Source organism: Streptomyces sp. PL-25 (assembly GCF_058344915.1).
In genome coordinates this window covers 1,255,629-1,311,220 of sequence record NZ_CP136997.1, presented here as the reverse complement: position 1 = coordinate 1,311,220, position 55,592 = coordinate 1,255,629, and the positions used below count along the sequence as shown (strand labels likewise).

Below are 55,592 nucleotides of genomic sequence, written 5' to 3'. Positions count from 1 at the left end.
CTGCACCAGCCGCGGGTAGCCGGCCGGCAGCAGCGCGGCCTCCAGCTCCCACACGCCCCAGCGCGCGCCCGGCTCCAGATACGTACTGACGCCGATCAGCGGTCGTCGCGCGCTCGTCGCGGTCATCGGACCCTCCCCGCTCGCAATGGTGTGCGTCCATACCTAACGCACCCGGGCGCCCCGACGCACTCACGCGCGCGTGCCCGTGCCCCGGCGCCCCGGTCACCCGCGCGCGCGTGCCCTCGCCCTCGCCCTCCCGGAGCCCGCCGCGCGGCGCCCGCCCGCCGGTCCGCCCGCGGGTCCGCCCGGCTCGCCCGGTTCACGCCAGGAAGCCCCGCAGCAGCGCCGCCGTCCCCGCGCAGTGCTCGCGCGCCCGCTCCCGTGCGCCGTCCGCGTCCCCGGCCAGCACCGCCGCCACCAGCGCGGCGTGCTGGCGCTGCGAGTGCTCCAGGTTGCGCACCAGCAGCGGGATGCAGTCCAGCAGGTCGTTCACCGTGGCCCGGACCGCCGCGTACTGCGCGGCCAGCGTCGGGGAGCCGCACAGCTCGGCCAGCGTCAGGTGCAGCAGCGTGTCCCGGCGCCGGTACTCCGCGGGCGGCACGTCCCGGGTGTGCTCCAGCGCCGCCCGCAGCCGCCGCTCCTGGTCGCCCGTCAGCCCGTGCGCCGCGCACAGCCCGGCCGCCCCGGCCTCCAGCACCTCGCGGAAGCGCAGGACGTCCTCCAGGTCGACCGCGGCCACCCGCCGCCGCAGCTCGTCCCCGCCGTCCGTGCCCGCGTCCGCGCGCGGGCGCACGAACGTACCGCCGTAGCGCCCCCGCCGTGCTTCCACGAGCCCCTGCTCATGGAGCACCTTCAGCACCTCGCGCAGCGTCACCCGGCTGATCCCCAGCCGGGCGGCCAGCTCGCGCTCGGCCGGCAGCCGCTCACCCGCCGGCACCAGCCCCAGCCGCACCACCAGCAGAATCTGCTCCAGCGCCTCCTCGAAGCCGTTGCCCGCGCGCACCGGCCGCAGCAGCGCCGCGAGCCGGTCCCCGCCCGCCCCGGTCGAACCCGTGTCCCCAGCCATCCGGCCGCGCCCCCTTCCCAGCCAATGGTCCAGGGTCATACCTTATGGCGCACGGCGTCGGCCGAACGGCCGGCGAAGCCCGAGGAGGCCCGCCCGTGGCAGACCGCACACCCCCGCTCACCGTCGAGGAACTGCGGACGCTCGTCGCGGGCGGCGACATCGACACCGTCGTCCTGGCCTTCCCCGACATGCAGGGACGGCTCCAGGGCAAGCGCTTCGCCGCCCGTTTCTTCCTCGACGAGGTCCTGCGGCACGGCACCGAGGGCTGCACCTACCTCCTCGCCGTCGACGCCGAGATGAACACCGTCGACGGCTACGCCCTGTCCTCCTGGGACCGCGGCTACGGCGACTTCGCGATGCACCCCGACCTCGCCACCCTGCGCCGCCTCCCCTGGAACCCGGGCACCGCCCTGGCCGTGGCCGACCTCGCCTGGCACGACGGATCCCCGGTGAGCGTCGCCCCCCGGCAGATCCTGCGCCGCCAGCTCGACCGGCTCGCCGAGCACGGCTGGCGGGCCCAGGCCGGCACCGAGCTGGAGTTCATCGTCTTCCAGGACACCTACGAACAGGCGTGGGACGGCGGCTACCGCGGCCTCACCCCGGCCAACCGGTACAACGTCGACTACTCGATCCTCGGCACCGGCCGCGTCGAACCGCTGCTGCGCCGCCTGCGCAACGACATGGCGGGCGCCGGTCTCACCGTCGAGTCCGCCAAGGGCGAGTGCAACCTGGGCCAGCACGAGATCACCTTCCGCTACGACGAGGCCCTGGTCACCTGCGACCAGCACGCCGTCTACAAGACCGGCGCCAAGGAGATCGCCGCCCAGGAGGGCGTCTCGCTCACCTTCATGGCCAAGTACGACGAACGTGAGGGCAACTCCTGCCACATCCACCTCTCCCTCACCGACACCGACGGCACCGGCGTCATGGCCGGCCCGGAACCGGGGGAGATGTCCGAGGTCATGCGGCACTTCCTCGCCGGACAGCTCGCCGCGCTGCGCGACTTCTCCCTGCTCTACGCCCCCGGCATCAACTCCTACAAGCGGTTCCAGCCCGGCTCCTTCGCCCCCACCGCCGTCGCCTGGGGCCACGACAACCGCACCTGCGCGCTGCGCGTCGTCGGCCACGGCCCCTCGCTGCGCTTCGAGAACCGGCTGCCCGGCGGCGACGTCAACCCGCACCTGGCCGTCGCCGGACTCGTCGCCGCGGGCCTGCACGGCGTCGAACAGCGGCTGCCGCTGCCCGAGCCGTGTCCCGGCAACGCCTACACCGCGGACTACGCACACGTCCCCACGACCCTGCGCGAGGCCGCCGAGCTGTGGGAGAACAGCCCGATCGCGAAGGCCGCCTTCGGCGACGAGGTCGTCGCGCACTACCGCAACATGGCGCGCGTCGAACTCGACGCCTTCGACGCCGCGGTCACCGACTGGGAGCTGCGCCGCTCCTTCGAACGCATGTGAGAGGCCCCGCCTTGCCGAACGAGTTCCAGCCCGAGCACGCACCCGAACTCCTGGTCCTCGACCCGGCCACCGAGGAGACGGTCGCCGTCGTCCCCGCCGCCGACGCCACCGACGTGGACCGCGCCGTCGTCCGCGCGAGCGCCGCCCAGCGCTCCTGGGCGGGCGCCGCCCCCGCCGACCGGGCCCGGCTGCTGCGCCGCTTCGCCGACGTCGTCGACGCCCACGCCGAGGAACTGGCCCAGCTGGAGGTCCGCGAGGCCGGGCATCTCGTCGGCGACGCCCGCTGGGAGGCCGGCAACGTCCGCGACCTGCTGCTGTACGCGGCCGGCGGCGCCGAACGGCTGCTCGGCCGGCAGATCCCGGTGCCCGGCGGCTGGGACGTCACCTTCCTCGAACCGCTCGGCGTCGTCGGTGTGATCGCCCCCTGGAACTTCCCCATGCCGATCGCCGCCTGGGGCTCCTTCCCGGCCCTGGCCGCGGGCAACGCGGTCCTGCTCAAACCCGCCGAGACCACCCCGCTCACCGCCCTGCGCCTGGCGGAACTCGCCCTGGAGGCGGGCCTGCCCGAGCACCTGTTCCAGGTACTGCCCGGACACGGCCGCGTCGCGGGCCGCGCGCTGGTCGACCACCCCGGCGTGGCGAAGATCGTCTTCACCGGCTCCACCCGCACCGGCCGCGAGATCATGGAGCGCTGCGCCCGGCACGTCAAGCCCGTCACCCTCGAACTGGGCGGCAAGAGCCCCAGCATCGTCTTCGCCGACGCCGACCTGAGGGCCGCCGCCGACCCGTCCTCCTTCCTGGACAACGCCGGACAGGACTGCTGCGCCCGCACCCGCGTCCTCGTCCAGGAGTCCGCCTACGACGAGGTGCACGCACTGCTCGCCGAGGCCCTGGCCGCCGTCGTGGTGGGCGACCCGGCCGACGAGAAGACCGGGATGGGCCCGCTGATCTCCCGCGCGCAGCGGGACCGCGTACGGGCCTACGCGCCGCCCGGAGCACCGGCGCTGCGCGGCACCGCGCCCGGCGGACCCGGCTTCTGGTTCCCGCCGACCGTGCTCACCGGGGAGCGGCCGGACTCCGCCGCCGCCCGCGAGGAGATCTTCGGCCCGGTCGCCGTCCTGCTGTCCTTCACCGACGAGCAGGACGCGATCCGCCTCGCGAACGACACCCCCTACGGTCTGTCCGGCTCCGTGTGGACCCGGGACGTGGGCCGCGCCCTGCGCGTCGCCCAGGGCGTCCGGGCCGGGAACCTGTCCGTCAACTCGCATGCCAGCGTGCGCTACTGGACGCCGTTCGGCGGGGCCAAGCAGTCCGGCCTCGGCCGCGAACTCGGCCCCGACGCCCTGACCGCCTTCACCGAGACCAAGAACGTCTTCCTCAGCACGGAGGGGCCCGCACAGTGAGCGAAAGCGAAGAGGAAGAGACAGCTCCCGCGGCCGTCTGCCGGCGGCTGGTCGGCCGTACCGCCGTCGTCACCGGTGCGGGCAGCGGCATCGGCCTCGCCGCCGCGCGCCGGCTCGCCGCCGAGGGCGCGCACGTCGTCTGCGGCGACATCGACGAGCGGGGCGGCAAGGCGGCGGCCGAGGCCGTCGGCGGACTGTTCGTCCAGGCCGACGTCACCGACCCCGGTCAGGTCGAGGCGCTGTTCCGGGCGGCGTACGACACCTACGGCAGCGTCGACGTCGCCTTCAACAACGCCGGCATCTCCCCGCCCGACGACGACTCCATCCTGGAGACCGGCCTGGAGGCGTGGCAGCGCGTCCAGGACGTCAACCTCACCTCCGTCTACCTGTGCTGCAAGGCGGCCCTGCCGTACATGCGGCGCCAGGGCCGGGGCTCCATCATCAACACCGCCTCCTTCGTGGCCCGGATGGGCGCGGCCACCTCGCAGATCTCCTACACCGCCTCCAAGGGCGGCGTGCTGGCCATGTCCCGGGAACTGGGCGTGCAGTTCGCCCGCGAAGGCATCCGGGTGAACGCGCTGTGCCCCGGACCGGTCAACACCCCCCTGTTGCGGGAGCTGTTCGCCAAGGACCCGGAGCGCGCGGCGCGCCGCCTCGTGCACATTCCGCTCGGCCGGTTCGCCGAGGCCGAGGAGATCGCCGCCGCCGTCGCCTTCCTCGCCAGCGACGACTCCTCCTTCGTCAACGCCACCGACTTCCTGGTGGACGGCGGCATCTCGGGGGCGTACGTCACCCCGCTCTAGACGCTCTCCGGGGGAAGCGACCCGGGCGTCGGCCCGGCTCAGCACGTCCGCCGAACCGAGGGGGTCTCGTGGCACGGACGATGACGCAGAAGGTCGAACAGCGGCTCGCCCAGCAGGCGGCGCCCGGCGAGCGGGTGCTCTTCGGGGCACCGGTCTTCCGGACCGACGGTGTACGCACCACGGCGACCGGCGCCGGTGCGGGTCCGGGCGGTGCGGGCGGCGCGGCGGAGGTGGCCGCGTTCACGCGGCGCGGCCCGACCGCGCCTCCCACGGTGCCGGTCCGGATCCCCGGACGAGTGGTCGTCGCGCTCACCACCCGGCGGCTGCTGGTCTTCTCCGTCACGGGCGCCGTCGTCGCCGGGCCCGGCGAGCTGCTGCACTCCTTCCCGCTGGAGGAGATCGCCTGGGTGGGGAAGCCGCAGCTGGTCACCGGCGCCGCGCAGGCGCTCCGGGTGCGGATCGGCATCGCCGGGACGGGCGTGCTGGCCTACGGACACCCCAGGCGGCGGGTGGCCGAGGGCCGCCTCATGACGGGGCGTCTGATACGGGAACTCGCCGCCCGGCCGAGGACGCGGGAGCCTGGCTCCGGGGACGGGGCCGCGAGCGGCTGACACACGCGAGCGACGGAGCCGCGCGAGCGGCTGACGTACGCGAGCGGCGGACGCACGGCCGCGCCCCGGCAGGGCACGGCCACCGGCCACCTGTGACGGCGGGGCGATCCGCCCTACAGTGCCCAGGTGAGCATGACGCCCCCGCCCGGCTGGTACCGCGACCCGTCGGTCCCGCACCTGGAACGCTGGTGGGACGGGACCGCCTGGAGCGAGCACCGGCGCTCACCGGAGACCGTGCCGCTCCCGCTGGTCGTCCCGGCCGCCCGGCGCCCGGCACGCGCCAGGGCGGTGGCGCTCGCCGCCGCCGGGTCCGTCCTGGCCGCCGCGATCGTCACCGGTGCGGTCCTGCTCCACGACGGCGGTGACCGCGGCGACGGCGCGACGAGCACCGCCCCCGGCGGCCCGGCCGCGACGGACACCGCCACCGCCCCGGCCGCCCCGCCGGACTCGTCCGGTCCGTCCGGCCGGGCCGGTCCGTCCGACGCGTCCGTGGTGGTCGACCAGCTCAACGGCATCACCCTGCCGCTCCCGGCCGGCTGGGAGGCGCCGCAGAACGTCTCCCAGGACGACGTCGTCATGACCACCCACGGCGTCTACGACTGCCCGGCGGGACGCGGGCTGTGCCGGCACGGCCTGGTCAGCACCCTGACCCCCGCCTCGTCCGACGGCGCCCGGCCCGAGACCCTGGCCCGGAACGACATCGCCGACGCGGCCGACGCCGCCTACGGGCGGAACGCGGCGGGCGACACGCCGTACGACGGCATCACCGCGCACCAGGACGTCGCCGCCGGGCAGGTGGCCGTCGCGGGCCGGGCGGGCTACTTCGTGCGCCGCCGGGTCCGCACCGCCAAGGGGCCCGGCGGCTACGTGGAGTCGCTGGCCTTCTCCTCCAGCACGGGCGTCGGCGCTCCCGTCATCGTCCGCTTCGTCCTCGACGCGGGCCCGGACGGGCCGCCCCTGGCCGACATCGACCGGATCACCAAGGGCATCCGGCCGATCGGCGCCACCGGCGCGGACGGCGGTGTGGGCAGCAGCATCGGCCCGTCGTCCGGCTGAGCCCGGCCGGACCTCGGAGGCCGGACGGGCCCCGGAGACCCGACCGGGCCTCAGAGGACCGGGCCTCAGAGGAAGGTGTGGCCCTCGCCGCGGTACGTCGGCACGGTCGCCGTCACCCGGTCGCCCTCGACGAGATGCAGCGCGTCGAACCGCTCGCACAGCTCACCGGCCTTGGCGTGCCGGAACCACACCTTGTCGCCGATGAGCAGGTCGTCGGCGGGCGGGCCGAGCAGCGGGGTCTGCACCTCACCGGGGCCCTCCTGCGGGTCGTAGCGCAGGCCCTCGGGCAGATACGGCACCGGCAGCCGGTCCGCTCCCGCCGCCCCCGACGCGGGGTAGCCGCCGCCCAGCACCGTGACCACCCCGACCCCCGGGCGCCGCACCACCGGCTGGGCGAACAGCGCCGCCGGACGGCCCCGGAAGGACGTGTAGTTGTCGAACAGGCGCGGCACGTACAGCCCCGAACCCGCGGCGATCTCGGTCACCGCCGCCTCCGCCGCGGTGTGCTGCACACTGCCCGTGCCGCCGCCGTTGACGAACTCCAGGTCCGGCGCCACCGCGCGGACCGCCCGCACCACGGCGGCCCGCCGCTCGGCCAGTTCGCGGCGCGCCGCCGACTGCATCAGCCGGATCGCCCGCGACCGCAGCGGCCGCCCCGCCACCGCGTCGCCCACGCCCGCGACATGCCCCTCGTACGCCATGAGCCCGACCAGCCGGAACCCCGGCCGCCGGGCCACCGCGCGGGCCATCTCGGCGATCTGGGCGGGGGAGTGCAGCGGGGAGCGGAGCGCGCCGACGCGGAACCGGCCGCCGAACATCCGCAGCGACGTGTCCAGTTCCAGGCACACCCGTACGGTCTCGCCGCCGCCCTCGCGGCAGGCGTCGATCAGGTCGAGCTGGGCCGGGTCGTCGACCATCACCGTGACGGCGGCGGCCGGCTTGGGATCGGAGGCCAGTTCGGCGAAGCCGGCGCGGTCGGCGGACGGGTAGGCGAGCAGGACGTCCTCGAACCCGGACCGGGCCAGCCACAGCGACTCGGCGAGCGTGAACGACATGATGCCCGCGAAGCCGTCCTTGGCCAGGGCCCGTTCGAGCAGCGCGCGGCAGCGCACGGACTTGCTGGCCACCCGGACCGGTTTGCCGCCGGCCCGGCGCAGCAGATCGTCGGCGTTGGCGTCGAAGGCGTCCAGGTCGACGATCGCGACGGGGGCGTCGAGATGGGCGGTGGCCCGGTCGTAACGGGCCCGGTCGGCGGCGCGTGCGGTCATGCACGCAGCCTGCCAGACAGGATTACCGCAGGGTAGGGGGACGTTACGGGCAGATCCCCCGGGCCCGCGGTCCGGTTCCCGCCGTCGCGCGCCCAGCCCGTAGAGTGACGCGCACGTGCGGCGCGGGGGCGGCACGATCCCGGCCACCGAGGCGAGCCGGGATGGCTCCTCGTCCGTACGGGTATGCGTGTCCGGTGACGACCAGTCGGCGCCGGGCGGGGCGACGAGGACGGCGGCCGGGCACGAGAGCACGGCTCGGCACAGTGAAACGGGGGGTGCATGAGCACGGAAGCACGCCACGCTCCGATACCTCCGCGCCCCGCGCACCCGCCCCGCACTCCGGCGCACCCGGCCGACGAACCCCGCGCCCCCCGGAGCGACGCCACGGCGCCCTCGGGCCCGCAGCCGGTGCGGCCGGCGCAGACCGTGCATCCGGCCCCGGGCGCGCGTCCGGCCCAGAGCGCGGCCGGGGGCGTGGGCGGGGCCGTCCCGGACAGCCCGCCTCCGCCGCCCGCCTCGGCCCGCTTCCCCGACGCGCCGCCCCGCGTCGGACGCGCGGACGCGGCGCGCGACGGCGCCCCCGGTACGTCTCCCGGCGCCTTCGCCGGGGGCGGGACGGGGACGCGGTCCGCTTCCCCGCACGCCCCACGGCCCGCGGAGGGCACCGGGACCGCCGTCGGCGGCGAGGACCGCCACCCGCGAGCGCCCCACGCCCCGCACCGCCCGGTCCGCCCGGCCGGGCCCGCGCCCGCCGTGCCTCCGTCCGCGACCGCCGCGTCCCCGTCCGCGCCCCGGCGCGCGGTGCCGGGGCCGGGCCGCGGCGCGGCGCAGTCGGCCGACAGGTCCGCGCCGGGCGCGGGACCCGGTCCCGTGTACGGGACGCGGCGCGCGGCCGGCGGGCCCTCCGGCTCCGGCACCGGCCCGGATCAGGGACCGCTCCCGGCCGCCGGGCCCCTCCCCGGCGCGGGCGCCGCCTCCCCCCGTACCGCGCCCGACCCGTCCGTCCCGCCCGCGCCGTCCGTCCCGCGCGTCCCGGCCGCGGAAGCCGGGCCGACGACGCCCGGCCACGGCGTACCGCCCGCTCCTGCGGCCCGGCCGCCGCGCCCGCCCGTCCCGCCCGCCCGGCACCCCGGCCGCCCCGGCCCACGACCGGCCCACGACGGTTCCCCCAGAACCGGCACCGGCACCGGCGAGCCCCCCGCCGCGCCCGGCCCCGCGCTGCCGTGGACCACGCCCGGCGCGTACGGCACACCCGCGGCACCCGGGACGCGTACGGCACCCGGGACACGTACGGCACCCGCCGCCCCCACCGCCCCCGGCGCGTACCCCGGCCCGGCCCGCCCCTACGTCCTGCTCGGCGAGCCGGAGGGCTACGACGCGCGCGGGCGCGGGCGCGCCCTCGGTGTGCGGATCCGGCCCCGGGCCGCGCTGGCCGCCGCGTGCGTGGTCCTCGGACTCGGACTCATCGGCGGCGCCGTGACCGGCAGTTGGCTCACCGGCGACTCGGGCGACGGCGGCGCCGCCGGTACCTTCGCCGCGGCGGGCACCCTGTGGCACAGCATTCCGGTCGACCGGCTCTTCCCGCCCACCGTGGACGGCCGGGGCGCCGGACCCGGCGGCGCCGACCGCACCTGGACCCGGATCGCCGTCGCCCCCGACAGCGGCTGCGCCGACGCCTTCGACCCGCTGCTGCGCAAGGCCCTCTCCCCGGTCGGCTGCACCCGCCTGCTGCGCGCCACCTACACCGACGCCACCCAGAGCTTCGTCACCACGGTCGGCCTGCTCTTCACCAAGGCCGACGCCCCGGCCATGCGTTCCCTGGCCGTCCGCTTCCGCGACGAGGGCCTCGACCGCCGCACCGACCTGCTGCCCCGCCCCTACGCCGCGCCGGGCACCGTCGCCGCCGCCTTCGGCGACCGGCAGCGCGCGTCCTGGACGGTGTCCGTGCTGACGGAGGCCCCCGTGGTGGTGTACGCCGTCTCCGGCTGGGCCGACGGCCGCGCGGCCGACGTCCCGCAGCCCGCCGCCGACGCGATGAAGGCGGGCGCCGCCACGCCCGCCGCCCAGGCGGGACTCGGCCACGAGGCGAAGGGCCTGGCCGACCGCATCGAACGCGGCTTCCGCACCACCGCGGGCCAGGCCACGGAGAAGCCCTCATGAGACCCGCCGTCCGGCGCCGCAGCGGTGCCCTGAGCCTGTTCCTGGCCGCCGCGCTCGCGCTCGTCCCGGCCACCGCCGCGCACGCGGACGGCATCCGCGCCCAGCAGTGGGCCCTGGACGCCCTGCACACCCAGGACCTGTGGCACCACACCCGGGGCAAGGGCGTCACCGTCGCCGTCCTGGACACCGGTGTCGAGGCCGACCACCCCGACCTCGCGGGCAACGTCCTGCCGGTCAAGGACCTGATCGGGTTCGGCGCGCGGCGCGGTGACGGCACCTGGGCCCGGCACGGCACCGCCATGGCCGGCATCATCGCCGGGCACGGACACGGCCCCGGCGGCTCCGACGGCGTCATGGGGATCGCGCCCGAGGCCGAGATCCTCCCCGTCCGGGTGATCCTGGAGGACGACGACAAGGCACGCGCCCAGGCGCGCACCACCCGGGGCAACGCGCTCGCCGACGGCATCCGCTGGGCCGCCGACCACGGCGCCGACGTCATCAACCTCTCCCTGGGCGACGACTCGGACTCCGCCCACCCCGAGCCCGCCGAGGACGAGGCCGTCCAGTACGCGCTGAAGAAGGGCACCGTCGTCGTCGCCTCGGCGGGCAACGCCGGCGACAAGGGCGACCACGTCTCCTACCCGGCCGCCTACCCGGGCGTGATCGCGGTGACCGCCGTGGACCGCTACGGCACCCGGGCCGCCTTCTCCACCCGCCGCTGGTACGCCACCGTCAGCGCGCCCGGCGTCGACATCGTCATCGCCGATCCGGACCACAAGTACTACAAGGGCTGGGGCACGAGCGCGGCCTCCGCCTTCGTCTCGGGCGTCGTCGCCCTCATCGAGGCGGCGCATCCGGGCCTGGCCCCGGCGCAGATCAAGAAGGTCCTGGAGGACACGGCCCGGGACGCCCCGGTCGGCGGACGCGACGACTCCCGCGGCTTCGGCATGATCGATCCCGTCGCCGCCGTCGAGGCCGCCGGCCGGCTGAAGCCCGCGGAGCTGCGCACGGCGGCCTACGGCGGACGGTACTTCGGCCCCGGCCCCGACCCGGCGGGCTCGGACGACGGGACCGACTGGGCGGGCCTCCTCGCCGGCGGTACGGGCGGCGTCCTGCTGGTCGCGGCGGTCCTCCTGTGGCGCGGCCGGCGCGCCCGCGACACCGCCGACACCACCGCCGACACCGCCGTCGGCTTCCAGCCGTAGGCGCCCCGGGCTTCCAGCCGTGGCCCTCCGGGCGAGCCCCCTGACACGGTCAGCCGGCGACGGACGGCGCGGTGGCCGAGAAAGGCGAAGGGGAAGGCGGAGGGAAAGGCGAAGGGGCAGGGGGAGCGCCCGGGGCGAACACCGACACCGCCGCCCGCGCCGACTCCTCCACCAGCAGGACGCCCTCCTCCTTCGTCGCGTTGCCGTGCGACAGCACCGCCACCAGCCGGTCGGCGCCGCCCGCCGTCACCCGGCCGATGCTGTTGACGACCCACAGGCGGGTGGTGCCGCGCGGCAGCCAGCCGTTCTTCAGGGCCCAGTCGGAGCCGTCGGCCGCGGCGGACACCCCCCAGTCCTGGCCCTCGGCGATCCGCCCCATCAGCGTCCGGACGTACGCGCGCGAAGCGGCGTCCAGCGGTGACCCGGCCGTCCCGAAGACCTGCCGGAGCAGGGTGACCTGGTCGGCGGCGGTGGTCCGGGTCAGCCCCCACAGCGGGCCCTCGCCGCCCGTGGTCCCCGTCAGCCCGAACCGGCGGTGCGCCGCGTCCAGCCCGGCGGCCCCGCCGATGCCCCGCCACAGCGCCGAGGCCGCGTCGTTGTCGCTGTGCTCGACCATGGCGGCCGCGTCCGTCCGCTCCCGCGCGGTCGGCGGCCGTCCCGCGTCCTGCGCCCGCAGCAGCACGGCCGCCAGGATGCCGACCTTGACGATGCTCGCCGTCTCGAACGTCCCGTCCCCGTACCGGGCGCACTCCCCGGAGGCCGGGTCGCGGACCGCCACCGAGACGGCGGCGCCGCCGGCCACCGCCACGGACCGCATCGCCGCCCCCAGCAGCGCACCGCGGTCCACCACCGGCTCCCGCACGGCCCCCATCTCCGCCCTCCCGCTCGACCCCGCCGCCGACGATACGCGGCCCCGGATAGGCTCGGAGCCGTGGCGAACAAGAACATCCCGGACCCCGGTTTCTCCGACGACGACGGCTCGGCCGACCCCGCGCTGAGCGCGGCGCTCGCCGCCTGGGCGCAGGACCGCACCGCCGTGGACGGCGTGCTGCGCGCCCTCAAGGGCGCCCGGCTGCTGGTGCCCGTCGTGGCCGTCCTCGGCGAGGTCGAGGAGGACGAGAACGGGCTGCGCCGCGAGAAGACCAGCGACATGGCCGTACCGACCCTGAAGGCGGGGCACCGCACCGCGCTGCCCGCCTTCACCTCCACCGCCTCGCTGGCCCGCTGGGATCCGGCGGCCCGCCCGGTCGCCGTACCGCTGCACCAGGCGCTTCAGGCCGCCGCGCACGAGAAGGCCGACACGGTCGTGCTGGACCTGGCCGGGCCGGTGGCGTTCGAGCTGACCGGGGCCGCGCTGCGCGCGCTCGCCGAAGGCCGGACGACGGCCGACCCGCTCGCCGACCCGGCGGTCCTGGCGGCCGTACGCGACGCGGTGGCCGCCGAACCGGCGGTGCTGAGCGCCCGCCTGGGGCCGGGGCAGGCGGACGGCACCCTCGCGCTCGTCCTCGACCCGGCCGCCACGCAGGCCCCGGCCGACACCGCCCGCGCGGTCGCCGGCCGCCTGGCCGCCAGCGAGGCGCTGAGGGCCCGCCTGGTGCGCGGCCTCGACCTGGCACTGCTGCCGGCCGGGGCGACGCCGCCGGGCGAGCCCTTGTACGTGCGGGGGTAGTCTCCGGTACCCGCGGGGAAGTCCTCGTAGGCGTACCTGAGGGGCGGTCCTCGCACGCCTCTCGCGGCCGCGACGCGCGGGTCAGCCGTAGACCGGGCCCGTGTACTTCTCGCCCGGACCCTGGCCCGGCTCGTCCGGCACGACCGACGCCTCGCGGAACGCCAGCTGCAACGACTTCAGGCCGTCCCGCAGCGGCGCCGCGTGGAAGGAGCTGATCTCGGTCGCGCTCGCGTCCAGCAGTCCGGCGAGCGCCGTCACCAGCTTGCGGGCCTCGTCCAGGTCCTTGTACTTGTCGCCCTCGTCCGTCAGGCCGAGCTTCACCGCGGCGGCGCTCATCAGGTTGACGGCGACCGTCACGATCACCTCGACCGCGGGGACCTCCGCGATGTCTCGGGTCATGGCGTCGAAATCGGGGGTCTCAGGAGGGGTCTCACTCATGCCCCACACGATAGGCGGTCCCGCCCGCCGCGCCCCGATTAGCCCTGGTCCGGTCGGCCTGCTAATCTGGTGGGCGACCGGCTGGACACGCATGCCCCACGGCGAGCGGGCCCGGCCCACAAGTGGAGGCTTCGAACTCCCACCCGACCGCCCCCCGGGCGGCGGGTCACCGGTCAGACGGCCCCGTCCCAGCGGCGGCGATCCGTCCGAATGCGCGCCCCGCGGCCATCGCGGCGGTCGCTCCGGTAGTTCGAGGAGCCCCGCCTGTGATCGTCCGGGGCATTTTTGTTGCTGCGGCGCGGTTAGGTCTTACGAACACAGACGTACGCGGCTGTCCGCCAGACCGCCGCGTGGTGCTACCGAGGAGGATCCATCAGCGCCGAGCCCCGCATCAACGACCGGATTCGCGTTCCCGAGGTGCGACTTGTCGGTCCCAGTGGCGAGCAGGTGGGCATCGTCCCGCTGGCCAAGGCACTGGAGCTTGCGCAGGAGTACGACCTGGACCTGGTCGAGGTCGCGGCGAACGCCCGTCCGCCCGTGTGCAAGCTCATGGACTACGGGAAGTTCAAGTACGAGTCGGCCATGAAGGCCCGTGAGGCGCGCAAGAACCAGGCGCACACGGTCATCAAGGAGATGAAGCTCCGGCCGAAGATCGACCCGCACGACTATGACACCAAGAAGGGTCACGTCGTCCGGTTCCTCAAGCAGGGCGACAAGGTCAAGATCACGATCATGTTCCGTGGTCGCGAGCAGTCCCGGCCCGAGCTGGGCTACCGGCTGCTGCAGCGCCTCGCGGAGGACGTCCAGGACCTCGGTTTCGTCGAGTCGAACCCGAAGCAGGACGGCCGCAACATGATCATGGTTCTCGGTCCGCACAAGAAGAAGACCGAGGCGATGGCCGAGGCCCGCCAGGCGCAGGAAGCCCGCAAGGCAGACGCGAAGGCCAACCCCGGCAAGTCGCAGAACGCCGCGGACACCGAGACGCCTGCCGAGGAGCCCGCCGAGGAGCACGCCGAGGCGTGACCTCCGGGGACCCCGCGTCCCAGGTTGTAACCGAAACAAGAGCGACGCTCCACCGTGCCCGGTTCTCGCGACCGGGCACCGGAGCGCCACCGACGAGGAGAGAACGGCGCTATGCCGAAGAACAAGTCGCACAGCGGTGCCAGCAAGCGCTTCAAGGTCACCGGCTCCGGCAAGGTGCTCCGTGAGCGCGCCGGCAAGCGCCACCTGCTCGAGCACAAGTCGTCCCGTCTGACGCGTCGCCTCACCGGCAACGCCGAGATGGCCCCGGGCGACGCCAAGAAGATCAAGAAGCTTCTCGGCAAGTGACGTCGCGGCGCCCGATCGGCTGATCCGGCGCACCGCACGTCAGGACCGGGACCCAATCGTTTCCGGGCCGTGTGAAGACCCCCACGGCCCCGCTACAAGGAGTCAAACAAGTGGCACGCGTCAAGCGGGCAGTCAACGCCCACAAGAAGCGCCGGGCGATCCTCGAGCAGGCCTCCGGCTACCGCGGTCAGCGCTCGCGCCTGTACCGCAAGGCCAAGGAGCAGGTCACCCACTCGCTGGTCTACAACTACAACGACCGCAAGAAGCGCAAGGGTGACTTCCGCCAGCTGTGGATCCAGCGCATCAACGCCGCTGCCCGCGCCAACGGCATCACGTACAACCGCTTCATCCAGGGTCTGAAGGCCGCCAACGTCGAGGTCGACCGCAAGATCCTCGCCGAGCTGGCCGTGAACGACGCGAACGCGTTCGCCGCGCTCGTCGAGGTCGCGCAGAAGGCTCTGCCCAGCGACGTCAACGCGCCGAAGGCCGCGTGACGCCGCACCGGACCTGAGCCGGTGACCGAAGGACCCGCAGGCTTCACGGCTTGCGGGTCCTGCTGTTGGGGGCCCGCGCGCGGCATACCCGCCACGAGACGTCCTCCGAGAGCGATCCTTCTGAGAGCAATCCTTCCGAGAGCAATTCTTCCGAAAGCAAGAGGATGCCGCCCGCCACTCCCGAGCTGATCTCCCCCCGCTCCGCCCGCGTCGGCGCCGCCCGGCGGCTCGCCAAGCGGAACTTCCGGGGCAAGGACCGGCTGTTCCTCGCCGAGGGACCGCAGGCCGTACGGGAGGCCGCCGCGCACCGGACACCGGCCGGCGACGCCACGCTCGTGGAGCTGTTCGCCACGGTCGAGGCCGCCGAGCGCTACCCCGACATCGTGGGCGAGGTCCGCGCCGCCGGTGCCCGGGTGCACCTGGCCGCCGACGACGTCATCGCCGACATCTCCACCACCGTCACCCCGCAGGGCCTCGTCGGCATCTGCCGGTTCCTGGACACCCCGTTCGAGGAGATCCTCGCCGCCCGGCCCCGCCTCGTCGCCGTCCTCGCCCACGTACGCGACCCCGGCAACGCCGGCACCGTGCTGCGCTGCGCCGACGCCGCCGGGGCCGACGCCGTCGTCCTCACCGACGCCTCCGTCGACCTGTACAACCCGAAGGCCGTACGCGCCTCCGTCGGCTCGCTGTTCCATCTGCCGGTCGCCGTCGGCGTCCCCGTCGAAGCGGCGGTCGCCGGGCTGAAGGGCACCGGGGTGCGCATCCTCGCCGCCGACGGCGCGGGCGGCGACGACCTCGACGACGAGCTGGACAAGGGCACCATGGGCGGCCCCACCGCCTGGGTCTTCGGCAACGAGGCGTGGGGGCTGCCCGAGGAGACCCGGGCACTGGCCGACGCCGTCGTGCGCGTCCCCATCCACGGCAGGGCGGAGAGCCTGAACCTCGCCACCGCCGCCGCCGTGTGCCTCTACGCGTCGGCCCGCGCACAGCGCGCCCCCGGAGGATGCCGCTCCGTCACCTCCGGCTAGGACAGGTCCTAGTAGGGTGGCCAGCTCGGGGGCCCGCTGCACCATCGGGAAGGTGGGGTAAGGGATGAGTGTCGGCACGAGCGGGGCGATTCCGGGCACACACGGCGTACCCCGGCCGTCCGTGCCACCGGACGCGGCCGCCGCGGGGACGGGACCCGACCCCGACGAGCTCCCCGACGGCCTGGTGATCGCCGACGAAACCGGCCGCGTCACCTGTTTCAATGCCGCGGCCGCCCGCATCACCGCCGTCCCCGCCGACCAGGCCCTCGGCCGGCACCTGGAGAAGGCCCTGCCGCTGGAGGACCTGGAGGGCCGCCGCTGGTGGCAGCTCACCGACCCCTACGGCGGCCTCGCCATCCGGGTCGCCCAGCCCGAGCGCAATCTGCTGCTGCCCGGCGGCCGCGAGGTCCTGGTCTCCGCCCGGTACGTCCGCGAGCGCACCGGACCGGTCCGCCGCGTCGTCGTCTGCCTGCGGGACACCGAGGCCCGCCGCCGCACCGAGCGCAGCCACGCCGAGCTGATCGCCACCGTCGCCCATGAACTGCGCTCCCCGCTGACCTCGGTCAAGGGCTTCACCGCGACGCTGCTCGCCAAGTGGGAGCGGTTCACCGACGACCAGAAGCGGCTGATGCTGGAGACGGTGGACGCCGACGCCGACCGCGTCACCCGGCTCATCGCCGAACTGCTCGACATCTCCCGCATCGACTCCGGCCGCCTGGAGGTGCGCCGCCAGCTCGTCGACATAGGGGCGGCGGTCGGCCGCCACGTCCAGGCGTACGTGGCCGCGGGCCAGCCCGCCGACCGGTTCCTGGTCCGCCTGGAACAGCCGCTGCCCGTCCTGTGGGCCGACCCCGACAAGATCGACCAGGTGCTGAGCAACCTCATCGAAAACGCGGTGCGCCACGGCGAGGGAACCGTCACCATTGACGTCACGCCCGCGGTGTCCCCCCGAGAGGGAGAGGACGCCGGCACGTCGGTCACGGTGAGCGACGAGGGGCCCGGCATCCCGGAGGAGTCCATGAACCGCGTCTTCACCCGCTTCTGGCGGGGCAGCAAGCGCGGCGGCACCGGCCTCGGGCTCTACATCGTCAAGGGCATCGTGGAGGCCCACGGCGGCACCATCACGGTCGGCCGCGCGCCGGGCGCCGGCGCGCGGTTCCGATTTACCCTGCCCGTGGGCACCCCGGCACACCTGCTCTGAGCACCGGCCGGGGACCCACGGGCGCATTCGCTTTCCCCAGCCCCGTTAGACTCGGCCTTTGGCACCTTTGCGTCCCAGAAACGGAGACGATTCGTCCATGGGTCGGTGACGGGGACCGTCAGCCTGGTGGCACCTCCCAGCGGCAGCTGGAAGACAATCGGAAGCACGGGAAGAGATGTCGGCACCGAATAAGTCGTACGACCCTGTCGAGGTCGAGGCGTTGAAACCGGAAGAGATCGAGCGCATGCGGGACGAGGCGCTCGCCGCCTTCGCCGCCGCGGACTCGCTCGACGCGCTCCACGAGGCCAAGGTCGCCCACACCGGCCCGGCCTCGCCGCTGGCGCTCGCCAACCGGGAGATCGGCGCCCTGCCCCCGCACGCCAAGGCGGAGGCGGGCAAGCGCGTCGGCATGGCCCGCGGCGCGGTGAACAAGGCCCTCGCCGCCCGCCAGGGCGAGCTGGAGGCCGAGCGGGACACCCGCGTCCTGGTCGAGGAGGCCGTCGACGTCACGCTGCCCTACGACCGCGTACCGGCCGGCGCCCGCCACCCGCTGACTACGCTCTCGGAGCGCATCGAGGACATCTTCGTCGCCATGGGCTACGAGGTCGCCGAGGGCCCCGAGGTCGAGGCGGAGTGGTTCAACTTCGACGCCCTGAACATCGGCCCGGACCACCCGGCGCGCAGCGAGCACGACACGTTCTTCGTGCGCGGCGCCGACGAGGGCTCCGGCGCCGCCGACTCCGGTCTCGTCCTGCGCACCCACACCTCGCCCGTGCAGGCCCGCTCCCTGCTGGAGCGCGAGCTGCCGGTCTATGTGATCTGCCCCGGCCGGGTGTACCGCACCGACGAGCTGGACGCCACCCACACCCCGGTCTTCCACCAGGTCGAGCTGCTGGCCGTGGACGAGGGCCTGACCATGGCCGACCTCAAGGGCACCCTGGATCACATGGTCCAGTCGCTGTTCGGCGAGGGCATGAAGACCCGGCTGCGGCCGAACTTCTTCCCGTTCACCGAGCCGTCCGCCGAGATGGACATGGTGTGCTACGTCTGCCGCGGCGAGTCCGTCGGCAACCCCGACCGCCCCTGCCGCACCTGCTCCTCCGAGGGCTGGATCGAGCTGGGCGGCTGCGGCATGGTCAACCCCCGGGTGCTCACCGCCTGTGGTGTGGACCCCGAGAAGTACAGCGGATTCGCCTTCGGGTTCGGCATCGAGCGGATGCTGATGTTCCGCCACAACGTCGAAGACATGCGAGACATGGTCGAGGGTGACGTCCGGTTCACCCGGCCGTTCGGGATGGAGATCTGATGCGGGTCCCGCTTTCTTGGCTGCGGGAGTACGTCGACCTGCCGGCGACGGAGACCGGGCGCGACGTCCAGGCCAAGCTCATTCCGGCCGGCCTGGAGGTCGAGACCGTCGAGCAGCTCGGCGCCGACCTCAAGGGGCCGCTCGTCGTCGGCCAGGTGCTCACCATCGAGGAGCTGGAGGGCTTCAAGAAGCCGATCCGCTTCTGCACCGTCGACGTCGGCCGGGCCAACGGCACCGGCGAGCCGCAGGAGATCGTCTGCGGCGCCCGCAACTTCGCCGTCGGCGACAAGGTCGTCGTCGTGCTGCCCGGGGCCACCCTGCCCGGCGGCTTCTCGATCAGCGCCCGCAAGACCTACGGCAGGGTCTCGCACGGCATGATCTGCTCCGCCGACGAACTCGGCATGGGCGACGACGGCACACACGGCATCATCGTGCTGCCGCCCGAGCACGAGGTGGGCACCGACGCCATCGAGCTGCTCCAGCTCGTCGACGAGGTGCTGGACATCGCGGTCACCCCCGACCGCGGCTACTGCCTGTCGATCCGCGGCGTGGCCCGCGAGGCCGCCATCGCCTACGGCCGCCCGCTGCTCGACCCGGCCCTGCTGGACGTACCGGCGCCGAACGCCTTCGGGCACCCGGTGAAGATCGCCGACCCGTTCGGCTGCGACCGCTTCACCGCCCGCACGGTGACCGGCCTCGACCCCGAGGCGCGCTCCCCGATCTGGCTGCGCCGCCGCCTCCAGAAGGCCGGCATGCGCCCGATCTCGCTCGCCGTGGACATCACCAACTACGTGATGCTGGAGCTGGGCCAGCCGCTGCACGCCTACGACCGCTCCCGCGTCCAGGGCACCATCGGCGTGCGCCGGGCCGAGCGCGGCGAGCAGCTCACCACGCTCGACGGCGTCACGCGCACGCTGTCCGCCGAGGACCTGGTCATCACCGACGACCGCGGCCCGATCGGGCTCGCGGGCGTCATGGGCGGCGCCAACACCGAGATCGACGACACCGAGGGCACCACCACCGAGGTCGTCGTCGAGGCCGCGCACTTCGACCCGGTCGCCGTCGCGCGCACCGCCCGCCGGCACAAGCTGTCCTCCGAGGCGTCCCGCCGCTTCGAGCGCGGCGTGGACCCGCAGGCCGCCTCCGCCGCCGCCCAGCGCACCGTGGACCTGCTGGTCCTGCTCGCCGGCGGCACCGCCGAGGCGGGCGTCACCGAGATCGTCGCGCCGGCCGCGCCGCGCACCATCACGATCCCGGCCGACCACCCCGACAAGGTCGCGGGCGTCACCTACGGCCGGGAGACCGTCGTACGGCGGCTCCAGCAGGTCGGCTGCGACGTCGTGGGAAATACTGCCGCGTGGAACGCGTCGTTGGGGGGCGGTGGTCGGGCGACGGGCGGGCAGGACGAGCTGATCGTCACGGTGCCGTCCTGGCGCCCCGACCTGACCGACCCGAACGACCTGGCCGAAGAGGTCATCCGGCTGGAGGGCTACGAGAACCTGCCCTCCACGCTGCCCCGCCCGCTGCCCGGCCGCGGCCTGACCGGGCGTCAGCGCCTGCACCGCCGCGTCGGCCGCGCGCTGGCCGGCGCCGGTTACGTCGAGGCGCTGAACTACCCGTTCATCGGCGAGGCCGTCCTCGACCAGCTCGGCCTGGAGGCCGACGACCCGCGCCGCCGCCGGGTCACCCTCGTCAACCCGCTCTCCGACGAGGAGCCCGCCCTGCGCACGACGCTGCTGCCGGGGCTGCTCGGCGCGCTGCGCCGCAACGACGGGCGCGGTGGCCACGACCTGGCGCTGTTCGAGACCGGCCTGGTCTTCCGGCCCACCGGCGAGGAGCCGGCGGCGGCCGTGCTGCCCGCCGACCGCAGGCCCACCGACGAGCAGCTCGCCGCCCTGGACGCGGCGCTGCCGCGCCAGCCCCGCCGGGCCGCCGTGGTGCTCGCCGGAGCCCGCGAGCAGGCCGGCTGGTGGGGCAAGGGCCGTCCGTCCGACTGGGCGGACGCCGTCGAGGCGGCACGCACCGTCGCCCGCGAGGCCGGGGTGGAGCTCAGCGTCCGCGCCGACCAGCACACCCCCTGGCACCCCGGCCGGTGCGCCGCGCTGTACGCCGAGGTGGACGGCGCCGAGACGCTCGTCGGCCACGCCGGCGAGCTGCACCCGCGGGTGGTCAAGGCGATGCACCTGCCGGAGCGCACCTGCGCGATGGAGATCGACCTGGACCTGCTCCAGCGGGCCGGCGAGGGCCTGTTGCAGGCGCCGCGGATCTCCACGTTCCCGGTGGCCACCCAGGACGTCGCCCTGGTCGTGGACCAGCCGGTCCCGGCCGCCGAGGTCGAGGCCGCGCTGCGCGAGGGCGCGGGTGAACTCCTGGAGTCCCTGCGGCTGTTCGACATCTACGAGAACGCCGAGCAGCTCGGCGAGGGACGCAAGTCGCTGGCGTACGCCCTGCGCTTCCGCGCCCCCGACCGCACCCTGACGGTGGACGAGGCGTCCGCCGCCCGCGACGCTGCGGTGGCCCTGGCCGCCGAGCGCACCGGTGCGGAGCTGCGGAGCTAGGCCCCGGCCCCCGGCTCACTCGTTCGGGTGGCAGGGCCGGTGATCCGGCCCTGCACCCTTTCGAGATCGACAGAATCGGACCGGCCCCCTCGGGGCCGGTCCGCGCTGTCAGCGCCTCTTGGGGGGCCATGGTCATGATCCGCATCAGGGCTGGCTCTCCGCGCGGGGTGCGCTCCGGCGCCGTCTTCCTGGCCGTGGGCACCTGCACCGGCCTCTTCCTGCACGCCCGGCGGACCATGCTGCGCGAGCTGCGCCAGGCGCGCGCGGTCGCGGGTGCCGCGCAGAGCGCGCTGCTGCGCCCCCTGCCGCCCCGGATCGCCGGGCTCGACGTGGCGGCGGCCCAGCTCTCCGCGGACCGGGGCGCGGCCGTCGGCGGCGACCTGTACGAGGTGAGCGCCACCGAGCACGGCGTACGCCTGGTCATGGGCGACGTCCGCGGCCACGGCCTCGCCGCCCTCGGCACCGCCGCCATCGTGCTCGGCAGCTTCCGCGAGGCCGCCCACGACGAACCCGACCTCGACGGGGTGCTGCGCCGCCTGGACCGGGCGCTGGCCCGCCACCGGCGCGACCGGGACGATCCGCGCCGGCCGGCCGCCGAGGACTTCGTCACCGTCCTCCTGATGGAGATCGCCGAGGACGGCTCCCTGCGCGCCCTCAACTGCGGGCACCCGTGGCCGTACCGGCTGAGCGGGACGGCGGCCGAGCCCGTGTCCCGGGCCGAACCGCTGCCGCCGCTGGGCCTGTTCCCGCTGCCGGCCGCGCTGCCCGCGGCGGACCTCGGCCCGCTGCGGCCCGGCGAGACCCTGCTCCTGCACACCGACGGTGTGGCGGACGCCCGGGACGCCCGGGGCCGGTTCTTCCCGCTGCGGGCGGTGCTCGCGCAGACCGCCCGCCTCGGCCCGCTCCCGGCGCCCGTGCTGCTGCGGGCCGTCTTCACCCGGCTGCTCGGTCACACCGGTCCCCGCCCCGCGGACGACGCGGCCGTCCTCGTGATCCGCAACGGCCGGGGCGACGGAAGCGGTACGACTCCGCCGTAGCGCCACGCCGTCGGCCGCCGCCCGCCCCGCCTCGGAGTGCCGGGCAGACGGCGGGGCGGGCGGCGTGTGGCGGGCCGCCGCACTGTACGAGGGGGAGGCGGCGGCCCGGCCGGCCTCTTGACGAGGCATCTCAGTCAACCGGCCGCCCACGCCGAGCGACAGCGCGCGCACCGTGCGGATGCGCGCACTCCGTTCACACCCCGTGTGAACCGCCGCGCACTACGCTGTCCGCACCGAGCCACCCGGGGGGCCGACATGCAGCCCAACACACTGCTCGACGCGATCCTCGACGAGGCGGGCGTCTCGCACGCCGGTCTCGCCGCGCACGTCAACCAGGCCGGCCGGGCGCGCGGTCTCGCGCTCCGCTACGAACACACCGCCGTGGCGCGCTGGCTGAAGGGCCAGCGTCCCCGGGGCCAGGTGCCCGACCTGATCTGCGAGGTGCTGGCCGCCCGGCTGCACCGCACCGTCACCCTCGACGACATCGGCCTGGGCGTGCCCGGCGAGCCGTCCGCCGCGCCCGGCGCCTCCCTGTCCGGCTTCGTCGAGCGGGCCACCGCCCTGTGGCGCTGTGACGAGCGGCGGCGCCCGCACCTCCTGGGCGCACCCGCCGTCACCGGCACCCCCGCGGTGATGCCGGTGTGGGAGTGGGAGAACCCGCCCGAGGACAGGGACGTCTCCCGGGGCGGCCGGCACCGGGTCACCGCGGCCGACATCGAGATGCTGCGCGCGGCCCGCGCGCACTACGAGCTGATGTACCGCAAGACCGGCGGGGTGGCGACGCACGGCCGGATCGTGGGCTTCCTCACCGCGGAGGCGGCCCCGCTGCTGCGCGGCGGCTACACCGACGCCACCGGCCGCCTGCTGCACCGGGCCACCGGCGGTCTGGTGGCCGTCGCGGGCATCTGCGCCTACGACTCCGACGCGCACGGCCTGGCCCAGCGCTACTTCCACCAGGCGCTGCGCCTGGCCAAGGCCAGCGGGGACCGGGGCCTGGGCGCGTACGTGATAGCGCTGCTGGTCAATCAGGCGCTGTTCATGACGGAGTACCGGCAGGCCGTCGCCTTCGCCGAGGCGGCGCTGCGCACGGCGGGCCGGCACATCACACCTGCCCTCGCCTCCGACCTCCACGCGATGCAGGCCAAGGCGTACGCCCACCTCGGGGACGGCGGCGGCGCGCTGTCCTGCATCGCCCGCGCCGAACAGGCCGCCGAACGCATCCGGCGCGGGCACGAACCCGACGAGACCGGCTATGTCCAGCCCGGCCTGGTCAATGTGCAGGTGGCGGAGGCGCTGCTCAGCCTCGGGGAGCTGGCCGCCGCCGAGGAGCACGCGGCGGCGGCCGTGCACAACCCGGCGCACGACCGGGGCCGGGTGCACCGGCTCGCCATGCTGAGCACGGTCGAACTGCGCCGCGGGGACGCGGACAAGGCGGTGGCGACGGCGGTGCTGATGACCGAGCAGGCCCGCGGGATGGAGTCCCAGCGGCTGCGGGACCGGCTGCGGGCGGTGCGCGAGCATCTGCTGCGCAGCGGCTGCGCGGGCACCGCTGAGGCGGCCGAACTCATCGACGGGGCGCTGCGCGTGCCCCTGTCCACCGGGGTCACGGCCCGCTGACCCCGCGCCCGCCGCTGCTCCGCGCGCGGCTCGCCGTGCGCCTGCCTGCCGTAGGAGCCCGGCTGCGATATTGCCACTGACCCGACGGAAGGTGGCAGAACCGTGCAGTGGACGAAAGAGAACGAACAAACGGTGTATGAAAACCGCTGGTTCAGCGTCAACCTCGCGGATGTGGCGCTGCCGGACGGCCGGCACCTCGACCACTTCCTGATACGGCTGCGGCCCGTCGCCGCCGCCACCGTGGTGAACGAGGCGGGCGAGGTCCTGCTCCTGTGGCGCCACCGCTTCATCACCGACAGCTGGGGCTGGGAACTCGCGGCGGGCGTCGTCGAGGACGGCGAGGACATCGCCCGCGCCGCCGCCCGGGAACTGGAGGAGGAGACCGGCTGGCGGCCGGGCCGCCTGCACCACCTGATGACCGTCGAACCGTCCAACGGCCTCACCGACGCCCGGCACCACATCTACTGGTCCGACGAGGGCGAGTACACCGGAGAGCCGGTGGACGCCTTCGAGTCCGAGCGCCGCGAATGGGTCCCGCTGAAACTCGTCCCCGACCTGATCGCCCGCGGCGAGGTCCCGGCCGCCGGCATGGCCGCCGCGCTGCTCCTGCTGCACCACCGCGCGGGCGGCTGAACGCCACGGGCCCGGCGCCATCCCGGCGCCGGGCCCGCACTCGGCCCCGCGGCTCTCGTGCCGCCCCGCCGCAGAGGTACGTACGTCAGCCGTAGGTGTAGAACCCCGACCCGCTCTTGCGTCCGAGCCGGCCCGCGTCCACCATCCGCTGGAGCAGCGGGGGAGCGGCGTACAGGGGCTCCTTGTACTCCTCGTACATCGAGTACGCGACGGAGGCGACCGTGTCCAGGCCGATCAGGTCGGACAGCTTCAGCGGGCCCATCGGGTGGGCGCAGCCCAGCTCCATGCCGTTGTCGATGTCCTCGCGGCTGGCGATGCCCGACTCGAACATCCGGATCGCGGAGAGCAGGTAGGGGATCAGCAGCGCGTTGACCACGAAGCCGGAGCGGTCCTGGGCGCGGATCGCGTGCTTGCCGAGCACCTTCTCGGTGAACAGCTGCGCCCGGCTCAGGGTGCCCTCGGAGGTGGTGAGCGCCGGGATCAGCTCGACCAGCTGCTGCACGGGGGCCGGGTTGAAGAAGTGGATGCCGATGACGTGGTCCGGGCGGGCGGTGGCGACCGCCAGCTTGACCAGCGGGATCGATGAGGTGTTGGACGCCAGGATCGCGTCCGGGCGGGTCACCACCTGGTCGAGGACCTGGAAGATCTCGGTCTTGACCTGCTCGTTCTCCACCACGGCCTCGATCACCAGATCGCGGTCGGCGAACTCGCCGAGGTCGGTGGTGAAGGAGAGGCGCGCCTGGGTGGCGTCCCGCTCCTCCTCGCTGATCTTGCCGCGCTCGGCCGCCTTGGCCAGGGAGTTGAACAGCCGGGTCCGGCCGATCTCCAGGGCCTCGCCGGTGGTCTCGGCGACCTTCACGTCCAGGCCGGCCCGTGCGCACACCTCGGCGATGCCCGCACCCATCTGGCCGCAGCCCACCACTCCGACGCGTTCGATGTCGGTCACATCGTCCCTTTCGCTGCTGATCTTCGGCGTGTGGCAGGCGGCCCATGTGTGCGGTGCCTGCTCCGATCGAGCACGTTACCCCCGTCGTGCCGCCGATCGGCGGGCCGGGTCGTGCATGCTGTCCCGGTGCACGGTCCGTGACGGCGCGGATCCACGGCGTACTGGGGGTTTCCGGATGGGCCGAGTGACACGGAGGGCGTTCACCGTGGCCGCCCTGTCGACGCTGGCGGTGTCGCCGGGCGCGACGGCGGCGCCCCAGCCGCCCGGCACGCCCGCGGGCGCCCGCGGCGGGCACGGCACCACCGAGATGCGCGGCATGTGGCTGGCGACCGTGGCCAACCGGGACTGGCCCTCGCGCACCGGACTGACCGTGGCCCGCCAGCGCGGCGAGCTGACCGCGCTGCTCGACGCGGCGGTGCGCCGCCGGCTCAACACCGTGATCTTCCAGGCGCGGCCCGCCGCCGACGCGCTGTGGCCCTCGCCCTACGAGCCCTGGTCGCGGTTCCTCACCGGCACCCAGGGCAAGGACCCCGGCTGGGACCCGCTGGGCACCGCGGTCACGGAGGCGCACGCGCGGGGACTTCGGCTGCACGTCTGGTTCAACCCGTACCGGGTGGCGCTGGAGGAGGACCCGTCCCGGCTCGCCGCCTCCCACCCGGCCCGCAAGCACCCCGGCTGGACGGTGCCCTACGGCGGGAAGCTCTACTACAACCCGGGGCTGCCCGAGGTGCGGGCCTTCGTGCAGGAGGCGATGCTCGACGCGGTCCGCCGCTACCCCGTCGACGGCGTCCACTTCGACGACTACTTCTACCCGTACCCGGTGGCCGGGCGGACCTTCGACGACGCCGCCGCGTACGCGCGCCACGGCGGCGGCTTCGCGAGCAGGGCCGCCTGGCGGCGCGACAACATCGACCGGCTGGTGCGGGAGATGGCGTCCGGCGTCGCCCGGATCAGGCCCGGTACCGCGTTCGGGATCAGCCCGTTCGGGGTGTGGCGCAACGCCTCGACGGACGCCCGCGGTTCGGCGACCAAGGCGGGCGTCCAGACGTACGACGACCTGTACGCGGACACCCGGCGGTGGGTGCGCGAGGGCTGGATCGACTACATCGTCCCGCAGCTGTACTGGAACATCGGCCAGAGCGCCGCCGACTACGCCGCGCTGGTGCCCTGGTGGGCCGAGGTGGCGCGGGGCAGCCGCACCCAGCTGTACGTGGGCGAGGCGCTGTACAAGGAGGGGGACGCGAGTCAGGGCGCCGCCTGGCGGGACCCGGACGAGCTGTCCCGGCACCTCACCCTGGCGAAGAAGTACCCGCAGGTGCGCGGGCATGTGTTCTTCTCCGCCAAGGAGGTCGCCGCCGACCCGGCCGGGGCGATGGCGCGGGTCGTCGCCGGCCACTACCGGCAGTCGGCGCGGCCCCCGCAGTGAGCCGGGGCCGTCCGACGGGACTGTCGGGACCCGAGTCCGCCCGGATTCCGCCCGGATTCGAGTCCGCCCAGGACCCGGTCGCGGCGGACCGCGTCCGGGCGCCGGGCTCTCGCGGCGGATCCGCGTCGGATGCCGCTCGTGCTACTGCTGGTGCCGGTGTTCCTCGTGATGACGGATCTGGCAGTCGGGGCCCGGTGACATCACGGCCTCGTGCCCGTCCTCGAACCGGACGCGGTAGGGCGGGCTGCCCTCCGTGCCCATCACTTCGACCACTTCGCTGACCTGGTCGTGCTGGCCGACCACCCGGCCGTGCTGCACGAGCTGGTCGCCTTTGGCTGCGCGCATCTGCGGGGCCTCCTCACCATGCGGGGGAGCTGCGGTCCTCGTTCCCGAGTCTACGGCGCGGAGCGCGGCGGGAACCTGGTGTGCGACCGGCACCGGTGCGGCCCGGTCAGCCGCGCGCCCGCTGGGTGACGGCGATGCACACGAGCACGGCGGCGGCCGTCAGCGGTGCGGCCGGCGTCAGACGCTCGCCGAGCAGCAGCACCGACCACACCAGTGTGAGCAGCGGCTGGGCCAGCTGCAACTGGCTGGCCTTGGGGATGCCGATGGCCGCCATGCCCCGGTACCAGACGACAAGACCGAAGAACTGCGAGCCCAGCGTCACCCACAGCAGCCCGGCCACCGCGTGCGCCCCCAGCCGCACCGGCTCGTACGCCAGCGCCAGCGCGGCCCCCGGCACGGTCACCGGCAGGCACAGCACCAGCGCCCAGCCGATCACCTGCCAGCCCGGCATGATCCGGGCCAGCCGCCCGCCCTCGGTGTAGCCCGCCGCACACACCAGCAGCGCCGCGAACAGATACCCGTCGGCGGCCGACAGCGCGCCGCCGCTCTGCTGCACGGTGAAGGCGACCACGGCCGCCGCGCCCGCCAGCGCCGCCGCCCAGAACGTCCGCGAGGGCCGGGCGCCGACCCGCAGGGCCGACAGCAGCGCCGTGGTGAGCGGGAGCAGGCCCACGACGACCGCCGCGTGCGCCGTCGTCGACGTCCGCAGGGCCAGCGTGGTCAGCAGCGGGAAGCCGAGGACGACCCCGGCGCCCACCACCGCGAGGCCGAACCAGTGGCGGCGCGCCGGCAGCGGCACTCCCGTCGCGAGCAGGCAGCCGCCCGCGACGAGCGCGGCGAGCACGCTGCGCACGGCCACCAGCGACCACGGCCCGAAGCCCTCAAGGCCCCACGCGGTGGCCGGGAAGGTGAGCGAGAAGGCGACGACGCCGAGGCCCGCCTGAAGGAGACCGGACCGGGGCCCGGAGGAGGCCGGCGAAGCGGCCTGGCCGTCGACCGCTATCCGGCCGCGCGCGGTAGCGCTACTCTGTGCTTCCATGCATGAGCGTAACAGTGTGGGGGAACTGGCCCAACGCCTCCGACAGGAGCTGGACCGCTACTCGCCCGGTGGAAAGCTCCCGTCCAGCAGAGCCCTCGTGGAGCGCTACCGGGTGAGCCCGGTGACCGTCTCCCGCGCCCTGGCGCGACTGGCGGCCGAGGGCCTGGTCGTCACCCGTCCCGGCGCCGGTGCGTTCCGCGCCGCGCGGCCGGCCGCCCCCGCCGCCGTCGGGGACACCTCCTGGCAGGCCGTCGCGCTCAGCGCGGACGGCGCCGCCGACCTCGTACCGCGCACGGTGGACGCCTCCGGGGTGACCGCCACGCTCGCCGTGCCGCCGCCCGGCGTGATCGAGTTCAGCGGCGGCTATCCGCATCCCTCGCTCCAGCCCGAGCGGGCCATGGCCGCCGCGCTCGCCCGCGCGGGCCGCCGCCCCGGCGCGTGGGGACGGCCCCCGCTGGAGGGCCTTCCCGAGCTGCGCGAGTGGTTCGCGCGGAGCATTGGCGGCCCCGGCGGCACGGTCACCGCGGCCGAGATCCTGATCGCGGCGGGCGGGCAGTCGGCGCTCACCACCGCCCTGCGCGCCCTGGCGCCGCCCGGCGCGCCGGTGCTGGTGGAGTCGCCGACCTATCCGGGCATGCTGGCCATCGCCCGGTCGGCGGGGCTGCGGCCCGTCCCGGTGCCGGTGGACGCCGACGGGGTGCGCCCCGAACTGCTGGCCGACGCGTTCCGGGCGAGCGGCGCGCGGGTCTTCGTCTGCCAGCCGCTGTTCCAGAACCCCACCGGCGCGGTGCTCGCCCGGGACCGGCGCGCGGCGGTGCTGCGGACCGCCCGCGCGGCCGGCGCCTTCGTCGTCGAGGACGACTTCGTACGGCATCTGGTGCACGAGGACGCCGGACCGCCGCCGCCCCCGCTGGCCGCCGACGACACGGACGGCGTGGTGGTGCACGTCGCCTCGCTGACCAAGGCGACCTCGCCCAGCTTCCGGGTGAGCGCGCTGGCCGCGCGCGGCCCGGTCCTGGAACGGCTGCGCGCGATCCAGGTGGTCGACGCCTTCTTCGTGCCCCGGCCGCTCCAGGAGGCGGCCCTCGAACTGGTCGGCTCGTCCGCCTGGCCGCGCCATCTGCGGGCGCTGTCCGCCGAGTTGCGTGTCCGGCGGGACACCATGGTGAGCGCACTGCGGCTGCACCTGCCCGAACTGGCCCCCGACCACGTCCCGTCGGGCGGCTACCATCTGTGGCCGCGCCTGCCGGACGGCGCGGACGAGACCGCCCTGGCCGCCGCCGCGCTGCGAGCGGGCGTCGCCTTCACCCCGGGCCGCCCCTACTTCTGCGCCGAACCCCCGGCCGGGCACGCCCGGCTGAGCTTCGCCGCGGTCGGCGGGAGCGCCGAGATCGCCGAGGGAGTACGCCGCCTGCGGAGCGCCTGCTCCGAAGTGCTCGGCTGAGCGACCGGCAACCGGCAACCGGTACGGAACCGGGGCCGGGGGAGGACGCGCCCCCGGGCCCGGGTGCCGTGAAACCCGCTCGACACCCGAGGGCCCGGCCTGGCAGCCTCCCGCCATGACCGACATCCCACGGCCGGCCGACGGCTACGAGATCTCCACCGACCCCGACCGCATCGATGCCGCCCGGGTGCACCGCTGGCTCTCCACGGACGCGTACTGGGCGCTCGGCCGCCCGCGCGAGACACAGGACCGGGCCATCGCGGGATCCCTGAACTTCGGGGTGTTCGACACGGCCCGCGGCGAGCAGGTCGGCTACGCCCGGGTCGTCACCGACCTGACGACCTTCGCCTGGCTGTGCGACGTGTACGTCGATCCGGCCGTGCGCGGCAAGGGCCTCGGCAGCGCGCTCGTCGCCGCCGTGCGCGAGCACCTGCGGTCCCTCGGGGTGCGCCGGATCGTGCTGGCCACGGACGACGCGCACGGCGTGTACGAGAAGCTCGGCTTCCGGCCGCTGGAGCGGCCCGGCCAGTGGATGGCGCTCGCCCTGGGCTGACCGGCGCCCTCAGCCCGCGCCCGCGCCCGGAGCGGCCCGGGTGGCCGAGCCGTCCGGGCCTGCCGGCCCGTCCGGGCACCGGGTGTAGTCGGTGGTGAGCACCAGGTCCTTCGCCGGGCCGCCCACCCGCCACACCGTGCGCCAGTGGTCGGCGTCCCGGACGGTGAACTCGCCCCGGTAGAGGTCCGCCGAGCAGGGATGGTCGGCGACGTACCGGCCCAGGGTCAGGTCCAGGTCGTGGAAGGGCCGCCCGTCCGCGAACCGCACGTCCGCGCCGCCCGGTGCGGCGCCGGGCAGGAAGCGCAGGGTGCGCTCGGCGGGGCGGCCCGTGCCCCGCCACTCGAAGGTGCCCGACTCGTGGTGCAGCAGCCCGCCGCCCTCCAGCGGACCGAAGTCGGTCATCCCGGTGAAGACGCCCTCGTCGCCGGTGGTCAGGTCGCGCACCGACCGCTCGACCCGCCACCGTCCGGCCAGGTAGGCCAGCGCGTCCGGCACCGGCCAGTACTCGCCCATCGTCCCCGCCTCCGTCCGCGCGCCGCCGCGCTCCGCCCGAGTCATCCCCTTCAGGATGCGGCAGGGGCGGACGCCGGTCCCGACCGCCCCTCGCCGAGCGGCAGCAGCCCCCGCTCGGCGAAGACCTTCTTGGCCACCAAGGTGGCGTTGAGGGACTTGGGGAAGCCGCAGTAGCCGGCCGCGTGCAGCATCGCCTCGACGATCTGCTCCGGAGTGAGGCCCACGTTGAGGGCCGCGTTCACATGCACCTCCAACTGGGGCTCGCAGCCGCCGAGCGCGGTCAGCATGCCCAGCGTCACCAACTGCCGGTCGCGCGGCGCCAGTTCCTCGCGGGCGTACATCTCGCCGAAGCCCCAGGAGACGATCTGGTGGCCCAGCTCGGGGCTGATGTCGGCGAGCGAGTCGATGACCCGCTGTCCCGCCTCGCCGTCGACGCTCCGCAGCACCTCCAGGCCGTGGGCGAAGCGCTGGTCCCGGGTGGTGTTCTCGCTCATGTCCGCTCTTCCGTCCCCGTCCGCCGCTCGTGCAGCAGCCGTTCATAGTGATCGATCTTGTCGTCCAGCGTGTGGGCGTTGCGCCGCAGCGCCCGGATGCGGTCGGCCAGGCCGACGCGGTGCTCGCGCAGCATCGCCAGCCGCTCGGGCACCGTCGCGTCGCCCTGGGCCCGCAGCGTCGCGAAGCGCTGCATGTCGGCGATCGACATGCCCGTCTCGCGCAGCCGCAGCAGAAACTCCAGCCAGGCCAGGTCCGCCGCCTCGTACCGCCGCTGGTTGCCGGTGGTGCGGCCGACCCGCTCGATCAGGCCGGCCCGCTCGTAGTAGCGCAGGGTGTCGTGCGAGAGGCCCGTGCGCTCGGCGACCTGGGCGATGGTCAGAGTCGTTCCCCGTCCCGCCGGGGCGGGCTGTCCGCTGGTCATGGAAGAACCGTAGAACCTGGAGTGCGCTCCAGGTCAAGCGACCTCTTACCGAAAATTCACCACTGGGATCGGGGGAGTTCAGGAAAGTCTTTTACCTCGGCCGTACAACCGACCCGGGAGAGCAATCGTCTAAGACGGCGGAACAGCGGGGTGCGGAGAGCGGTACCTGGCCGAGAAACAACGCATGCGGAATTCCTGGGAGCCTGTCGAGAATGAACCGCCCGACTCTGCGGGGCAAGCCGCGGCAGGCTGCCGCATTCCTCGCCGCGGCAATCACCGTCGCCGTGCTCTGCGCCGCCGATGTCCTCGCCCGCAGTTATCCGTTCGGCCCCCGCACACGGGAGGTCAACGACCTGGGCAACCAGTACGTGCCCTTCCACGCCCACCTCTGGGACCTGCTGCACGGGCGGGCCGACGGCGGCCTGTTCCTCAACTGGCAGTCGGGTTTCGGCTCCAGCTTCCTGCCCGACCTCGGGACGTACCTCGGCAGTCCGTTCGCCCTGCTCGTCGCGGTGTTCCCGAGGGACGAGATCGATCTCGCGGTGTACGTGATCACCGTGCTGAAGACGGCGACCGCCGGCGCGGCCATGGCCTGGCTGCTGCTGCGGCTGCGTCCCGGCCGCTGGTGGGGGGCGGGCCTGATGGGTGCCGCGTACGCCCTGTGCGGCTGGTCCCTGGCGGACGGCTCCTACAACCCGATGTGGCTCGACGGTCTGATCGCGCTGCCGCTGCTGTGCCTGGTGGGGGAGTGGGCGCTGAGCGGCCGGCGCGGGCCGCTGGGCGTGCTGATCGTGGCGCTCGCCTGGATCGCCAACTTCTACACCGCCTACATGGCCACGCTCGGCGCCGCTCTGGTGCTGCTGCTGCGGCTGTGGCTCGCCGGGTCATGGCGCCGGCGCGCACCGGCGGTGCTGGGGCGGGCGGCGGCGACCGCGGCCCTCGGCGTCGGCCTGGCCGCACCGCTGGTGACGGTGGTCTACTTCGGCACCAAGCACGCCTTCCCGGGCACCGAGCGGCAGTTCCGTCCGGCGGCCGCCGAGGACGTGCTGGCCCGCCTGATGCCGACCACGTACGCCTTCAGCACCCCCGCCCTCTACGTCGGCACCCTGACCCTGCTGCTCGCCCTCGCCCTGCCCTTCCACCGGGGGGTGCCCCAGCGCGTGCGTGCCGGGTGGAGCCTGCTGGTGGTCGCCGTGCTGCTGTCCATGCAGTGGACGCCGACCCATCTGGCCTGGCACGCCTTCTCCACGCCGAACGGCAGCCCCTACCGCCAGTCGTTCGTCCTGTGCGGGCTGCTGGTGATCGCGGCCTGGCACAGCCTCGCCCGCGGTGTGCCCGGTCCGCGGGCGCTGGGCGCCGCCGCCGTCCTGCTCGCGCTGATCGCCGCGGTGGCGAGCGGCAGCGGCCTGATCCGCCCCTACGTCTGGCCGGTCCTGGGTGTCACGGCCGCCGCCGCCCTGGGCGGCCTGTATCTGCTCGGCCGGGCGGGGCGGGCACAGGCGCCCGACGCGCACCCGCCCGTCTCGCCGCCCCCCGCCGCGCCCGACGCGCCCCCGCCCGTCTCGCCGGACGGCCCGGCACCCGCCGACCGGCGCCGTCGCCGCGGCCTGCTCGCGGGCGCCGCGGTGGTGCTGCTGGTAGGGGCGCAGTTCGGCGAGGCCGCGGCCACCTCGGCCGTGGACACCCGGCTCCGGCTCGACCGGATGGACGACTACGCCCCCTGGGGGGCCCGGCAGCGGCAGCAGTCCGAGGCGGTCGCCCGCGTCGACGGCTGGCCGCGCTATCGCACCGACCCGGGCCGGGAACAGACCGTGGGCAACGATCCGCTGATGGTCGGCGGCCAGGGCGCCCAGTACTACAGCAGCATGACCGCGGACGTCCTCAGCCGCCTGCTGGCCGCCCTCGGCGACGGCATGACCTCCCGCGGCCGGAGTGTGCAGAGCCTGGACAACCCCGTCACGGACGCCCTCTTCTCCATCGGGGCGAGACTGCACTCACCGCCGGACCAGCACCAGCGCTGGAACCCGAGGGACCGCGCCCCGGTGACGGTCACCCGGCAGGACGTGCCCCCGCTGGTCACCGTCCGCCCCTCCGGCACCGGCGTCCCGGCAGCCGAACCCAAGGTGTCCGCCCTCGGCCCGTCGCCCTACCGCAACCAGGAGGTCCTGCTGGGCGCCGAGGTCTACACCGTGCCGTCCGTCACCGTACGCACCGGGGACGGCAGGCAGCCCCCGCGCGCCCGGGACGGCCTTCTCGGAGTGGTCCTCAGGAAACCGCACACCGGCGTCCCGGCGGGTGTCCCGACGATCACGGGCCGCTGTCCCGCGGGCAGCGAGGCGTATCTGTGGGCACCGCACTTCTCGGGCACCGCGCGACTGGCCGGCGGCCCGCCGGGCGGTCGGCGCCCCGTCGCGCGCTTCACGGCGACCGCCGCGAAGATCGCCGCCATGCAGCGGCTCGGCACGGTTCCGGCCGGCGGGCGGTTCCGGATCGACCTGACCGTCGAGGGGAACGGAACGGTCCCGGACGGCGCGGTCGGCTGCCTGGACACCGCCCGGCTGGCCGCCGCCGTGCGGCATCTCAAGGCCACCGGCGCGAGCGAGGTGAGCGTCTCCGGCGGCACGCTGCACGCCCGGCTCCCGGCCGGCAGCACCGGCACCGCCGTCGTCGCGGTGCCCCGGATCGCCGGCTGGCGGTGCGCCGCAGGCGGGAGGGCCGCGGTGCCCGCCGAGCAGTACTACGGCCTGATCGCCGTGCCGCTGGACGGCTCCGCGACCAGCCTCACCTGCACCTTCCATCCACCCGGCCTGCGACTGGGGGCCGCCGTCGGCGGTGCCTCGCTGCTGGTCCTGGCCCTTCTGGGCGTCCTCGGCGCCGTCCGCCGCAGGCGGCTTCCCGGCCGCCCCGACCCGTCCCGAACGTCCACCCACCCGCGCGAGCGCGCGACCAGCGCTCTGTGACGCCGTCCTCCCGGGGGGAGAACATGCTCATCTCGATCGTCGCACCCTGCTACAACGAGGAAGACGTCATCGAACGCTTCCACGAGGCCGTCCAGCAGGTCGCCGACGACCTGCTGCCGCTCGGCCACGACATGGAGTTCGTGTACGTCGACGACGGCAGCCGCGACCGCACGCTCCCGCTGCTCCAGCAACTGGCCGCCGCCGACCCGCGGGTGCGCTACGTCTCCTTCAGCCGCAACTTCGGCAAGGAGGCCGCCCTGCTGGCGGGCCTGCGCCACGCCACGGGGGACTCGGTGGTCGTCATGGACGCCGACCTCCAGCACCCGCCGGAGCTGATCCACCGCATGGTCGAACTGCGCGGTCAGGGCTACGACCAGGTCCTGGCCCGGCGCAGCCGGAAGGGCGACCGGGTCACCCGCACCCTCACCGCGCGTCTGTACTACCGGCTGGTCAACCGCCTGGTCGACGTGGAACTCAAGGACGGCGTGGGCGACTTCCGGCTGCTGTCGCGGCGCGTGGTGGACGCGGTGCTGGTGCTGACCGAGTACAACCGCTTCTCCAAGGGCCTGTTCGCCTGGGTGGGCTTCCCCACCACCACCTTCGAGTACGAGAACGCGGTGCGCGAGCACGGCAGCAGCTCCTGGACGCTGAAGTCGCTGCTGAACTACGGTCTGGACGGGCTGCTCTCGTTCAACAACAGGCCGCTGCGCGCCGCGCTGCACCTGGGCATGTGGCTGCTGCTGTGCGCCGGGCTCTACACCGCGTGGATCGTGGGCGCGGCGCTCGTCAACGGCGTGCAGACCCCGGGCTATGTCACCATCATCACGGCCGTCACGGCGCTCGCGGGCGTGCAGATGGTCATGCTGGGGGTCATCGGGGAGTACACCGGCCGCATCTACTACGAGGTCAAGGGCCGCCCGCACTTCCTGGTGAAGGAGAGCAACGTGGAGCGGACGAAGGATCTCATTCCCTGATGCGTAACCCGATGGCGAGGCAGATCGTCACTTTCGCCGTGGTCGGCGTCCTGAACACGGCGACGTACTACATTCTCTATCTGTTGTTCCTCACACGTCTTCCTTATCTCCTCGCGCATGTCCTGGCGTTCTTCCTCAGCATGATCGGTTCTTTCTTCCTGAACGCGCGTTTCACTTATCGCACCCGGCCGACCTGGCGGAAATTCCTGCTGTTCCCGCTCACCAACGCCGCCAATTTCGTGATCACCACGGTGGGGGTCTATGTGATCGTCGACGTGCTGCACGCCGGGAGCAGGTTCGCCCCGCTGCTCGCCTCGGCGGCGGCGATCCCGGTGACCTTCGTCGTCTCCCGGTGGATCATGCTTCCCAAGGGGGACCCGGTCCGGGAAGGCCGGATTGCATAAACGTGCAGCGCTACGTATAGTCATGCCATCGAGGAGGAGGGCTCATGGCTGTACGTGTGGCGATCGCCGGAGCGAGTGGATACGCGGGCGGAGAAGCGCTGCGTCTGCTGCTCGCGCACCCCGGGGTCGAGATCGGTGCCCTGACCGGCAACTCCAACGCGGGCCAACGGCTCGGCACGCTCCAGCCGCATCTGCTGCCGCTGGCCGACCGGGTGCTCGCGCCCACCACGCCCGAGGCACTGTCCGGCCATGACGTCGTCTTCCTCGCCCTGCCGCACGGCCAGTCCGCTGCCGTCGCCGAGCAGCTCGGCCCGGATGTCCTCGTCATCGACATGGGCGCCGACTTCCGGCTGAAGGACCCGGCCGACTGGGAGCGCTTCTACGGCTCCGCGCACGCCGGCACCTGGCCCTACGGCCTCCCCGAACTGCCGGGCGGCCGCGCCGCGCTGGAGGGGTCCAAGCGCATCGCGGTGCCCGGTTGCTACCCCACCGCCGCCTCCCTCGCCCTGGTCCCCGCCTACGCGGCCGGACTCGTGGAGAACGAGGCCGTGGTCGTCGCCGCCTCCGGCACCTCCGGCGCGGGCAAGGCCCCCAAGGCGCACCTGCTCGGCTCCGAGGTCATGGGCTCCATGTCCCCCTACGGCGTGGGCGGCGGCCACCGGCACACCCCCGAGATGATGCAGAACCTCGGCGCGGCGGCGGGCGAGCCGGTCACGGTCTCCTTCACCCCGACCCTCGCCCCGATGCCCCGCGGCATCCTCGCCACGTGCAGCGCGAAGGCCCGGGAGGGCGTCGGCGCGGAGTCGGTGCGCGCCGCCTACGAGAAGGCGTACGCCGACGAGCCCTTCGTCCGCCTCCTGCCCGAGGGGCAGTGGCCCGCCACCGGCGCGGTCCACGGCTCCAACGCGGTGCAGATCCAGGTGGCGTACGACCCCGCCGCGCACCGCGTCATCGCGATCAGCGCCCTGGACAACCTGACCAAGGGCACCGCGGGCGGCGCGGTGCAGAGCATGAACATCGCCCTCGGGCTTGATGAGACCACCGGACTTTCCACGATCGGAGTCGCACCGTGAGCGTCACGGCAGCCAAGGGATTCCAGGCGGCGGGCATCGCCGCCGGGATCAAGGAGAACGGCAACCCGGACCTGGCCCTCGTGGTCAACACCGGGCCGCGCCGCGCCGCCGCGGGCGTCTTCACCGCCAACCGCGTCAAGGCCGCCCCGGTGCTGTGGTCCGAGCAGGTCCTGAAGTCCGGCCGGCTCTCCGCGGTGGTCCTCAACTCCGGCGGCGCCAACGCCTGTACGGGCCCCAAGGGCTTCCAGGACACCCATGCCACCGCCGAGAAGGCCGCCGAGGTGCTCGGTGTCGGCGCCGGCGAGGTCGCCGTCTGCTCCACCGGCCTGATCGGTGTGCTGCTGCCGATGGACAAGCTGCTGCCGGGCGTCGCGACCGCGGCCGCGGCGCTGAGCGAGCACGGCGGCGAGAAGGCCGCCATCGCCATCAAGACCACCGACACGGTGCACAAGACGTCCGTGGTCTCCCGCGAGGGCTGGACGGTGGGCGGCATGGCGAAGGGCGCGGGCATGCTCGCGCCGGGCCTCGCCACCATGCTCGTCGTCCTCACCACCGACGCCGACCTGGACAGCGCCGCCCTGGACCGGGCGCTGCGCGCGGCCACCAAGGTCACCTTCGACCGGGTCGACTCCGACGGCTGCATGTCCACCAACGACACCGTGCTGCTGCTCGCCTCGGGTGCCTCCGGGCTCACCCCGGCCGAGGACGACTTCGCCGACGCCGTGCGCGCCGTCTGCGCCGATCTCGGCCGCCAGCTCATCGGGGACGCCGAGGGCGCCAGCAAGGACATCCAGGTCGAGGTGGTGGGCGCCGCCACCGAGGAGGACGCCGTCGAGGTGGGCCGCTCCATCGCCCGCAACAACCTCCTCAAGTGCGCCCTGCACGGCGAGGACCCCAACTGGGGCCGCGTCCTGTCCGCGATCGGCACCACCCGGGCCGCCTTCGAGCCCGACCGGCTCAATGTCGCCATCAACGGCGTGTGGGTGTGCAAGAACGGCGGCGTGGGCGAGGACCGCGACAAGGTCGACATGCGCTACCGCGAGGTGCACATCGTCGCCGACCTCGCGGCGGGCACCGAGACCGCCACCATCTGGACCAACGACCTCACCGCGGACTACGTCCACGAGAACAGCGCGTACTCCTCATGACCACGACCCGCAGGCACACGGCCCTGCCGAAGGCGAAGATCCTCATCGAGGCGCTGCCCTGGCTGACCCGCCACCACGGCAGGACGGTGGTCATCAAGTTCGGCGGCAACGCGATGGTCGACGAGGAGCTGAAGGCGGCGTTCGCCCAGGACGTGGTGTTCCTGCGGCACGCCGGCCTCAAGCCGGTCGTCGTGCACGGCGGCGGCCCGCAGATCAGCGCGGCCCTGGACCGGCACGGCATCGTCAGCGAGTTCAAGGCGGGCCTGCGCGTCACCAGCGAGGAGGCCATGGACGTCGTACGGATGGTGCTGGCCGGACAGGTCCAGCGCGAGCTGGTCGGCCTGCTCAACCAGCACGGTCCGCTCGCCGTCGGCCTCACCGGCGAGGACGCGCACACCATCACCGCCACCCGGCACGTCCCCGAGATCGACGGCGAACCGGTCGACATCGGACGGGTCGGGGAGATCACCGCCATCGACACCGGCGCGATCGAGGCCCTGCTCGCCGACGGCCGCATCCCGGTCGTCTCCTCGATCGCCCGCTCCGAGGACGACGGACATGTCTACAACGTCAATGCTGATACGGCGGCTGCGGCACTCGCTGCGGCACTGGGCGCCGAGACCCTCATGGTCCTCACCGACGTCGAGGGCCTCTACGAGGACTGGCCGGACTCCGACGAGGTGATCAGCCGGCTCACCGCGAGCCAGCTGGAGAAGCTGCTGCCCGACCTGTCCGCCGGCATGGTGCCGAAGATGCGGGGCTGTCTGCACGCCGTGCGCGGCGGGGTGAACACCGCCCGCGTCATCGACGGCCGGGTCCAGCACTCGATCCTGCTGGAGATCTTCACCGACGAGGGCATCGGCACGATGGTCGTGCCGGACGAAGAGGGGAAGTCGTGAGCAACGCGGAACTGACCGCCCGCTGGCAGGGCGCGCTGATGAACAACTACGGCACGCCGCGCCTGCCCCTGGTCCGCGGCGCGGGCACCCGGCTGTGGGACGCCGACGGCAAGGAGTACGTGGACTTCGTCGGCGGCATCGCCGTCAACGCGCTCGGCCACGCCCACCCGGCGGTCGTCGAGGCCGTGAGCCGGCAGATCGCCTCGCTCGGCCATGTCTCCAACCTGTTCGTCGCCGAGCCGCCCGTCGCCCTCGCCGAACGGCTCCTCCAGCACTTCGGCCGCGACGGCAAGGTGTTCTTCTGCAACTCCGGCGCCGAGGCCAACGAGGGCGCCTTCAAGATCGGCCGGCTCACCGGGCGCACCGGCATGGTCGCCACCGAGGGCGGTTTCCACGGCCGCACCATGGGCGCCCTGGCGCTGACCGGCCAGCCCGGCAAGCAGGAGCCCTTCCTGCCGCTGCCCGGCGACGTCACCCATGTGCCCTACGGCGACGCGCAGGCGCTGGCCGCCGCGGTCACCGAGGACACCGCGCTGGTGATCATCGAGCCGGTCCAGGGCGAGAACGGCGTGGTCGTCCCGCCCCCCGGCTATCTGAAGGCGGCCCGCGCCATCACCGCCGCCACCGGCGCGCTGCTCGTCCTGGACGAGGTGCAGACCGGCCTCGGCCGCACCGGGCACTGGTTCGAGTACCAGGCCCACGAGGGCGTCCTGCCGGACGTCGTCACCCTCGCCAAGGGGTTGGGCGGCGGGCTGCCGCTCGGCGCGACCGTCGCCTTCGGCCGGGCCGCCGAGCTGCTCCAGCCGGGCCAGCACGGCACCACCTTCGGCGGCAACCCGGTGGCCTGCGCCGCCGGACTCGCCGTCCTGGACACCATCGCCGGCGAAGGGCTGCTGGACAACGTCAAGCGGCAGAGCGAACGGCTGCGCGAGGGCGTCGAGTCCCTCGGCCACCCGCTCGTCGACCACGTCAGGGGCGCGGGCCTGCTCCTGGGTATCGTGCTCACCGGGCCGCACGCGCCGCGGGCGCAGCAGGCGGCCCAGGAGGCCGGCTTCCTCGTGAACGCGCCCGCACCCGACGTCGTCCGGCTGATGCCGCCGCTGAACCTCGGCGACGACGACGTGGACGCGTTCCTGCGGGCGCTGCCCGGCATCCTGGACACCACCGACGGGGACGCATGATCCGGAGAATGGGACGACGATGAGTCAGGCACAGGACCACGGGCACACCGACGCGTCGGGCGCCGGGCCCGCCCTGCCGCAGACCCGCACCGCACGCCACCGCCGGATCGTGGACATCCTCAACCGGCAACCGGTGCGCTCGCAGAGCCAGTTGGCGAAGCTGCTGGCGGACGACGGGCTGAGCGTCACCCAGGCGACGCTCTCCCGCGACCTGGACGAGCTGAACGCGGTGAAGATCCGCAACAACGAGGGCGACCTCATCTACGCGGTCCCTAGCGAGGGCGGCTTCCGCACCCCGCGCGCGCCGCTGGGCGAGTCCGCCAAGGAGGAGCGGATGCGGCGGCTCTCCCAGGAGCTGCTGATCTCGGCGGAGGCGTCGGCGAACCTCGTGGTCCTGCGCACCCCGCCGGGCGCGGCCCAGTTCCTGGCCTCCGCGATCGACCAGGCCGAGCTCCAGGACATCCTGGGCACCATCGCGGGCGACGACACCCTGATGCTGATCAGCCGCGACCCGACCGGCGGCCAGGCGCTCGCCGACCATCTGCTGCGCCTGGCCCAGAACGGCCACTGACCGCCGGTGCCGCTCAGCCCGCCTGCGCGGGCGTGGGCGGCAGCGGCAGCGGGAGCCCCGGCAGCCCGTCCAGGCTGGTGGCGATGTGCTCCTTCTTGGTGAAGTACGCGTCCAGCGACTCGTCGTCCTCGCGGGCGAACCGCCTGCGGTGCAGGTCGCGGTCCTCGTCGTAGGTCATGAAGGGCACCGCGTAGCCGCAGGTGTCCCGGATCAGCGAGGCGTGCACGACGACGATCGCGCGCAGACCGTGCGACGCCGGGTCGATGCCGGGGAAGCGGGCGAGCAGGTCCGTGAAGCGCGGATCGTCGCGGAAGACGGGCTCGCCCCTGCCGTGCACCCGCACGATGTTGGGCGGCCCCTGGAAGGCGCACCACATCAGGGTGATGCGGCCGTTCTCGCGCAGGTGCGCGACGGTCTCCGCGTTGGACCCGGCGAAGTCCAGATAGGCCACGGTGTGCCCGTCGAGCACCGCGAGGGAGCCCTTGAGGCCCTTGGGGGAGAGGTTGACCGTGCCGTCGCCGGAGAGCGGTGCGGTCGCCGTGAAGAAGAGGGGCTGCTCCTCGATGAAGGTGCGCAGCCTGCCGTCGATGCGCTCATACGTCTTTCCCATGTCCACCCATTATCCGGGCAACTCTTTCGACTGTCTAAGGAATCGAGGGCTCCGGAACGCCCCGGCCCCCGCCGGACCGGCCTGCCTCGATTGACTAGCCATGCATGAATCTGCATACTCATGCATACCGAGCACGGCTCGTACACCCACCCTCTCCCTAGGAGCAGCGCAAGTGAGCAGCAACAGCGGTGACGTACGGCTCTGGGGCGGCCGGTTCGCCGACGGACCCGCCGAGGCCCTGGCGAAACTGTCCGCGTCCGTCCACTTCGACTGGCGGCTCGCGCCCTACGACATCGCCGGTTCGCGCGCCCACGCGTGCGTGCTGCACCGGGCGGGCCTGCTCACCGAGGACGAGCTGACCCGGATGACCGCCGGACTCGACCGGCTGGAGGCCGACGTCGCGGACGGCTCCTTCACCGGCACCGTCGCCGACGAGGACGTCCACACGGCCCTGGAGCGCGGCCTGCTGGAGCGCCTCGGCCCCGACCTCGGCGGCAAGCTGCGCGCCGGCCGCTCCCGCAACGACCAGGTCGCCACCCTCTTCCGCATGTACCTGCGCGACCACGCCCGGATCATCGGCGGCCTGGTCGCCGACCTCCAGGACGCGCTGATCGGCCTGGCCGAGGCCCACCCGGACGTGGCGATGCCCGGCCGCACCCACCTCCAGCACGCCCAGCCGGTCCTCTTCGCCCACCATGTGCTCGCCCACGCGCAGTCCCTGTCCCGGGACGCCGAGCGGCTGCGCCAGTGGGACGAGCGGACCGCCGTGTCGCCGTACGGCTCGGGCGCCCTGGCCGGCTCCTCCCTCGGCCTGGACCCCGAGGCGGTCGCCCGCGACCTCGGCTTCGAGCACGGCAGCGCGGCCAACTCCATCGACGGCACCGCCTCGCGCGACTTCGCCGCCGAGTTCGCCTTCGTCACCGCCATGATCGGCGTGAACCTCTCCCGCATCGCCGAGGAGATCATCATCTGGAACACGAAGGAGTTCTCCTTCGTCACGCTGCACGACGCGTTCTCCACCGGCTCCTCGATCATGCCGCAGAAGAAGAACCCCGACATCGCGGAGCTGGCGCGCGGCAAGTCCGGCCGCCTCATCGGCAACCTGACCGGGCTCATGGCCACCCTCAAGGCCCTGCCGCTCGCCTACAACCGCGACCTCCAGGAGGACAAGGAGCCCGTCTTCGACTCCTGCGACCAGCTGGAGGTCCTGCTGCCCGCCTTCACCGGCATGATGGCCACCCTCACTGTCCACCGCGAGCGCATGGAGGAGCTGGCCCCGGCCGGCTTCTCGCTGGCCACCGACATCGCGGAGTGGCTGGTCAAGCAGGGCGTGCCGTTCCGGGTGGCGCACGAGGTCGCCGGCGAGTGCGTGAAGGCCGCCGAGGCCGAGGGCAAGGAGCTGGACGAGCTGACCGACGAGCAGTTCGCCAAGATCTCCGCCCATCTCACCCCCGAGGTGCGCACGGTCCTCGACGTGCCCGGCGCCCTCGCCTCCCGCGACGGCCGCGGCGGCACCGCCCCGAGCGCGGTCGCGGTCCAGCTCGCCGAGATCAAGGCCGACGTGGCCGCCCAGCACGCCTGGGCGGACGCCAGGAAGTAGCCGGTACGTGCCCGGGAGGGCATCGCGGGTACGTTGGTCCGCAGTACGGAGCCGACCCGAACGGAGCCCGCGATGCCCTTCGCGCGACTGGCCGCAGCCACCACCCCCACCTGCCACCTCGGCCTGGGCCTGGCCGCCGTGGGGCGCCCCGGATACATCAACCTGGGCCGGGACCGCGACCTCGGAGCCGACCGCTCCGTGGACGCCCTGCGCGCCCGTACGCACGAACTGCTGGACGCCGCCTACGCCCAGGGCGTGCGCTATCTGGACGCCGCCCGCTCCTACGGCCGCTCCGAGGAGTTCCTCGCCGACTGGCTGCGCGCTCGCCCGGAGATCGACGACGTCGTCGTCGGCAGCAAGTGGGGCTACACCTACACGGCCGACTGGCGCACCGACGCCGCACAGCACGAGGTCAAGGACCACGGCGCGGCCACCTACGCGCGCCAGCGCGCCGAGAGCGCCGCGCTGCTCGGCGACCGGCTCGACCTCTACCAGATCCACTCGGTGACCCCGGACAGCCCCGCCCTGACCGACAAGGAACTGCACGCCCGGCTCGCCGAGTCCGCCGCCTCGGGGCTGACCGTCGGCTTCTCCACCAGCGGCCCCGCCCAGGCCGACGCGATCCGGGCCGCCCTCGCCGTGACCGTGGACGGCGAGCCGCTGTTCCGCACCGTCCAGTCGACGTACAACGCCCTGGAGACCTCCGCCGGGCCCGCCCTCGCCGAGGCGCACGACGCGGGGCTCACCGTGATCGTCAAGGAGGGCATGGCGAACGGCCGGCTGGCCGGCCCCGACGCGCCCGAGGCCCTGCGCGAGGTGGCCCGGAGCACCGGTTACGGCTGCGACGCGGTCGCCCTCGCCCTGATCCTGCGCCGCCCCTGGGCGGGCGTGGTGCTCTCCGGCGCCGCCACCGTCGACCAGCTCGTCTCCAACCTGCACGCCCCGGCCGTCGACCTGGACGACGAGCAGGCGGCCCGCCTCGACGCCCTGGCCGAGGAGCCGCAGGCGTACTGGCGGCAGCGCGGCCAGCTCCCCTGGCACTGATCTCCCACGGTCCTCTCACGTCTCGCGCACCACGGCTCACGCCCCACGGCTCACGCCCCACGTCCTGCGCCGCACCCGGCCCGGACCGCTGAGACGTGCACGCCGCTCATGAGACATGAATGTCTCATTCGGTGTATGGTTGTCTCATGGCTGTCGATCGTGACCACGTGCTGCGCAGTGCCGCGGCCCTGCTGACCCGTAAGTCCACCGCGACGATGGACGAGGTCGCCAGGGCCGCCGGCATCAGCCGCGCCACGCTGCACCGGCACTTCGCCGGACGCGACGCGCTCGTACGGGCACTGGAGGCGCTCGGCATCCAGGAGTGCGAGGCCGCGCTGGACGCGGCCCGCCCGGACGAGGGGCCCGCGCGGGACGCGGTGCACCGGCTGGTCCGCGCGATCGAGCCCGCGGCCGGCCTGCTGGCCTTCCTCTACACCGAGAACCAGCTGTTCGAGGGCGGGGAGGTGAACGCGGGCTGGGCCCGGATCGACGAGCGGATCGAGACCCTGTTCCGGCGCGGCCAGGACAGCGGGGAGTTCCGCATCGACCTCACCCCGGCCTGGCTCACCGAGGCACTGTTCGGCCTGCTGGCCTCCGCCGCCTGGGCGGTGACCGAGGGCCGCGTGGCCCCCAAGGACTTCACGTACATGACGGTCGAGCTGCTGCTCGGCGGCGCACTGCGCGCGGACGCACCACGGAGAGAGGAACCATGACCAGCACCCTGCGGCCGGCCCGCACGACGGAGACGGAGAAGCGACCGGGCCGCTGGCTCGCGCTCGGCGTCCTCGTCCTGGCCGTGCTGCTGGTGGCCGTCGACGCGACCGTCCTCGGTCTCGCGACCCCGTACATCAGTGAGGACCTCAAGCCCTCCGGCACCCAGCTGCTGTGGATAGGCGACGTCTACTCGTTCGTCATCGCCGGTCTGCTCGTCTCCATGGGCAGCCTCGGCGACCGCATCGGACGCAAGCGCATCCTGCTCTGCGGCGCCGTCGCCTTCGGCCTGATCTCCGTGCTCAACGCCTACGCGACCTCGCCGGAACTGATGATCCTGGCACGGGCGCTGCTCGGTGTCGCCGGTGCCACCCTGATGCCGGCCACGCTTGCCCTGATCCGCAACCTCTTCCACGACCCGCGCGAGCGCAGCCTCGCGGTCGGCATCTGGGGCGCGGCCGCCTCGGCGGGCATGGCCGTGGGTCCCATCGTCGGCGGGTTCCTGCTCGAACACTTCTGGTGGGGCTCGGCCTTCCTGATCAACCTGCCGGTGATGGCCGTGCTCGTCCTGGTCGGCATCCGGCTGCTGCCCGAGTCCCGCAACCCGGACCCGGGCCCCTGGGACCTGGCCAGCGTCATGCTGTCACTGGTCGGCATGATCGCCACCGTGTACGCGGTCAAGGAGGCCGCGGCGCACGGGTTCACCTGGCCGGTCCTCGGCGCGGGCCTGCTCGGCGTGGCCGGGCTGTACGGCTTCGTCCGCCGCCAGCTCACGATGCCCGTGCCGCTGCTGGACATGCGGCTGTTCCGCAGCCGCGGCTTCAGCGGCGCCGTCCTCGCCGACCTGCTGACCGTCCTCGGCATGTCCGGGCTGGTCTTCTTCCTCTCCCAGTATCTGCAACTGGTCCAGGGCAGGCGGCCGTTCGAGGCGGGCCTGGCCGAGCTGCCGGCCGCCGTCGGCGCGGTGGCGGCCGGTCTGGTGGCGGGCACCGCGGCCCGGCGCTTCTCGGTGCGGGCGGTGGTCTCCGGCGGACTGGCCGCCGTCGGCCTGTCCCTGGCCGCGCTGACCACGCTCAGCGGCGCGACCGGCTATCCGCTGCTGGGCGCGGCCCTGCTGGTGGTCGGCGTCGGCGCCGGGCTCTCCTTCACCGTGACCGCCGACGTGATCCTCTCCAGCGTGCCCAAGGACCAGGCGGGCGCCGCCTCGGCGGTCTCGGAGACGGCGTACGAACTCGGCGCGGCCCTGGGCATCGCCCTGCTCGGCTCCATCGTGACCGCCGCCTACCGCGGCTTCACCGGTCCGGCGGGCACACCCCCGCAGGCCCATGAGTCGCTGGGCGGCGCCGTGGAGGCGGCGGCCGGCCTGCCCGCCCCCACCGCCGAGGCCCTGCTGTCCGCGGCCCGCGACTCCTTCGTCCACGGCCTCCACCTGGCCTCGGGCGCGGGCGCGGCCGTCCTGCTGACAGCCGCGGCGGCAGCGTGGTTCCTCCTGAAGAACCAGAAACTCTGACCATTCCGACGAGGAGCGGCGCGCCCCGAAAGGGGCGCGGGGAACGGCGCGAGCAACGACAACGCACCAGCACCCGGCGACGGCGGCGGGGACCCGGGCGGCGCCCCGAAAGGGGCGCGGGGAACTGCGCGAACAACCCCCACACACCCGCACCCGGCGGCGAACCGAGCCCCTACGGCGCCCACCCGCCCGATCGCCGAAGGCTCACGCCGCCTTCGCCTTGGTGGCGTACATGTCCACGTACTCCTGCCCCGACAACCGCATGACCTCGGTCATCACCGAGTCCGTCACCGCCCGCAGCACATACCGGTCACGGTCCATGCCCTCGTAGCGGGAGAACTCCATCGGCTCACCGAAGCGCACGGTGACCTTGCCCGGCCGGGGCAGCCCCGTGCCGCCCGGCTGGAGCTTGTCGGTGCCGATCATGGCGAACGGCACGACGGGCGCCCCGGTCATCAGCGTCAGCCGCGCGATACCGGTGCGCCCCCGGTACAGCCGCCCGTCGGGGGAGCGCGTGCCCTCGGGGTAGATGCCGAAGATCTTCCGCTCCTCCAGCACCCGGCGGCCGGTCATCAGCGCGGCCACCCCGCCCCGGCCGCCGTCGCGGTCGACCGGGATCATGCCGACACCGGTGAAGAACCAGGCCATCAGCCGGCCCTTGAACCCCTTGCCCGTGACGTACTCGTCCTTGCCGATGAAGAAGACCTGCCGGTCGCAGACGACCGGCAGGATCATCGAGTCGATGAACGTCAGGTGGTTGCCCGCCAGGATGACCGGACCGTCGCCGGGAATGCGCTCCGCGCCCTCCACTCGCATGCGGAACATCAGGCGCATGATCGGACCGAGCACTGCCTTGATGAACGCGAAGCGGGACAACGGGCCCTCCGGTGCCAAGGGATGCGGTATGTGTCTGTGCAGGTGAGGACGATACTCGCGGCACGGCCCGGAATGCACATCGGGCGCACCACCTCTTACCCACTGTTGACGTGCGTTCACCTGCGCCGGAGCCGTCTTGCGACGAGATGAACGGCGCACGGCGGTGTGACCGAGGTTACGGGGTGTCATCCCGCGTCACCCGCGTGTTCCGCTCGGCGTCTCCCGTCCGTCACCCCCTCCCCCCTACGATCGGCGCGCACCGACGGGACGAGACCAGGAGGCGGTTCATGGGCAGGCAGCAGCCGGAACGGCAGGCGGACACGCGCGAGTCCGGCGAGCGCACGGGCGGGGCCGGGCGCCGGGCGCTGCTCGGCGCGGCGGTGCTCGGCGCCGGCGGAGCGGTCCTCGGCATGCCGGGCACGGCGAGCGCCGCGCAGGGCGGACCGGAGCGGGGCGCGGCCGCGCGGCCGGCCGGCCACCGGGGCGGCCTGAAGAGCCTGCCCGTGCCCACGGTCATCGGCCACCGGGGCGCCAGCGGCTACCGGCCCGAGCACACCTTCGGCTCCTACGAACTCGCCCTCGACCTCGGCGCCCATGTCGTCGAGGCCGGCGACCTGGTGCCCACCCGCGACGGCCACCTCGTGTGCCGGCACGAGCCGGAGATCGGCGGCACCACGGACGTCGCCGACCACCCGGAGTTCGCCGGCCGCAAGACCACCAAGGTGCTCGACGGGGTGCCCACCACCGGCTGGTTCACCGAGGACTTCACCCTCGCCGAGCTGAAGCGGCTGCGCGCGGTCGAGCGCATCCCGGCCAACCGCCCGCACAACACCCTCTACAACGGGCGCTGGGAGATCCCCACCTTCGAAGAGGTCCTGAAGTGGCAGGACGAGCAGACCCGGCGCCGCGGCCGGCAGGTGTGGATCTACCCCGAGACCAAGCACCCCACCTACTTCCGCAAGCTGGGCCTCGGCCTGGAGGAGCGGGTGGCGAAGCTGCTGCGCAAGTACGGCAAGGACGGCCGGAACTCGCCGGTCATCCTCCAGTCCTTCGAGCCGACCAGCATCCAGCGGCTCAACCGGCTCGTGGACAACCCGCTGGCCGTGCTGCTGTCGGACGCGGGCAGCCGCCCGTACGACTTCGTCGAGGCGGGCGACCCGCGCACGGTCGCCGACCTCATCACCCCCAAGGGCCTGCGGGAGATCGCCGGCTACGCGCAGGGCATCGGCCCGACCGTGGACCTGATCATCCCCAAGGAGGCCGACGGCAACCTCGGCCGGCCCAGCACGCTGGTGCGCGACGCGCACGCCGTGGGCCTGGTCCTGCACCCCTACACCATGCGCAACGAGAACCCGTTCCTGCCGCCGAAGTTCCGCAAGGGCACCGCCAAGGACGCCTACGGCGACTCCTTCGGGCTGTTCCAGGCGTACTTCGCGACCGGTATCGACGGCATCTTCACCGACAACGCGGACACCGGCCTCCTCGCCCGCGAGGACTTCCTGGCCGGACGGTCCGTCAACCGCTGAGCCGCCCCGCCCTCGTCGGTGTGAACGCAGGCCGTCCCGGCAACCCGCCGCCGGGGCGGCCGCGTCGTGCCGCATATGACAGACGACCTGCTCGCCGCCCTGCGTCCCCTGCTCGTCGCCGAGGCATCGGCGGAGGCACATGCCGCCGGTACGGAACCCGGCGACCTGGAACAGGCGGTCTGGCTCCGGCTGCTGGAGCACCTGGAGGCGGACGGGCCGCCACGCGACCCCGGGGGCTGGCTGCGCCGCGCGGTCCGCTCCGAGGCGCGCAGGACGCGACGCACTGTCAGCATCGAGCGGCCGTACGGCCCGGAGCCCGCCGACGACAGCGAGCGCGGCCCCGAACCCATGGCGCTGGCCGCCGCGCGGGAGCGCGCCCTGCGCGAGGCGGTGCGCCGGCTGCCCGGCCGCTGCCCCCGGCTGCTGGAGGCGCTGCTGTCCCCGCGGGACCTCACCTACCGGGAGATCGCGGGGGAGTTGGGTATCTCACAGGGCAGTCTGGGACCGGAACGTTCCAGATGTCTGGGATGTCTGCGGCGTTTGCTGGCACCGGAGGTTGCGGCGCGACAAGCCCGGGGATAGGAGTGGGGGACGACAGGTGATCAGGTGAGCGGGAGGCGTGCGCACATGGGCATGAGCGTGACCATCTCGGAGGCGGCCGAGCAGGACGCGGAGCAGATCTTGAAGCTCCAGTACCTGTGCTTCCAGAGCGAGGCGGCGCTGTACGGCAACTACCGCATCGACCCGCTCGTCGAGACCCTGGACGCGCTGCGCCACGAGGTCGCCGCCGAGTGCGTCTTCGTGGCCCGTCTCGGCGACGAGGTGGTCGGCTCGGTGCGCGGGCGGGTGACCGAGGACGGCGCCGCCGACATCGGCAAGCTCTGCGTCCACCCCCGCCTCCAGGGGCACGGCATCGGCGCCCGGCTGCTCGGCGCGGTCGAGGCGGCGCTGGCCGAGGAGCGCCAGGTCACCCGGTTCCGGCTGCACACCGGCCGCCGCAGCGAGGGCAACCTGCGGCTGTACCGGCGCGTCGGCTACCGCACGGTGGGTGCCTTCGACGCCCCCGACGGCGTCCCGATGATCCGCCTGGAGAAGGCGGCCGGCACCTACGTGGCGACCGCCTAGGACAGATCCTGGCCGCCCGGGACGGGGCGGCGCCGGCGGTTCAGGCGGTGGCCGCCCGCTCCTGCCTGCGGGCCTTGCGCAGCCAGTACAGGGCCGACAGCGGGAGCAGCACCGGGATGAAGAGGTATCCGGCGCCGTAGTCGGACCACACGGTCGCGTCCGGGAACGCGGACGGTTCGGCCAGCGTCCAGGTCCCGACGGTCAGTACGCCCACCAGTTCGGCGGCGCAGCACGCCAGCGCCGCCGCGCGGGCCTTCTCACCGCCGCGCACCAGCGAGTACGTGATGAAGCCGTAGACCAGGCCCGCCACCGCCGACAGCGAGTACGCCAGCGGCGCCCGGCCGAAGTCGGTCGCGATCTGGTAGGCGGAGCGGGACACCGCGCCGACGACCATCACGCCGTACAGCCAGACGAGCAGGATGCCCGGCCCGCTGATCAGCCGGGCCCGCGCGGGCCCGGTCCGCTGCTGCCCGGTCCGCTTCTCCTCGGCGGTGGTCATCTCAGCCTCCCCAGATGTCGTAGAGCCGTACTTCCAGGACGGCGAGGACCACACCGCCGGCCGCCACCGTCACCGAACCCCAGCGGGTGCGCTCCGTCAGCGACATGAACCCGGCCGCCGGGACGCAGGCGAAGGCGCCCAGCAGATACGCCACGAAGATCGTCGTCCCCTGGTCCGGCTTCTCGCCCCGCGCCAGCGCCACGATCCCGATCACCAGCTGGACCAGGGCCAGCAGCGTGACCACGGCCATGCCGATGAAGTGCCAGTCCTTCGTCGGCTGGTCACGGTGGGCGGCCCAGCCGCACCAGGCGGCGAGCAGCAACGCGGCGACGCCGGTCACCAGCGTCAGGGCAGCAAGCATGCTGTGACCCTATTACGGGGCGAAGACCCCACCGCGCCCGCCCCGGCGCCCCCGCCCCCGGCCGGTTCCTGCGCCCCGCCCGCGCGGCCGTGGCATTGGCCACAGCCCACCGGGCGCACCGGCCCGCACGCCGTCCCGCTTCATCCCCGGCCGGGCCTGTCCCCGCTGGTCACAGGCGTGCGCCGGGCCCGATCCGGTCGCCGCCGCGGGGCGTCCATGAACGTCCACGATGCGGACCGGGGTGCCGTGTCGGCAGCGTCGGTCTGGTTTACTGATCGCATGACCACGACGAGCTGCCGCATCCCTGCGACCGAGGCGACGATGACGCCCGGTGCTCGTTGTATGTGTCCCGCGCGTCGAATGTGCGCCTTCTAGAGGGCCCCTGCACCACCTGAGCCTCGCGCCCCGAAGCGAGCGCCCGCTCCTGTCCCCGCCCGCCCCGGGCGCGGACGGCCGAGCCCGTGCCCCCGTGCGCACGTTTCCCCCGCCCGAAGCGGGGCAAGTGCCGCGTTCCGGCCGCACCCGACCATGAACGCCGTGCCCGGCGCCCACGACGCGCCGCGCACTCGACAGTGACGGAAACACTCGTGATCACCACATCGGGCCTCACCAAGGTCTACCGCTCACGCGGACGCGAGGTCACCGCCCTCGACGGCGTCGACCTGCACGTCCGCGAAGGCGAGGTGTACGGCGTCATCGGCCAGTCCGGCGCCGGCAAGTCCTCGCTGATCCGCTGCGTCAACCTGCTGGAGCGGCCCACCTCCGGCACGGTCACCGTCGCGGGGCAGGACCTCACCGCCCTCGCCGGCCGCGGACCGCGGGCCGGCAAGGAGCTGCGCCGGGCGCGCAGCCGGATCGGCATGGTCTTCCAGCACTTCAACCTGCTGTCCTCGCGCACCGTGCGGGACAACGTCGAACTGCCCCTGGAGATCCTCGGCAGGTCCGGCAAGGAGCGCACCCGCCGGGCGCTCGAACTGCTCGACCTGGTCGGCCTCGCCGACAAGGCCGGGGCCTACCCCGCCCAGCTCTCCGGCGGCCAGAAGCAGCGCGTCGGCATCGCCCGCGCCCTGGCCGGCGACCCCAAGGTGCTGCTCTCCGACGAGGCCACCAGCGCGCTCGACCCGGAGACCACCCGCTCCATCCTCCAGCTGCTGCGCGACCTGAACCAGCAGCTCGGCCTGACCGTCCTGCTGATCACCCACGAGATGGACGTCGTGAAGTCGATCTGCGACTCCGCCGCGCTGATGGAGCGGGGCCGCGTCGTCGAGTCCGGCACCGTGAGCGAACTGCTCGCCACCCCCGGCTCCCGGCTCGCCGCCGCGCTGTTCCCGGTGGGCGGCGAGGCCACCGGCGAGGAGCGCACCGTCCTGGACGTCACCTTCCACGGCGAGGCCGCCACCCAGCCGGTCGTCTCCCAGCTGTCCCGTACCTACAACATCGACATATCGATCCTCGGCGCCGCCATCGACACCGTCGGCGGTCTCCAGGTCGGCCGGATGCGCATCGAGCTGCCGGGCCGCTACGAGGACAACGTCGTACCGGTCGGCTTCCTGCGCGAGCAGGGCCTCCAGATCGACGTCGTCGGCCAGGCCGACCCGCTGGTGAAGGAAGGCGTCCGATGACCTGGTCCGAGATGCACCCGCTGCTGACCCAGGCGTGTTGGGACACGCTCTACATGGTCGGCTGGTCCACGCTGATCGCCGTCGTCGGCGGCCTCCCGCTCGGCGTCCTGCTGGTCCTCACCGACCGGGGCGGCCTGCTCCAGAACCTCCTCGCCAACAAGGTGATCGGCCAGGTGGTGAACGTCGCCCGCTCGATGCCCTTCATCATCCTCATCGTCGCCCTGCTGGACTTCACCCGCTGGATCACCGGGACCACCATCGGCCGCGACGCCGCCATCGTGCCGCTGGCCATCGGCGCCATCCCGTTCTTCGCCCGGCTGGTGGAGACCTCCGTGCGCGAGGTGGACGGCGGACTCGTCGAGGCCGTGCAGTCCATGGGCGGCAACACCTGGACGGTCGTGCGCAAGGTCCTCGTGCCCGAGTCGCTGCCGTCCCTGATCTCCGGCACCACGACCACGGTCGTCGCCCTCATCGGCTACACCGCGATGGCCGGCACGGTCGGCGCCGGCGGCCTCGGCGACATCGCCATCCGCTACGGCTACCAGCGCTTCGAGACCCAGCTGATGTGGATCACGGTCGGCATCCTCGCCGTGGTCATCTCGCTCATCCAGTTCGCCGGCGACTTCGCCGCCCGCTTTCTGCACCGGCGCGGCGGCCGTTCCGGACCGGCGCCCCGGCTGCGGCTGCTGCGCTCCGGCGGCTCCTCGACGGCCGACGTGAGCAAAGCGGCCTGACCCGCAGCCGCCCCCGCCCCTGCCCCCGTACTCGTACCCGGACTCCCCGTTCACCCCCTACGGGGCCGCACCACCCAAGGAAAGGCACTTTTCGTGCGTAACACCGCCAAGATCACCTCTGCCGTCCTGGCCGCCGGAGCCCTCACCCTCGGGCTCACCGCCTGCGGAGGCTCCGACTCCGACTCGGGCAAGAGCGACGCGAACGCCACGCTGACCGTCGCCGCCACGCCCACCCCGCAGGGCGAGATCCTCACCTACGTCAAGGACCACCTCGCGCAGAAGGCCGGCCTCAAGCTGGAGGTCAAGGAGTTCACGGACTACGTGACCCCCAACACCGCCGTCCAGCAGGGCCAGGTCGACGCCAACTACTTCCAGCACAAGCCGTACCTCGACGACTTCAACAAGAAGAACGGCACCGACGTCGTCCCGGTCCCCGGCGGCACCGTGCACCTGGAACCGCTCGGCGTCTACTCCAAGACCTACAAGAAGCTCACGGACCTCAAGCAGGGCGCCAGCATCGCGCTGCCCAACGACACCACCAACGAGGCCCGCGCGCTCAAGCTCCTGGAGGCCAACGGCCTGCTCAAGCTGAAGGCGGGCGCCGGGTACGAGGCGACCCCCAAGGACGTCACCGACAACCCCAAGGGCCTGAAGTTCAAGGAGCTGGAGGCGGCCCAGCTGCCCCGCTCCCTCGGCGACGTGGACGCCGCGGTGATCAACGGCAACTACGCCCTGGAGGCCAAGCTCAGCCCGGCCAAGGACGCGCTGGCCGCCGAGTCCGCCAAGGGCAACCCGTACGCCAACTTCCTCGCCGTGAAGAAGGGCAACGAGGACGACCCGCGGGTCAAGAAGCTCGCCAAGCTCCTCACCTCGCCCGAGGTCAAGAAGTTCATCGAGGACAAGTACGACGGCGCCGTCGTCCCGGCGTTCTGATCCGTCCCGGCACCGTCGCACCCGGGGTCCGCTTTCCGCACAGGGGGCGGACCCCGTGGTGCGTCCGGGGGCGCCGATGCTGCATGCTGGGCAGTTCAGCAGGCCCTGACGGTATTTCCGAAGGTTACGGAGCGGCGCCATGACTAGCACCTTCCCCAACATCTCCATCAGCACGGAGCGGTTGGTGCTGCGCCCCCTCGACGAGGACGACGTCCCCGCGCTGGCCGCGATGATGAACGACGAACAGGTCGCGGCCTGGACCGACATCCCCCAGCCCTTCACCGAGGCGTCCGCCCGCCACTGGATCGGCCGCTACGCCCCCGCCGAACGCACCGCGGGCCGCGGGCTCGACCTCGCGGTCACCGAGTTCCTCACCCAGCGCCTGGTCGGCGTCGTCCAGCTGGCCAAGACCGACTGGCACGTCCGCGCCACCGAACTCTCGTACATCATCGCCCCCTGGGCGCGCGGCGAGGGCTACGCCTCCGAAGCCGCCCTGGCCACCGCCCAGTGGCTCTTCGGCGACCAGAAGTTCGAACGCATCGAACTGCGCACCGCCGCCGACAACACCGCCTCCCAGCAGGTCGCCCAGAAGATCGGCTGTATCAGCGAGGGCGTGCTGCGCAACGCCTGCATAGCCCACCTGCGCACCCAGGACGGCACCTGGACCGACGTACGCACCGACTTCATCGTGTGGAGCCTGCTGCCGGAGGACCTGGACGGCACCGACGAGGAACTCGCCGACAGCAGCGGTTTCACGTCGTTCCCGGACTGGAACTGACCCGGCCGCGCCGCACCGCCCCGCCGCCCACCGCGCGGTCCCGGCGCCGCACCAGGTAACCTCACGGAGCCCGCACACGGGCGTCGCCCGTGACGACCCGCTTCACCCCCTGGAGACTGACAACGATGGCCGACCGGGTCACGGTGATCGGCTGGGACGGTACGCCGCTGACCGAGGCGGCGCGCGGCGCGCTCGGCGCCGCCACCCTCGTGGCGGGCGCGGCGCACCACCTGGCGCTCCCTGAAGTACCCCCCGCCGCCGAGCGCATCCGCCTCGGCAGCGTCGCCCTGGCCGCCCGCCGCATCGCCGGGCACCGCGGCACCGCCGTCGTCCTCGCCGACGGCGACCCCGGCTTCTTCGGCGTCGTCCGCACGCTGCGCGACCCCGAGTTCGGCCTGGAGGTCGAGGTCGCCCCCGCCGTCTCCTCGGTGGCCGCCGCCTTCGCCCGCGCCGGCATGCCCTGGGACGACGCCCAGGTGGTCGTCGCCCACAAACGCACCCTGCGCCGCGCGGTGAACGTATGCCGTGCCCACACCAAGGTCGCCGTACTGACCGCACCCGGCGCCGGTCCCGCCGAACTGGGCCTGCTTCTCGACGGGGTGCACCGCACCTTCGTCATCTGCGAGGAACTGGGCACCGCGCGCGAACAGGTCACCGTCGTCACCTCCGACAAGGCCGCCGACCACACCTGGCGCGACCCGAACGTCGTCATTGTCATCGGCGGAATCGGCGGAATCGGCGGCAACGGCGGCAACGGGGGCCGCACCGGCGCCGGGGACGGCGGCTGGATCGCCGGACGCGACCCGGCCGACCCGGTGCGCGGCTGGACCCGGCCCGCCGACGCCTACGACGGACCCCTCGGCGAGGGCGAGACCGAGCTGCTGCGCGCCGCGCAACTGGCCCGGCTCGGCCCGCGCGTCGGCGACCTC

At 73.8% G+C, this 55,592-nt stretch carries 56 protein-coding genes (2 of these 56 cut by a window edge); 41 read left to right on the top strand and 15 right to left on the bottom strand.

Translation table 11 applies throughout. From position 1 onward, the window contains the following. Positions 1–126, bottom strand: the 5' portion of a protein-coding gene (locus R4Z62_RS05805; protein ID WP_355478582.1) for a gamma-glutamyl-gamma-aminobutyrate hydrolase family protein. 588 nt of this gene lie to the left of the window's left edge; only the first 126 of its 714 coding nucleotides appear in the window; its start codon is at positions 124–126; the stop codon falls past the left edge of the window. Positions 127–319: 193 nt separating this feature from the next. Continuing rightward, positions 320–1,066: a FadR/GntR family transcriptional regulator gene (locus R4Z62_RS05800; protein ID WP_382846513.1), complete on the bottom strand. Its 747-nt coding sequence runs from the start codon at positions 1,064–1,066 to the stop codon at positions 320–322. Between the two features lie 95 nt (positions 1,067–1,161). On the opposite strand from R4Z62_RS05800, the gene R4Z62_RS05795 reads away from it, so the two are divergent. From R4Z62_RS05795 to R4Z62_RS05775, 5 genes are all read left to right on the top strand, one after another. Further along, positions 1,162–2,526, top strand: a complete 1,365-nt coding sequence (locus tag R4Z62_RS05795; protein WP_355478584.1) for a glutamine synthetase family protein — start codon at positions 1,162–1,164, stop codon at positions 2,524–2,526. A gap of 11 nt (positions 2,527–2,537) precedes the next feature. Further along, positions 2,538–3,929 (top strand): aldehyde dehydrogenase family protein, encoded by a 1,392-nt coding sequence (locus tag R4Z62_RS05790; RefSeq protein WP_491519266.1) that lies wholly within the window; start codon positions 2,538–2,540, stop codon positions 3,927–3,929. Then, positions 3,926–4,732 carry a 3-oxoacyl-ACP reductase gene (locus tag R4Z62_RS05785; protein ID WP_491519265.1) on the top strand — a complete coding sequence of 269 codons (807 nt, stop codon included), beginning with the start codon at positions 3,926–3,928 and terminating at the stop codon, positions 4,730–4,732. The genes R4Z62_RS05790 and R4Z62_RS05785 overlap by 4 nt, the downstream gene beginning before the upstream one ends. A 68-nt stretch (positions 4,733–4,800) precedes the next feature. Beyond that, entirely contained in the window at positions 4,801–5,343 is a 543-nt protein-coding gene (locus R4Z62_RS05780) for a hypothetical protein (RefSeq protein WP_491519264.1), read from the top strand. A 132-nt stretch (positions 5,344–5,475) separates the two neighbouring features. Then, complete coding sequence (locus R4Z62_RS05775) at positions 5,476–6,399, top strand: DUF2510 domain-containing protein (protein WP_491521845.1); 924 nt, start codon at positions 5,476–5,478, stop codon at positions 6,397–6,399. Positions 6,400–6,464: 65 nt separating this feature from the next. Here the strand turns inward: R4Z62_RS05775 and R4Z62_RS05770 are convergent, their stop codons facing one another. Then, positions 6,465–7,667: an amino acid deaminase/aldolase gene (locus tag R4Z62_RS05770; RefSeq protein ID WP_382846507.1), complete on the bottom strand. Its 1,203-nt coding sequence runs from the start codon at positions 7,665–7,667 to the stop codon at positions 6,465–6,467. An 870-nt stretch (positions 7,668–8,537) separates the two neighbouring features. Here R4Z62_RS05770 and R4Z62_RS05765 point away from each other — a divergent pair. Both R4Z62_RS05765 and mycP read left to right on the top strand, forming a co-directional pair. Continuing rightward, positions 8,538–9,827, top strand: a complete 1,290-nt coding sequence (locus R4Z62_RS05765; protein ID WP_491519263.1) for a hypothetical protein — start codon at positions 8,538–8,540, stop codon at positions 9,825–9,827. Beyond that, positions 9,824–11,032: a type VII secretion-associated serine protease mycosin gene (gene mycP / locus R4Z62_RS05760; RefSeq protein WP_491519262.1), complete on the top strand. Its 1,209-nt coding sequence runs from the start codon at positions 9,824–9,826 to the stop codon at positions 11,030–11,032. Before R4Z62_RS05765 ends, mycP begins: the two co-directional genes overlap by 4 nt. A gap of 49 nt (positions 11,033–11,081) precedes the next feature. On the opposite strand, the gene R4Z62_RS05755 is transcribed toward mycP, so the two are convergent. Further along, positions 11,082–11,903, bottom strand: a complete 822-nt coding sequence (locus tag R4Z62_RS05755) for a serine hydrolase (RefSeq protein WP_491519261.1) — start codon at positions 11,901–11,903, stop codon at positions 11,082–11,084. A 60-nt stretch (positions 11,904–11,963) separates the two neighbouring features. Here R4Z62_RS05755 and R4Z62_RS05750 point away from each other — a divergent pair, with 60 nt between their 5' ends. After that, the gene (locus R4Z62_RS05750; protein ID WP_064531814.1) at positions 11,964–12,701 is read left to right on the top strand and encodes an SseB family protein; all 738 of its coding nucleotides are present in this window, start codon (positions 11,964–11,966) and stop codon (positions 12,699–12,701) included. Between the two features lie 81 nt (positions 12,702–12,782). Here the strand turns inward: R4Z62_RS05750 and R4Z62_RS05745 are convergent, their stop codons facing one another. Further along, positions 12,783–13,139 (bottom strand): DUF1844 domain-containing protein, encoded by a 357-nt coding sequence (locus tag R4Z62_RS05745; protein WP_064531811.1) that lies wholly within the window; start codon positions 13,137–13,139, stop codon positions 12,783–12,785. A 372-nt stretch (positions 13,140–13,511) separates the two neighbouring features. Here R4Z62_RS05745 and infC point away from each other — a divergent pair, with 372 nt between their 5' ends. The 10 genes from infC (at position 13,512) to R4Z62_RS05695 (ending at position 24,342) form a co-directional block, all read left to right on the top strand. Next, positions 13,512–14,162 carry a translation initiation factor IF-3 gene (infC, locus tag R4Z62_RS05740; RefSeq protein ID WP_079158847.1) on the top strand — a complete coding sequence of 217 codons (651 nt, stop codon included), beginning with the start codon at positions 13,512–13,514 and terminating at the stop codon, positions 14,160–14,162. Positions 14,163–14,273: 111 nt separating this feature from the next. Continuing rightward, on the top strand, positions 14,274–14,468 hold the full coding sequence (gene rpmI, locus R4Z62_RS05735) for a 50S ribosomal protein L35 (protein ID WP_007829094.1): 195 nt from the start codon (positions 14,274–14,276) through the stop codon (positions 14,466–14,468). 110 nt (positions 14,469–14,578) lie between these two features. Further along, entirely contained in the window at positions 14,579–14,962 is a 384-nt protein-coding gene (gene rplT, locus R4Z62_RS05730) for a 50S ribosomal protein L20 (RefSeq protein ID WP_006141703.1), read from the top strand. A gap of 164 nt (positions 14,963–15,126) precedes the next feature. Beyond that, the gene (locus R4Z62_RS05725) at positions 15,127–15,990 is read left to right on the top strand and encodes a TrmH family RNA methyltransferase (RefSeq protein WP_064531807.1); all 864 of its coding nucleotides are present in this window, start codon (positions 15,127–15,129) and stop codon (positions 15,988–15,990) included. A 64-nt stretch (positions 15,991–16,054) separates the two neighbouring features. Then, positions 16,055–17,191 carry a sensor histidine kinase gene (locus R4Z62_RS05720; protein ID WP_355478597.1) on the top strand — a complete coding sequence of 379 codons (1,137 nt, stop codon included), beginning with the start codon at positions 16,055–16,057 and terminating at the stop codon, positions 17,189–17,191. A 175-nt stretch (positions 17,192–17,366) separates the two neighbouring features. Then, positions 17,367–18,497, top strand: a complete 1,131-nt coding sequence (gene pheS / locus R4Z62_RS05715) for a phenylalanine--tRNA ligase subunit alpha (protein ID WP_381737028.1) — start codon at positions 17,367–17,369, stop codon at positions 18,495–18,497. Then, entirely contained in the window at positions 18,497–21,055 is a 2,559-nt protein-coding gene (gene pheT / locus R4Z62_RS05710) for a phenylalanine--tRNA ligase subunit beta (protein ID WP_491519260.1), read from the top strand. Before pheS ends, pheT begins: the two co-directional genes overlap by 1 nt. Before the next feature lie 134 nt (positions 21,056–21,189). Continuing rightward, positions 21,190–22,092, top strand: a complete 903-nt coding sequence (locus R4Z62_RS05705) for a PP2C family protein-serine/threonine phosphatase (RefSeq protein WP_237305308.1) — start codon at positions 21,190–21,192, stop codon at positions 22,090–22,092. 255 nt (positions 22,093–22,347) lie between these two features. Beyond that, complete coding sequence (locus R4Z62_RS05700; RefSeq protein WP_491519259.1) at positions 22,348–23,709, top strand: NsdA family TPR-like regulatory protein; 1,362 nt, start codon at positions 22,348–22,350, stop codon at positions 23,707–23,709. Positions 23,710–23,811: 102 nt separating this feature from the next. After that, positions 23,812–24,342 carry an NUDIX hydrolase gene (locus R4Z62_RS05695; protein WP_079158846.1) on the top strand — a complete coding sequence of 177 codons (531 nt, stop codon included), beginning with the start codon at positions 23,812–23,814 and terminating at the stop codon, positions 24,340–24,342. An 85-nt stretch (positions 24,343–24,427) separates the two neighbouring features. On the opposite strand, the gene R4Z62_RS05690 is transcribed toward R4Z62_RS05695, so the two are convergent. Then, positions 24,428–25,288 (bottom strand): 3-hydroxybutyryl-CoA dehydrogenase, encoded by an 861-nt coding sequence (locus R4Z62_RS05690; protein ID WP_018570297.1) that lies wholly within the window; start codon positions 25,286–25,288, stop codon positions 24,428–24,430. A gap of 175 nt (positions 25,289–25,463) precedes the next feature. Between R4Z62_RS05690 and R4Z62_RS05685 the strand changes: the two genes are divergently transcribed. Continuing rightward, entirely contained in the window at positions 25,464–26,714 is a 1,251-nt protein-coding gene (locus R4Z62_RS05685; protein WP_491519258.1) for a glycoside hydrolase family 10-like protein, read from the top strand. Between the two features lie 141 nt (positions 26,715–26,855). Here the strand turns inward: R4Z62_RS05685 and R4Z62_RS05680 are convergent, their stop codons facing one another. After that, entirely contained in the window at positions 26,856–27,059 is a 204-nt protein-coding gene (locus R4Z62_RS05680) for a DUF1918 domain-containing protein (RefSeq protein WP_064531789.1), read from the bottom strand. 106 nt (positions 27,060–27,165) lie between these two features. Continuing rightward, positions 27,166–28,098: a DMT family transporter gene (locus R4Z62_RS05675; protein ID WP_385501095.1), complete on the bottom strand. Its 933-nt coding sequence runs from the start codon at positions 28,096–28,098 to the stop codon at positions 27,166–27,168. Between R4Z62_RS05675 and R4Z62_RS05670 the strand changes: the two genes are divergently transcribed. Further along, complete coding sequence (locus R4Z62_RS05670; protein ID WP_491519257.1) at positions 28,097–29,542, top strand: aminotransferase-like domain-containing protein; 1,446 nt, start codon at positions 28,097–28,099, stop codon at positions 29,540–29,542. The two genes, R4Z62_RS05675 and R4Z62_RS05670, sit on opposite strands and share 2 nt — an antisense overlap. 115 nt (positions 29,543–29,657) lie before the next feature. Next, positions 29,658–30,095: a GNAT family N-acetyltransferase gene (locus R4Z62_RS05665; protein ID WP_491519256.1), complete on the top strand. Its 438-nt coding sequence runs from the start codon at positions 29,658–29,660 to the stop codon at positions 30,093–30,095. Between the two features lie 9 nt (positions 30,096–30,104). On the opposite strand, the gene R4Z62_RS05660 is transcribed toward R4Z62_RS05665, so the two are convergent. From R4Z62_RS05660 to R4Z62_RS05650, 3 genes are read right to left on the bottom strand one after another with little or no spacing between them, the layout of a single operon-like run. Continuing rightward, positions 30,105–30,608: a DUF6314 family protein gene (locus R4Z62_RS05660; RefSeq protein ID WP_491521844.1), complete on the bottom strand. Its 504-nt coding sequence runs from the start codon at positions 30,606–30,608 to the stop codon at positions 30,105–30,107. A 50-nt stretch (positions 30,609–30,658) separates the two neighbouring features. Next, the gene (locus tag R4Z62_RS05655) at positions 30,659–31,102 is read right to left on the bottom strand and encodes a carboxymuconolactone decarboxylase family protein (RefSeq protein WP_064531779.1); all 444 of its coding nucleotides are present in this window, start codon (positions 31,100–31,102) and stop codon (positions 30,659–30,661) included. Then, entirely contained in the window at positions 31,099–31,524 is a 426-nt protein-coding gene (locus tag R4Z62_RS05650; protein WP_064531777.1) for a MerR family transcriptional regulator, read from the bottom strand. Before R4Z62_RS05650 ends, R4Z62_RS05655 begins: the two co-directional genes overlap by 4 nt. Positions 31,525–31,736: 212 nt before the next feature. Between R4Z62_RS05650 and R4Z62_RS05645 the strand changes: the two genes are divergently transcribed. Genes R4Z62_RS05645 through R4Z62_RS05610 form a run of 8 tightly spaced genes read left to right on the top strand, consistent with a single transcriptional unit; the run spans position 31,737 to position 40,734 of the window. Beyond that, complete coding sequence (locus R4Z62_RS05645) at positions 31,737–34,484, top strand: YfhO family protein (RefSeq protein ID WP_491519255.1); 2,748 nt, start codon at positions 31,737–31,739, stop codon at positions 34,482–34,484. A gap of 23 nt (positions 34,485–34,507) precedes the next feature. Next, positions 34,508–35,458 carry a glycosyltransferase family 2 protein gene (locus tag R4Z62_RS05640; protein WP_491519254.1) on the top strand — a complete coding sequence of 317 codons (951 nt, stop codon included), beginning with the start codon at positions 34,508–34,510 and terminating at the stop codon, positions 35,456–35,458. Beyond that, on the top strand, positions 35,458–35,862 hold the full coding sequence (locus R4Z62_RS05635; protein WP_064531771.1) for a GtrA family protein: 405 nt from the start codon (positions 35,458–35,460) through the stop codon (positions 35,860–35,862). Before R4Z62_RS05640 ends, R4Z62_RS05635 begins: the two co-directional genes overlap by 1 nt. Before the next feature lie 44 nt (positions 35,863–35,906). After that, a complete protein-coding gene (gene argC / locus R4Z62_RS05630) occupies positions 35,907–36,935 on the top strand; it encodes an N-acetyl-gamma-glutamyl-phosphate reductase (protein ID WP_491519253.1) in 1,029 nt (342 codons plus the stop codon). Further along, positions 36,932–38,083: a bifunctional glutamate N-acetyltransferase/amino-acid acetyltransferase ArgJ gene (gene argJ, locus R4Z62_RS05625; protein ID WP_064531767.1), complete on the top strand. Its 1,152-nt coding sequence runs from the start codon at positions 36,932–36,934 to the stop codon at positions 38,081–38,083. Before argC ends, argJ begins: the two co-directional genes overlap by 4 nt. After that, the gene (argB, locus tag R4Z62_RS05620; RefSeq protein WP_064531765.1) at positions 38,080–38,982 is read left to right on the top strand and encodes an acetylglutamate kinase; all 903 of its coding nucleotides are present in this window, start codon (positions 38,080–38,082) and stop codon (positions 38,980–38,982) included. Before argJ ends, argB begins: the two co-directional genes overlap by 4 nt. Further along, positions 38,979–40,163, top strand: coding sequence for an acetylornithine transaminase (locus R4Z62_RS05615; protein ID WP_491519252.1), 1,185 nt, complete (start codon positions 38,979–38,981; stop codon positions 40,161–40,163). The genes argB and R4Z62_RS05615 overlap by 4 nt, the downstream gene beginning before the upstream one ends. 19 nt (positions 40,164–40,182) lie before the next feature. Continuing rightward, positions 40,183–40,734 (top strand): arginine repressor, encoded by a 552-nt coding sequence (locus R4Z62_RS05610; RefSeq protein WP_018570281.1) that lies wholly within the window; start codon positions 40,183–40,185, stop codon positions 40,732–40,734. A gap of 13 nt (positions 40,735–40,747) precedes the next feature. On the opposite strand, the gene R4Z62_RS05605 is transcribed toward R4Z62_RS05610, so the two are convergent. Beyond that, positions 40,748–41,344: a pyridoxamine 5'-phosphate oxidase family protein gene (locus R4Z62_RS05605; protein ID WP_355478621.1), complete on the bottom strand. Its 597-nt coding sequence runs from the start codon at positions 41,342–41,344 to the stop codon at positions 40,748–40,750. 172 nt (positions 41,345–41,516) lie between these two features. Here R4Z62_RS05605 and argH point away from each other — a divergent pair, with 172 nt between their 5' ends. From argH to R4Z62_RS05585, 4 genes are all read left to right on the top strand, one after another. After that, positions 41,517–42,944, top strand: a complete 1,428-nt coding sequence (gene argH / locus R4Z62_RS05600) for an argininosuccinate lyase (protein WP_355478623.1) — start codon at positions 41,517–41,519, stop codon at positions 42,942–42,944. Positions 42,945–43,016: 72 nt separating this feature from the next. Further along, positions 43,017–43,988, top strand: a complete 972-nt coding sequence (locus R4Z62_RS05595) for an aldo/keto reductase (RefSeq protein ID WP_355478625.1) — start codon at positions 43,017–43,019, stop codon at positions 43,986–43,988. Positions 43,989–44,134: 146 nt separating this feature from the next. Next, positions 44,135–44,701 (top strand): TetR/AcrR family transcriptional regulator, encoded by a 567-nt coding sequence (locus R4Z62_RS05590; protein WP_237305307.1) that lies wholly within the window; start codon positions 44,135–44,137, stop codon positions 44,699–44,701. Continuing rightward, positions 44,698–46,209 (top strand): MFS transporter, encoded by a 1,512-nt coding sequence (locus tag R4Z62_RS05585; protein WP_491519251.1) that lies wholly within the window; start codon positions 44,698–44,700, stop codon positions 46,207–46,209. Before R4Z62_RS05590 ends, R4Z62_RS05585 begins: the two co-directional genes overlap by 4 nt. A gap of 204 nt (positions 46,210–46,413) precedes the next feature. On the opposite strand, the gene R4Z62_RS05580 is transcribed toward R4Z62_RS05585, so the two are convergent. Then, positions 46,414–47,085 (bottom strand): lysophospholipid acyltransferase family protein, encoded by a 672-nt coding sequence (locus tag R4Z62_RS05580; RefSeq protein WP_491519250.1) that lies wholly within the window; start codon positions 47,083–47,085, stop codon positions 46,414–46,416. A 287-nt stretch (positions 47,086–47,372) separates the two neighbouring features. On the opposite strand from R4Z62_RS05580, the gene R4Z62_RS05575 reads away from it, so the two are divergent. From R4Z62_RS05575 to R4Z62_RS05565, 3 genes are all read left to right on the top strand, one after another. Further along, positions 47,373–48,611 (top strand): glycerophosphodiester phosphodiesterase, encoded by a 1,239-nt coding sequence (locus R4Z62_RS05575; RefSeq protein WP_064531750.1) that lies wholly within the window; start codon positions 47,373–47,375, stop codon positions 48,609–48,611. A 75-nt stretch (positions 48,612–48,686) separates the two neighbouring features. After that, positions 48,687–49,193: an RNA polymerase sigma factor gene (locus tag R4Z62_RS05570; RefSeq protein WP_064531748.1), complete on the top strand. Its 507-nt coding sequence runs from the start codon at positions 48,687–48,689 to the stop codon at positions 49,191–49,193. A 45-nt stretch (positions 49,194–49,238) separates the two neighbouring features. After that, on the top strand, positions 49,239–49,736 hold the full coding sequence (locus tag R4Z62_RS05565; RefSeq protein WP_064531746.1) for a GNAT family N-acetyltransferase: 498 nt from the start codon (positions 49,239–49,241) through the stop codon (positions 49,734–49,736). A gap of 40 nt (positions 49,737–49,776) precedes the next feature. Here R4Z62_RS05565 and R4Z62_RS05560 read toward each other — a convergent pair whose 3' ends face one another. Both R4Z62_RS05560 and R4Z62_RS05555 read right to left on the bottom strand, forming a co-directional pair. Next, on the bottom strand, positions 49,777–50,235 hold the full coding sequence (locus R4Z62_RS05560) for a hypothetical protein (protein ID WP_491519249.1): 459 nt from the start codon (positions 50,233–50,235) through the stop codon (positions 49,777–49,779). Between the two features lies 1 nt (position 50,236). Beyond that, positions 50,237–50,596, bottom strand: a complete 360-nt coding sequence (locus tag R4Z62_RS05555; protein ID WP_026252937.1) for a hypothetical protein — start codon at positions 50,594–50,596, stop codon at positions 50,237–50,239. A 587-nt stretch (positions 50,597–51,183) separates the two neighbouring features. On the opposite strand from R4Z62_RS05555, the gene R4Z62_RS05550 reads away from it, so the two are divergent. The 5 genes from R4Z62_RS05550 to cbiE all read left to right on the top strand — a co-directional run. After that, positions 51,184–52,218, top strand: coding sequence for a methionine ABC transporter ATP-binding protein (locus R4Z62_RS05550; RefSeq protein ID WP_382846468.1), 1,035 nt, complete (start codon positions 51,184–51,186; stop codon positions 52,216–52,218). Beyond that, positions 52,215–52,952 (top strand): methionine ABC transporter permease, encoded by a 738-nt coding sequence (locus tag R4Z62_RS05545; RefSeq protein ID WP_064531741.1) that lies wholly within the window; start codon positions 52,215–52,217, stop codon positions 52,950–52,952. The genes R4Z62_RS05550 and R4Z62_RS05545 overlap by 4 nt, the downstream gene beginning before the upstream one ends. A gap of 93 nt (positions 52,953–53,045) precedes the next feature. Beyond that, positions 53,046–53,885 carry a MetQ/NlpA family ABC transporter substrate-binding protein gene (locus tag R4Z62_RS05540; protein ID WP_064531739.1) on the top strand — a complete coding sequence of 280 codons (840 nt, stop codon included), beginning with the start codon at positions 53,046–53,048 and terminating at the stop codon, positions 53,883–53,885. 139 nt (positions 53,886–54,024) lie between these two features. Next, positions 54,025–54,663 carry a GNAT family N-acetyltransferase gene (locus R4Z62_RS05535; RefSeq protein ID WP_026252936.1) on the top strand — a complete coding sequence of 213 codons (639 nt, stop codon included), beginning with the start codon at positions 54,025–54,027 and terminating at the stop codon, positions 54,661–54,663. 125 nt (positions 54,664–54,788) lie between these two features. Further along, positions 54,789–55,592 carry the 5' portion of a precorrin-6y C5,15-methyltransferase (decarboxylating) subunit CbiE gene (gene cbiE / locus R4Z62_RS05530; protein ID WP_355478634.1) on the top strand. Its footprint extends 438 nt past the window's final position, so the window shows 804 of its 1,242 coding nt (coding positions 1–804); the start codon lies at positions 54,789–54,791; its stop codon lies beyond the right edge, outside the window.

Excerpts from the sequence above, each read along its gene's own strand:
- R4Z62_RS05800 (WP_382846513.1), bottom strand. The coding sequence starts at position 1,066 with ATGGCTGGGGACACGGGTTCGACCGGGGCGGGCGGGGACCGGCTCGCG.
- R4Z62_RS05775 (WP_491521845.1), top strand. The coding sequence starts at position 5,476 with ATGACGCCCCCGCCCGGCTGGTACCGCGACCCGTCGGTCCCGCACCTG.
- R4Z62_RS05770 (WP_382846507.1), bottom strand. The coding sequence starts at position 7,667 with ATGACCGCACGCGCCGCCGACCGGGCCCGTTACGACCGGGCCACCGCC.
- mycP (WP_491519262.1), top strand. The coding sequence starts at position 9,824 with ATGAGACCCGCCGTCCGGCGCCGCAGCGGTGCCCTGAGCCTGTTCCTG.
- R4Z62_RS05755 (WP_491519261.1), bottom strand. The coding sequence starts at position 11,903 with ATGGGGGCCGTGCGGGAGCCGGTGGTGGACCGCGGTGCGCTGCTGGGG.
- R4Z62_RS05745 (WP_064531811.1), bottom strand. The coding sequence starts at position 13,139 with ATGAGTGAGACCCCTCCTGAGACCCCCGATTTCGACGCCATGACCCGA.
- rpmI (WP_007829094.1), top strand. The coding sequence starts at position 14,274 with ATGCCGAAGAACAAGTCGCACAGCGGTGCCAGCAAGCGCTTCAAGGTC.
- R4Z62_RS05725 (WP_064531807.1), top strand. The coding sequence starts at position 15,127 with ATGCCGCCCGCCACTCCCGAGCTGATCTCCCCCCGCTCCGCCCGCGTC.
- R4Z62_RS05720 (WP_355478597.1), top strand. The coding sequence starts at position 16,055 with ATGAGTGTCGGCACGAGCGGGGCGATTCCGGGCACACACGGCGTACCC.
- pheS (WP_381737028.1), top strand. The coding sequence starts at position 17,367 with ATGTCGGCACCGAATAAGTCGTACGACCCTGTCGAGGTCGAGGCGTTG.
- pheT (WP_491519260.1), top strand. The coding sequence starts at position 18,497 with ATGCGGGTCCCGCTTTCTTGGCTGCGGGAGTACGTCGACCTGCCGGCG.
- R4Z62_RS05705 (WP_237305308.1), top strand. The coding sequence starts at position 21,190 with ATGATCCGCATCAGGGCTGGCTCTCCGCGCGGGGTGCGCTCCGGCGCC.
- R4Z62_RS05700 (WP_491519259.1), top strand. The coding sequence starts at position 22,348 with ATGCAGCCCAACACACTGCTCGACGCGATCCTCGACGAGGCGGGCGTC.
- R4Z62_RS05685 (WP_491519258.1), top strand. The coding sequence starts at position 25,464 with ATGGGCCGAGTGACACGGAGGGCGTTCACCGTGGCCGCCCTGTCGACG.
- R4Z62_RS05680 (WP_064531789.1), bottom strand. The coding sequence starts at position 27,059 with ATGCGCGCAGCCAAAGGCGACCAGCTCGTGCAGCACGGCCGGGTGGTC.
- R4Z62_RS05670 (WP_491519257.1), top strand. The coding sequence starts at position 28,097 with ATGCATGAGCGTAACAGTGTGGGGGAACTGGCCCAACGCCTCCGACAG.
- R4Z62_RS05675 (WP_385501095.1), bottom strand. The coding sequence starts at position 28,098 with ATGGAAGCACAGAGTAGCGCTACCGCGCGCGGCCGGATAGCGGTCGAC.
- R4Z62_RS05665 (WP_491519256.1), top strand. The coding sequence starts at position 29,658 with ATGACCGACATCCCACGGCCGGCCGACGGCTACGAGATCTCCACCGAC.
- R4Z62_RS05660 (WP_491521844.1), bottom strand. The coding sequence starts at position 30,608 with ATGGGCGAGTACTGGCCGGTGCCGGACGCGCTGGCCTACCTGGCCGGA.
- R4Z62_RS05655 (WP_064531779.1), bottom strand. The coding sequence starts at position 31,102 with ATGAGCGAGAACACCACCCGGGACCAGCGCTTCGCCCACGGCCTGGAG.
- R4Z62_RS05650 (WP_064531777.1), bottom strand. The coding sequence starts at position 31,524 with ATGACCAGCGGACAGCCCGCCCCGGCGGGACGGGGAACGACTCTGACC.
- R4Z62_RS05645 (WP_491519255.1), top strand. The coding sequence starts at position 31,737 with ATGAACCGCCCGACTCTGCGGGGCAAGCCGCGGCAGGCTGCCGCATTC.
- R4Z62_RS05640 (WP_491519254.1), top strand. The coding sequence starts at position 34,508 with ATGCTCATCTCGATCGTCGCACCCTGCTACAACGAGGAAGACGTCATC.
- R4Z62_RS05635 (WP_064531771.1), top strand. The coding sequence starts at position 35,458 with ATGCGTAACCCGATGGCGAGGCAGATCGTCACTTTCGCCGTGGTCGGC.
- argC (WP_491519253.1), top strand. The coding sequence starts at position 35,907 with ATGGCTGTACGTGTGGCGATCGCCGGAGCGAGTGGATACGCGGGCGGA.
- argB (WP_064531765.1), top strand. The coding sequence starts at position 38,080 with ATGACCACGACCCGCAGGCACACGGCCCTGCCGAAGGCGAAGATCCTC.
- R4Z62_RS05610 (WP_018570281.1), top strand. The coding sequence starts at position 40,183 with ATGAGTCAGGCACAGGACCACGGGCACACCGACGCGTCGGGCGCCGGG.
- R4Z62_RS05605 (WP_355478621.1), bottom strand. The coding sequence starts at position 41,344 with ATGGGAAAGACGTATGAGCGCATCGACGGCAGGCTGCGCACCTTCATC.
- R4Z62_RS05595 (WP_355478625.1), top strand. The coding sequence starts at position 43,017 with ATGCCCTTCGCGCGACTGGCCGCAGCCACCACCCCCACCTGCCACCTC.
- R4Z62_RS05590 (WP_237305307.1), top strand. The coding sequence starts at position 44,135 with ATGGCTGTCGATCGTGACCACGTGCTGCGCAGTGCCGCGGCCCTGCTG.
- R4Z62_RS05585 (WP_491519251.1), top strand. The coding sequence starts at position 44,698 with ATGACCAGCACCCTGCGGCCGGCCCGCACGACGGAGACGGAGAAGCGA.
- R4Z62_RS05575 (WP_064531750.1), top strand. The coding sequence starts at position 47,373 with ATGGGCAGGCAGCAGCCGGAACGGCAGGCGGACACGCGCGAGTCCGGC.
- R4Z62_RS05570 (WP_064531748.1), top strand. The coding sequence starts at position 48,687 with ATGACAGACGACCTGCTCGCCGCCCTGCGTCCCCTGCTCGTCGCCGAG.
- R4Z62_RS05565 (WP_064531746.1), top strand. The coding sequence starts at position 49,239 with ATGGGCATGAGCGTGACCATCTCGGAGGCGGCCGAGCAGGACGCGGAG.
- R4Z62_RS05560 (WP_491519249.1), bottom strand. The coding sequence starts at position 50,235 with ATGACCACCGCCGAGGAGAAGCGGACCGGGCAGCAGCGGACCGGGCCC.
- R4Z62_RS05555 (WP_026252937.1), bottom strand. The coding sequence starts at position 50,596 with ATGCTTGCTGCCCTGACGCTGGTGACCGGCGTCGCCGCGTTGCTGCTC.
- R4Z62_RS05545 (WP_064531741.1), top strand. The coding sequence starts at position 52,215 with ATGACCTGGTCCGAGATGCACCCGCTGCTGACCCAGGCGTGTTGGGAC.
- R4Z62_RS05535 (WP_026252936.1), top strand. The coding sequence starts at position 54,025 with ATGACTAGCACCTTCCCCAACATCTCCATCAGCACGGAGCGGTTGGTG.